41 protein-coding genes and 1 tRNA gene (2 of these 42 only partly in view) are annotated in these 57671 nt (G+C 39.0%); 23 read left to right on the top strand and 19 right to left on the bottom strand.

What is annotated here, in order from left to right; translation table 11 throughout:
* The 9 genes from GQR87_RS14010 to GQR87_RS13970 all read left to right on the top strand — a co-directional run.
* Positions 1–117 carry the 3' portion of a 2-oxoglutarate dehydrogenase E1 component gene (locus GQR87_RS14010; protein WP_158970337.1) on the top strand. The gene continues 2703 nt to the left of window position 1, outside the view, so 117 of the gene's 2820 nt are visible here — the last part of the coding sequence; the start codon falls outside the window, past its left edge; its stop codon occupies positions 115–117.
* A gap of 9 nt (positions 118–126) precedes the next feature.
* Positions 127–1602, top strand: a complete 1476-nt coding sequence (gene odhB, locus GQR87_RS14005) for a 2-oxoglutarate dehydrogenase complex dihydrolipoyllysine-residue succinyltransferase (protein WP_158970335.1) — start codon at positions 127–129, stop codon at positions 1600–1602.
* A gap of 161 nt (positions 1603–1763) precedes the next feature.
* The gene (gene sucC, locus GQR87_RS14000) at positions 1764–2930 is read left to right on the top strand and encodes an ADP-forming succinate--CoA ligase subunit beta (RefSeq protein WP_158970333.1); all 1167 of its coding nucleotides are present in this window, start codon (positions 1764–1766) and stop codon (positions 2928–2930) included.
* Positions 2930–3802, top strand: a complete 873-nt coding sequence (sucD, locus tag GQR87_RS13995) for a succinate--CoA ligase subunit alpha (protein ID WP_158970331.1) — start codon at positions 2930–2932, stop codon at positions 3800–3802. Before sucC ends, sucD begins: the two co-directional genes overlap by 1 nt.
* Positions 3803–5094: 1292 nt before the next feature.
* Positions 5095–7962 carry a TonB-dependent receptor gene (locus GQR87_RS13990; protein WP_158970329.1) on the top strand — a complete coding sequence of 956 codons (2868 nt, stop codon included), beginning with the start codon at positions 5095–5097 and terminating at the stop codon, positions 7960–7962.
* Positions 7963–8083: 121 nt separating this feature from the next.
* Complete coding sequence (locus GQR87_RS13985) at positions 8084–9574, top strand: tryptophan halogenase family protein (protein ID WP_158970327.1); 1491 nt, start codon at positions 8084–8086, stop codon at positions 9572–9574.
* Between the two features lie 286 nt (positions 9575–9860).
* On the top strand, positions 9861–12962 hold the full coding sequence (locus GQR87_RS13980) for a TonB-dependent receptor (RefSeq protein WP_158970325.1): 3102 nt from the start codon (positions 9861–9863) through the stop codon (positions 12960–12962).
* 104 nt (positions 12963–13066) lie between these two features.
* Positions 13067–17398, top strand: coding sequence for an alpha-1,6-glucosidase domain-containing protein (locus GQR87_RS13975; protein WP_158973022.1), 4332 nt, complete (start codon positions 13067–13069; stop codon positions 17396–17398).
* 839 nt (positions 17399–18237) lie between these two features.
* Complete coding sequence (locus GQR87_RS13970; protein WP_158970323.1) at positions 18238–20208, top strand: sulfatase-like hydrolase/transferase; 1971 nt, start codon at positions 18238–18240, stop codon at positions 20206–20208.
* A gap of 396 nt (positions 20209–20604) precedes the next feature.
* On the opposite strand, the gene GQR87_RS13965 is transcribed toward GQR87_RS13970, so the two are convergent.
* Positions 20605–20877, bottom strand: a complete 273-nt coding sequence (locus GQR87_RS13965) for an RNA-binding protein (RefSeq protein WP_158970321.1) — start codon at positions 20875–20877, stop codon at positions 20605–20607.
* A 171-nt stretch (positions 20878–21048) separates the two neighbouring features.
* Positions 21049–22623 carry an MFS transporter gene (locus GQR87_RS13960; protein WP_158970319.1) on the bottom strand — a complete coding sequence of 525 codons (1575 nt, stop codon included), beginning with the start codon at positions 22621–22623 and terminating at the stop codon, positions 21049–21051.
* A 242-nt stretch (positions 22624–22865) separates the two neighbouring features.
* On the opposite strand from GQR87_RS13960, the gene GQR87_RS13955 reads away from it, so the two are divergent.
* The gene (locus tag GQR87_RS13955; RefSeq protein ID WP_158970317.1) at positions 22866–23717 is read left to right on the top strand and encodes an alpha/beta hydrolase; all 852 of its coding nucleotides are present in this window, start codon (positions 22866–22868) and stop codon (positions 23715–23717) included.
* Between the two features lie 81 nt (positions 23718–23798).
* Here GQR87_RS13955 and GQR87_RS13950 read toward each other — a convergent pair whose 3' ends face one another.
* Entirely contained in the window at positions 23799–24083 is a 285-nt protein-coding gene (locus GQR87_RS13950; RefSeq protein WP_158970315.1) for a SemiSWEET transporter, read from the bottom strand.
* 120 nt (positions 24084–24203) lie between these two features.
* Between GQR87_RS13950 and GQR87_RS13945 the strand changes: the two genes are divergently transcribed.
* Both GQR87_RS13945 and GQR87_RS13940 read left to right on the top strand, forming a co-directional pair.
* Positions 24204–25052 carry an AraC family transcriptional regulator gene (locus GQR87_RS13945; protein WP_158970313.1) on the top strand — a complete coding sequence of 283 codons (849 nt, stop codon included), beginning with the start codon at positions 24204–24206 and terminating at the stop codon, positions 25050–25052.
* Positions 25053–25270: 218 nt separating this feature from the next.
* The gene (locus tag GQR87_RS13940; protein ID WP_158970311.1) at positions 25271–25666 is read left to right on the top strand and encodes a universal stress protein; all 396 of its coding nucleotides are present in this window, start codon (positions 25271–25273) and stop codon (positions 25664–25666) included.
* Between the two features lie 90 nt (positions 25667–25756).
* Here GQR87_RS13940 and GQR87_RS13935 read toward each other — a convergent pair whose 3' ends face one another.
* The 3 genes from GQR87_RS13935 to GQR87_RS13925 form a co-directional block, all read right to left on the bottom strand.
* The gene (locus tag GQR87_RS13935) at positions 25757–26530 is read right to left on the bottom strand and encodes a glycerol kinase (protein WP_233267271.1); all 774 of its coding nucleotides are present in this window, start codon (positions 26528–26530) and stop codon (positions 25757–25759) included.
* A 230-nt stretch (positions 26531–26760) separates the two neighbouring features.
* Entirely contained in the window at positions 26761–27645 is an 885-nt protein-coding gene (locus tag GQR87_RS13930; RefSeq protein WP_158970309.1) for a phytanoyl-CoA dioxygenase family protein, read from the bottom strand.
* Positions 27646–27750: 105 nt separating this feature from the next.
* On the bottom strand, positions 27751–28419 hold the full coding sequence (locus GQR87_RS13925; RefSeq protein WP_158970307.1) for a transporter substrate-binding domain-containing protein: 669 nt from the start codon (positions 28417–28419) through the stop codon (positions 27751–27753).
* A 491-nt stretch (positions 28420–28910) separates the two neighbouring features.
* Here GQR87_RS13925 and GQR87_RS13920 point away from each other — a divergent pair, with 491 nt between their 5' ends.
* From GQR87_RS13920 to GQR87_RS22390, 6 genes are all read left to right on the top strand, one after another.
* Entirely contained in the window at positions 28911–30680 is a 1770-nt protein-coding gene (locus GQR87_RS13920) for a diguanylate cyclase (RefSeq protein ID WP_158970305.1), read from the top strand.
* Positions 30681–31296: 616 nt separating this feature from the next.
* Positions 31297–32481: a hypothetical protein gene (locus tag GQR87_RS13915; protein ID WP_233267270.1), complete on the top strand. Its 1185-nt coding sequence runs from the start codon at positions 31297–31299 to the stop codon at positions 32479–32481.
* A gap of 1 nt (position 32482) precedes the next feature.
* On the top strand, positions 32483–32911 hold the full coding sequence (locus GQR87_RS13910; protein ID WP_158973020.1) for a hypothetical protein: 429 nt from the start codon (positions 32483–32485) through the stop codon (positions 32909–32911).
* 570 nt (positions 32912–33481) lie between these two features.
* Entirely contained in the window at positions 33482–33982 is a 501-nt protein-coding gene (locus GQR87_RS13905; RefSeq protein ID WP_158970301.1) for a YqiA/YcfP family alpha/beta fold hydrolase, read from the top strand.
* 596 nt (positions 33983–34578) lie between these two features.
* Entirely contained in the window at positions 34579–35529 is a 951-nt protein-coding gene (gene ltrA, locus GQR87_RS13900) for a group II intron reverse transcriptase/maturase (RefSeq protein WP_233267269.1), read from the top strand.
* Positions 35483–35866: a group II intron maturase-specific domain-containing protein gene (locus GQR87_RS22390; RefSeq protein ID WP_370459609.1), complete on the top strand. Its 384-nt coding sequence runs from the start codon at positions 35483–35485 to the stop codon at positions 35864–35866. Before ltrA ends, GQR87_RS22390 begins: the two co-directional genes overlap by 47 nt.
* A 501-nt stretch (positions 35867–36367) precedes the next feature.
* Here the strand turns inward: GQR87_RS22390 and GQR87_RS13895 are convergent.
* The 6 genes from GQR87_RS13895 to GQR87_RS13870 all read right to left on the bottom strand — a co-directional run bounded on the left by GQR87_RS13895 (position 36368) and on the right by GQR87_RS13870 (position 42922).
* Positions 36368–36444 (bottom strand) — tRNA-Ile (locus tag GQR87_RS13895).
* A gap of 291 nt (positions 36445–36735) precedes the next feature.
* A complete protein-coding gene (locus GQR87_RS13890) occupies positions 36736–37029 on the bottom strand; it encodes a VF530 family DNA-binding protein (RefSeq protein WP_158970299.1) in 294 nt (97 codons plus the stop codon).
* A gap of 209 nt (positions 37030–37238) precedes the next feature.
* Entirely contained in the window at positions 37239–38828 is a 1590-nt protein-coding gene (locus GQR87_RS13885) for an ABC-F family ATPase (protein WP_158970297.1), read from the bottom strand.
* 118 nt (positions 38829–38946) lie between these two features.
* Positions 38947–40992, bottom strand: coding sequence for a DUF3488 and transglutaminase-like domain-containing protein (locus GQR87_RS13880; protein WP_158970295.1), 2046 nt, complete (start codon positions 40990–40992; stop codon positions 38947–38949).
* Position 40993: 1 nt separating this feature from the next.
* A complete protein-coding gene (locus GQR87_RS13875) occupies positions 40994–41995 on the bottom strand; it encodes a DUF58 domain-containing protein (protein WP_158970293.1) in 1002 nt (333 codons plus the stop codon).
* Between the two features lie 9 nt (positions 41996–42004).
* Positions 42005–42922, bottom strand: coding sequence for a MoxR family ATPase (locus GQR87_RS13870; protein WP_158970291.1), 918 nt, complete (start codon positions 42920–42922; stop codon positions 42005–42007).
* Positions 42923–43144: 222 nt separating this feature from the next.
* Here GQR87_RS13870 and GQR87_RS13865 point away from each other — a divergent pair, with 222 nt between their 5' ends.
* The 5 genes from GQR87_RS13865 to GQR87_RS13845 all read left to right on the top strand — a co-directional run bounded on the left by GQR87_RS13865 (position 43145) and on the right by GQR87_RS13845 (position 49983).
* A complete protein-coding gene (locus GQR87_RS13865) occupies positions 43145–43720 on the top strand; it encodes a Negative modulator of initiation of replication (RefSeq protein ID WP_158970289.1) in 576 nt (191 codons plus the stop codon).
* Between the two features lie 18 nt (positions 43721–43738).
* A complete protein-coding gene (pgm, locus tag GQR87_RS13860) occupies positions 43739–45391 on the top strand; it encodes a phosphoglucomutase (alpha-D-glucose-1,6-bisphosphate-dependent) (RefSeq protein ID WP_158970287.1) in 1653 nt (550 codons plus the stop codon).
* A gap of 214 nt (positions 45392–45605) precedes the next feature.
* A complete protein-coding gene (locus GQR87_RS13855; protein WP_158970285.1) occupies positions 45606–48077 on the top strand; it encodes a glycogen/starch/alpha-glucan phosphorylase in 2472 nt (823 codons plus the stop codon).
* A 192-nt stretch (positions 48078–48269) separates the two neighbouring features.
* On the top strand, positions 48270–49583 hold the full coding sequence (locus GQR87_RS13850) for a bifunctional diguanylate cyclase/phosphodiesterase (protein WP_158970283.1): 1314 nt from the start codon (positions 48270–48272) through the stop codon (positions 49581–49583).
* Positions 49584–49710: 127 nt separating this feature from the next.
* Positions 49711–49983 carry a hypothetical protein gene (locus GQR87_RS13845; protein ID WP_158970281.1) on the top strand — a complete coding sequence of 91 codons (273 nt, stop codon included), beginning with the start codon at positions 49711–49713 and terminating at the stop codon, positions 49981–49983.
* A 36-nt stretch (positions 49984–50019) separates the two neighbouring features.
* Here GQR87_RS13845 and GQR87_RS13840 read toward each other — a convergent pair whose 3' ends face one another.
* From GQR87_RS13840 to GQR87_RS13810, 7 genes are all read right to left on the bottom strand, one after another.
* Positions 50020–50889, bottom strand: coding sequence for a bifunctional diguanylate cyclase/phosphodiesterase (locus tag GQR87_RS13840; protein WP_158970279.1), 870 nt, complete (start codon positions 50887–50889; stop codon positions 50020–50022).
* Positions 50890–51066: 177 nt separating this feature from the next.
* Entirely contained in the window at positions 51067–53214 is a 2148-nt protein-coding gene (locus GQR87_RS13835) for a methyl-accepting chemotaxis protein (protein WP_158970277.1), read from the bottom strand.
* A gap of 136 nt (positions 53215–53350) precedes the next feature.
* Positions 53351–53911, bottom strand: coding sequence for a glutathione peroxidase (locus GQR87_RS13830; RefSeq protein ID WP_158970275.1), 561 nt, complete (start codon positions 53909–53911; stop codon positions 53351–53353).
* 158 nt (positions 53912–54069) lie between these two features.
* Positions 54070–54903 (bottom strand): mechanosensitive ion channel family protein, encoded by an 834-nt coding sequence (locus GQR87_RS13825; RefSeq protein WP_158970273.1) that lies wholly within the window; start codon positions 54901–54903, stop codon positions 54070–54072.
* A gap of 155 nt (positions 54904–55058) precedes the next feature.
* On the bottom strand, positions 55059–55604 hold the full coding sequence (locus GQR87_RS13820) for a DUF2780 domain-containing protein (protein WP_158970271.1): 546 nt from the start codon (positions 55602–55604) through the stop codon (positions 55059–55061).
* Between the two features lie 533 nt (positions 55605–56137).
* Positions 56138–57196: an efflux RND transporter periplasmic adaptor subunit gene (locus GQR87_RS13815; protein WP_158970269.1), complete on the bottom strand. Its 1059-nt coding sequence runs from the start codon at positions 57194–57196 to the stop codon at positions 56138–56140.
* Positions 57193–57671, bottom strand: the 3' portion of a protein-coding gene (locus tag GQR87_RS13810) for an efflux RND transporter permease subunit (protein WP_158970267.1). Its footprint extends 2944 nt past the window's final position; only the last 479 of its 3423 coding nucleotides appear in the window; its start codon lies off the right edge, out of view — the gene reads right to left on this strand; its stop codon occupies positions 57193–57195. The genes GQR87_RS13815 and GQR87_RS13810 overlap by 4 nt, the downstream gene beginning before the upstream one ends.

Below are 57671 nucleotides of genomic sequence, written 5' to 3'. Positions count from 1 at the left end.
GGCGGCACATTAACATACGCAGGCAGAGATGCGTCAGCTTCTCCTGCAGTTGGATATATTTCAGTTCACAACCAGCAACAGAAACAATTGGTTGATGATGCATTAACTATTAAATAAGGAACCAGTATGAGCATCGAAATTAAAGTACCGGTATTGCCAGAATCAGTGGCAGATGCATCAATCGCTACCTGGCACGTAAAAGTTGGCGATAAAGTCAGCCGAGATCAAAATTTAGTTGATATAGAAACAGATAAAGTTGTATTAGAAGTAGTTGCGCCGGCAGATGGTGTCGTTACTGAGATATTTCAAGCTGAAGGCGAAACAGTTTTAGGAGAACAAACTATTGCTAACTTCGCAGAAGGTGATGCAGCAACTGTTGCACCAACCGCTTCAGCAAGCCCTCAAACTAGTCAAACATCCGATATTAAAGGTGAATCAGTGGAAATTAAGGTACCGGTTCTGCCAGAATCAGTGGCAGATGCAACAATTGCAACATGGCATGTTCAGCCAGGTGAAGCTATCTCTCGTGATCAAAACTTAGTAGACATCGAGACTGATAAAGTTGTTTTAGAAGTAGTGGCTCCTGCTGATGGTTCAATAAGTGAAATTCTTGCTCCAGAAGGCGAAACTGTCACTGGTGAACAAGTGATTGCTAATTTTGTTGCAGGCGCTGCGGCGACTGCACCTGCCGTTAGTGCTGAAGCAAAAGCTGACGATAATGATGCGTTAAGCCCATCGGTACGTCGTTTGTTGACTGAGAAAGGTATTGATGCTGCTAGTATTAAAGGTACTGGTAAAGGTGGCCGTGTCACTAAAGAAGACGTAGAAAAGTCTCTGCAAGCACCAGCCGCTAAAACTGCGTCAACTGAATCAGTTGCTGCGCCAGTCGCACCGCTAGGTAATCGTACTGAAAAACGTGTGCCTATGACTCGTTTACGTAAAACCATTGCTAGCCGTTTATTAGAAGCCAAAAATAGCACAGCTATGTTGACTACATTCAATGAAGTTAACATGAAGCCTATTATGGATTTACGTAAACAATATCAAGAACAATTTGAAAAACGTCACGGTATTCGTTTAGGTTTTATGTCTTTCTATGTGAAAGCAGTAACTGAAGCTTTAAAACGTTTCCCTGAAGTTAACGCTTCAATCGATGGTGATGACGTTTGTTATCACAACTATTTCGATATTTCGATTGCAGTTTCTACTCCTCGTGGATTAGTGACGCCTGTTCTTAAGGATACGGATTCACTAGGAATGGCTGGAATTGAAAGTGGTATTCGAGAATTAGCCCTTAAAGGGCGTGATGGTAAGTTAAGTATTGCTGATATGCAGGGCGGAAACTTTACTATTACCAATGGTGGGGTATTTGGTTCATTGATGTCTACACCTATCTTGAATCTGCCACAAAGTGCTATTTTGGGCATGCATAAAATCCAAGATAGACCTATGGCAGTCAATGGCAAAGTTGAAATTTTGCCTATGATGTATCTTGCACTTTCTTATGATCACCGAATTATTGATGGTAAAGAATCAGTAGGGTTCTTGGTGACTATTAAAGAAATGTTAGAAGATCCAACACGTTTGCTGCTAGATGTATAAATAAGCTGTAGATGTGTAAATAGATTAGAAACGAATAAAAAAATTGAGATAAATAAGTAATTATTTATCTCCTGCTGCCACCATGATTAAACTAATGGTGGCTAATAAAATAAAGCGGCCTACTAGCGGCTTTTTTCTTAAATTAAACGGGTAAAAAAACCATGAATTTGCATGAATATCAAGGCAAGCAATTATTCAAAGAATATGGCTTGCCAGTCTCTGAAGGGATCGCTACAGATTCTCCAGAAGAAGCTGCAGCAGCGGCTGATAAAATTGGCGGAAACGAGTGGGTGGTTAAATGCCAAGTACACGCTGGTGGTCGCGGTAAAGCTGGTGGTGTTAAATTAGTTAAAACCAAAGAAGAAATCAAAGCCTTTGCTGAAAAGTGGTTAGGTAAAAACCTAGTGACTTTTCAAACTGACGAACATGGTCAGCCAGTTAGTAAGATCCTTGTTGAATCTTGTACTGATATTGCTGATGAACTTTATTTAGGTGCGGTTGTTGATCGTACTTCTCGTCGTATCGTTTTCATGGCTTCTACTGAAGGCGGTGTTGAAATTGAAACCGTTGCTGAAGAAACGCCTGAAAAGATTTTAAAAGCTGAGATTGACCCAATTGTTGGTGCACAACCTTACCAAGCTCGTGAAATGGCATTTAAATTGGGCCTTAAAGGCGTACAAATTAAACAGTTCACACAAATATTCCTAGGTTTAGCAAAAATGTTTGTTGACCTTGATATTGCGCTTATCGAAATTAACCCTTTAGTTATCAAAGCTGACGGTGATATTCATTGTCTTGACGCTAAAGTGGCTATCGATGGTAATGCAGCATATCGTCAACCTAAAGTTAGAGCTATGCACGATCCATCACAAGATGATGCTCGTGAAGCTGAAGCGGCGAAATGGGAACTTAACTATGTAGCACTAGACGGTAACGTTGGTTGTATGGTTAACGGTGCAGGCCTTGCAATGGGAACTATGGATATAGTTAACTTACACGGTGGCAAGCCAGCTAACTTCCTAGATGTGGGAGGCGGTGCAACTAAAGAACGTGTTGCTGAAGCTTTCAAAATTATCCTTTCTGACAGCAATGTTAGTGCCGTATTAGTTAATATTTTTGGTGGCATAGTTCGTTGTGACATGATTGCTGAAGGTATTATTGGTGCAGTTAAAGAAGTGGGTGTTAACGTACCTGTTGTTGTACGTCTTGAAGGTACTAACGCTGAACTAGGTCGTGAAGTATTAGCTGCTTCAGATCTAGATATTATAGCTGCAAGTAGTCTTACTGACGCAGCTCAGCAAGTTGTTAAAGCTGCGGAGGGCAAATAATGTCTGTATTAATTAATAAGCATACTAAAGTTATCTGTCAGGGTTTTACTGGTGGTCAAGGTACATTCCACTCTGAGCAAGCCATTGCATACGGTACACAAATGGTTGGTGGTGTAACACCAGGTAAAGGCGGCACTACTCACCTAGATTTACCAGTATTCAATACAGTACGTGAAGCGGTAGAGAAAACAGGCGCAACAGCATCGGTTATCTATGTACCTGCACCGTTCTGTAAAGATTCAATTGTTGAAGCAGCTGATTCAGGTATTGAATTGATCATTTGTATCACTGAAGGTATTCCAACAATCGATATGTTGTTTGTTAAAGAATACTTGACTGTGAAAGGTGTTCGTATGATTGGTCCTAACTGTCCAGGTGTTATTACTCCTGGGGAATGTAAGATCGGCATCATGCCTGGCCATATCCATAAGCCTGGTAAAGTAGGGATTGTTTCTCGTTCAGGTACTTTGACTTACGAAGCAGTTAAACAAACTACTGATGAAGGTTTTGGTCAATCTACTTGCGTAGGTATTGGCGGCGACCCTATCCCTGGTTCAAACTTCATTGATATCTTGAAATTGTTCCAAGAAGATCCAGAAACTGAAGCAATTGTGATGATTGGTGAAATTGGTGGTTCTGCTGAAGAAGAAGCAGCTGAATATATCAAAGCCCATGTCACTAAGCCTGTTGTTTCATACATTGCTGGTGTAACTGCACCTGAAGGTAAACGTATGGGCCACGCTGGCGCAATTATCGCTGGTGGTAAAGGAACAGCTGACGAGAAGTTTAAAGCATTAGAAGCGGCAGGTGTTAAGACTGTACGTTCTCTTGCTGATATCGGTAAAGGGTTACGTGAAATTACCGGTTGGTAATTTACCTTAATTCTAAACGATATTAAAAAATTAGAAGCCCGCTATTAGCGGGTTTTTTGTTTTTTGATGAGCATTCACTAAGTGGGTTGAACATGACTTAGTCATTTTTATTTATGTGTTGCACTCTAAGGTTATTCGTTACGCTCAATGTCATTATTAAGGTTTTTGATAGGCCATGTCTGCTGCGCTTTAAGCAAGTGCTATTGCCAATGAGATTAGCCATGGAAAGGCCGTAATACCAATCCATATTGATAAGTGCTCTCTCTGAATGCATCCAGCGGTTTTTGAATAAGGCGTCGGTGTACTTCAGGCATCCTGGCTTTCGCTTGAGCCAGCGGAGCTGTTCAAAAATGTTCCAGACATTTTTGTGCAGGAATGGTTGTTCCCTTTCAAATACCGAGAACGCAGGGCAAAAGCCGCTGGGGCATTCCTTCAGGCGAGTTTTAGATGCGCTTACACTGCGTTGCTCGAACTCAAAAGAGCACTGGCTCTTTTTTAATAAAAAGCTTCATTCAAGCGCCTTGATTAAGCTCATTTAAATTCTCGCTGAGTGCACACTTATCAATACGGATTGATATAATATATTCCCCAGCAAGGTATATATGCCCATGTAAAAGCTTTATAGGCTTTTCTGGAGCAGTGAAGTTTAGTTAACCTGAGTACTGAATAAGAAGTATCGTCTAATCTTAATTTATCATTATAATTCAATAGCTTAATAACGTTCACCCAAATCACCTCACCTGAATGCTTACCCGGTGAGGAAATTTTCGTGTGTAGACAGGTGGATTGTTGTACGTAATAACGTGTTATTGCTAGACAATCCAACGCCGCTAGGCACAAAAAGAACGCTATAGATAGGTTCGGCTTATTCAGTATTCAGGTTAAATAGCTATCTACATTTTACGATTAAGTTGACGCTTATCCTTGCGGTATTATTTCTTTTTCTAGTTTTTCTAATTACTCAAGTGGGTCATTTACCACTATTTTGTTAATTAATTGTTGTTCTTGTTTGTTTGAATACGTATGCAAAGATGCGTGTGTTGTCGTTACTTTTTTTACATGGGTGAATGTATTTAAATTTAAATTAAATCAATTGTTTAGTTGGTTTTTTATCGCTAATTTTATTGTTTTGTATGTTTCTTTTTGGTTAACTAAATGTATTGGTTTGTTTTCTGAATACGTATGCAAACGATTGAGTCATCACTCTAGATGAATGTAATATCCGGCCATATTTAATGAAAGCGTAAAAATTAACTATTCGCTCAGATACATACCTGAAACGGGAAACACATATGACACATTTTAAACTGAATTTAATTAAAGCCGCTCTACTTACCAGTGGTTTTGGACTTAGTGCAAGTCCAGCTTTGGCGCAAGAAACAAACGCAGAAGCTGCAGACAATACTGAGGTTATTCAAGTTACCGGCATTCGCGGTAGTTTGATAAGAGCTCAAGCAATAAAACAAGAAAGCACATCAATCGTCGAAGTTTTGTCTGCAGAAGACATAGGTAAACTGCCCGATACTAGTGTGGCAGAATCTCTAGCTCGTTTACCTGGTTTGGCAGGTGAACGCAGAAATGGTCGTACAAGTGGTTTGTCAATCCGAGGGTTTAACGAAAATTATGTGGGCACATCGCTTAATGGTCGCGAGCTTTTGGGGATGGGTGACAACAGAGGGGTAGAGTATGACCTTTACCCAACTGAAATTATTTCAAACATTGTGGTTAGTAAAACTCCTGAAGCCGGCATGACGACTCAAGGCATTGGAGGCACGGTTGATTTACAAACCATTAAACCTTTGGGCAAAGACAGAACCATCACAGTAAATGGAAATTTTGAGCAAAATGGCAAAGACTCGGCTAATCCCGATTTTGATAATACAGGTCATAGGTTATCGTTAAATTACGTAGACTCTTTTGCTGATGACACTATAGGTATAGCACTAGTGTTGGCGTCAATGGAAACACCTCGTCAAGAAGAACAATTCAGAGCGTGGGGATACGCAGACGTTAATCAAGGTAGCGACAGACGTGCAACAGACTCGGCAACTTCAAGCGCTGGTGATCTAGTGTTAGGTGGTCATGATTCATTTGTTCGTTCAGCTTTGTTAGAACGCCAATCTATTGCTGGAGTACTTCAATACGCGCCAACCGACGATTTGATGATCCAAGTAGATGCCTTATACATCGACTTTGAAGAAAATGATGTAAGACGTGGCCTTGAAGAAGGTGGAGCAGAGTGGGGAACGGGCGCTTATAACATTACAAATATTGAAGATGGCTTAGTGACTGCCGGTTATTATGACGGTTTTCATTCTGTTATACGTAATGATGCCCGTAGCCAAGCGGCAGATTTAACCACTATTGGCATCAACCTAGAATATCAAATTAATGATAATTGGACTGCAGTATTAGATTATTCAACCGGTAAAGTTGATAAAACCATTACAGACGTTGAAAGTTATTCAGGTATAGGTCGTGTTGGTATTGATAATCGTCCGGTTGCGGCAAGATCTTGGCAACAAACGTCAACAGGTGTGGTGTATTCTGATCATCCCACTATTGCGCCACTTGATTATACTGATCCAGATTTAATCCGCTTGGCTGGCCCGCAAGGCTGGGGGGGAGCATTAGCCCCAGTTGCTGAATTTCAAGATACAGGTAATGGATTTGGGCCAAGCTCTGCCCAAGATGGTTTTGTAAATCAGCCTAGCTTTGAAGAAGAATTAGATAGTTTACGTTTTCAAGTTAATGGTTTAATCGAATGGAGCATATTTACTGGCATTGAGATTGGTGCGGTTTATTCTGATAGATCTAAAAGCAAAGTGAATAGTGGTGCCTTTTTAACCGCTCCCACTTGGCCATCTGATGGGCCTATTCCAGAAATATTAGGCGTGGCTGATCTAAGCTTTTTAGGCATAAACGGTGTGCTTGCTTATGACAGTTTAGGTTTGTTTAATAGTGGTTATTACACAGCAACCGATGCCGCGTTACTAGAAACATCTCGTCAAGGAGATAGTTATAAAGTTGAAGAAGAGCTCCTCACTGTTTACGCCAAATTAGATATTAACGCAGAATTTAACGATATGTATCTAACGGGGAACTTAGGTATTCAAGTCGTTGATTCTGAGCAAACGTCTAGCGGGTTTGACAGTGTAATAGGCACTGATTTATATGTTGATTTTACGCCAACCTCTGGGGGGAATTCTTACACAGACGTATTGCCCACCCTTAATCTAAGTTTAGAATTTACAGAGTCACAATATTTAAGAATGGCTTTGGCTAAAGTACTTACTCGTCCTCGAATGGATGATATGCGCCCTAATAACCAAGTGTCGTTTGCCTTTAATGACTCAAATATTCTTAATCCTACAGTAGGCCAAGGGCCATTTTCTGGCAGTGCAGGTAACCCTAACTTAACACCAATTGAAGCTAATCAGTTTGATTTGTCATACGAAAATTATTTTTCTGATGATGGTTTCTTTGCCGTTAGTTTTTTCTATAAAGATCTTAAAAACTGGCATGAGAGTGGTAACACTGTAACTGATTTCTCAGATTTCTACATTCCTGGCTACCATGACTCAACAGGTGATCACGATATTGATGAAGATGGCGTTCTTGATGGGCCATTACCGCCACAAACTTTCTTAGGTGGGGTTTCATACAGACAAGATGGTTTACAAGGATTTGTGCGAGGCTGGGAACTACAAGGTTCGGTTCCTTTAACTATTATTCATGATTCATTAGCAGGTTTTGGAGTGGTTGCCAGTGCTACATTCTTAGATGGTAAGTTTGATGATGATACAGAAATTCCAGGGTTGTCAGACGAAGCATATAGTTTAACTGCCTACTACGAATCAAACGGTTTTGAAGTAAGAATTTCAGGTACCAAACGTGATCAATTTTTGTCTGAGACCCGTGGTTTAAGTTTGTCACTGACTAATGCGACAGATGCCGGAGGAGAGTTATGGGATGCACAAGTGGGGTATGACTTTGGTGAGTCCGGTATAGACGGCCTCGAAGGATTAAGAGTCACTCTACAAGGACAAAACTTAACAGACGAACCTACAATACAATCAAATGGTGCGGATGCTCGTCAAATCACTCAATACCAAAGTTATGGTCGTAACTTCTTGTTGGGCGTTAATTATTCATTCTAAACCACTGAATATATTAGCTTATGGTTTATCAGCGGTTGGGTTAACATAAGTAAAAACTCATAATTAAAACCTCAGATAGTTTTTTGGCTACTGGGGTTTTTCTTTTAAAGGTTTGCTCAAAATGCAAAATAAAATAAACAAAGTAGTGATAGTGGGCGGTGGTACTGCTGGCTGGATATCGGCAGCATTATTAAAAAAAATCTTAGGTAATACCGTCACTATTGAGTTGGTTGAGTCTGAAGCTATCGGCACAGTAGGAGTGGGAGAAGCCACTATTCCGCCAATTCGTTTATTGAATAAGGTGCTAGGTCTGAACGAAGCTGAATTTATAAAAGAAACCAAAGCCACTATCAAACTCGGTATTATGTTTGAGAACTGGCGAGTACCTAACGAGCAGTATTTCCACTCTTTTGGTGTCGCCGGTAAAAATATGGCTTTTTGTCAGTTTCATCATTATTGCTCTCGTGCCAATCAGTTAGGGTTTGCTACTAATCTTTGGAATTATGACGCAAATTACCTAGCCGCTATGCAAGGTAAGTTTGGCCACATTAATAGCCAAAATCAGTCGCTAGAATTACCTTATGCTTACCATTTTGATGCAACCTTATACGCTAAGTACTTACGTAAAGTGAGTCAAGGGTTGGGGGTTAAACGTACCGAGGGCATGGTTGATAGCGTCAGTCGAAATGTGCGAAACGGCTACATTGAAAAGCTGCGCTTACAATCAGGGCAAGAGGTAGCAGGGGATTTATTTATTGATTGTTCGGGTTTTCGAGGTTTGCTGATCCAACAAGAGCTAGCAACGGGGTACGAAGATTGGAGCCATTGGTTACCTTGTGATCGAGCCGTGGCAATCCCTACAGAACGTTTTGAGAAAACCTTGCCTTACACTCGCTCAATTGCCCACAAAGCAGGTTGGCAATGGCGAATACCTTTACAGCATCGTAATGGTAACGGTTTGGTGTACAGCAGTGCCCATTATTCAGAGGCCGAAGCAGAAGCCTTGTTAATGTCTAACCTAGAAAGCAAACCTTTGGCAGAGCCTAATTTTATTCGGTTTAAAACGGGGCGCAGACGCAAACAATGGAATAAAAATGTTGTGGCTGTGGGCTTGTCTAGTGGCTTTTTAGAGCCATTGGAGTCTACCAGTATTCACCTTATTCAATCTGCAATTGTTAGGCTAACTCAGTTGTTTCCTCATAATGGAATTGATAACGCTAGTGTGGTCGAATACAACAAGCAATCTACATTAGAATTTGAACAAATACGGGATTTTTTAATTCTGCATTATCATGTGAATGAGCGCACAGACAGCCAATTTTGGCGAGACCTGGGCGATATGGAAATACCTAATTCACTGGCTCACAAAATAGCCTTGTTTCGCGACAGTGGAACATTATTTAGAGAGCAAAACGATTTGTTTTTAGAAAGTTCATGGTTGCAAGTTATGCAAGGGCAAGGGATCACCCCAAAAGATTATCATCCTATTGCTAATAATGTGTCTGAGCAAAAATTGACAGATATGTTAGCGCACATAAAACAGATTAAACACGCCTATGTTAAATCATTGCCCAGTCATGATGAGTTTCTGAAAAGCTATTGTAACCTTTAAGCTTTTTGAAGAGTCTACTACCTATCCCCAAACTACCGAAGACCTTGCCGCTGAAGTGCACGTTTTAAAGTCGTTTGGTTCTATCCATTCTGACTATATCTCTAATTATTCCTTTTCATTAGTTACATCAATTAAGCGATTGCATACGTATGCATCCTTTGAATACGTATGCATAAAATGTTGTATTTATTAACTAAAGGTTAATATTTTGTTGAGAATTTAGGTTGATTGTGTGAGCGAAAGCTATGCAGCCATTAACCAGACATAACAAAAACGGGACACATAGATGAAAAAATTCAAACCCAGTTTAATTACTAGTGCGATTTTCGCCAGTGGTTTAGCGTTTATAAGTTCGCCTCTATATGCGCAACAAGCAAATTACAGCTCGCAAGAAGCAAGTAATAGCGCGCAAGAAGCTAACACCAGTCAAGAAAACAGTGATATCGAACGTATTGAAGTCACTGGCTTCGCTACAAGTTTGATTCAATCACTCAATCAAAAACGTTTCAGTGACACTGTATCTGAGCAAATATCAGCTGATGACTTGGGTGGTTTACCTGATGTGTCAATGGCAGATGCCTTAACACGATTACCAGGTATTTCTGCGGTACGTACTGGTGGACAGGCCGCCGAAATTAATATTCGTGGTTTATCCGGAGATTTTGTTTTTTCTACGTTAAATGGCCGAGAGCAAGTGTCGACTAGTGGTGACAGGTCTATTGAATTTGACCAATATCCTTCTGAACTCATTAGCTCAGCAGCAGTATATAAATCACCTAAAGCGTCATTAATTGAAGGTGGGGTTGCTGGTACTGTTGAATTGCAAACAGCCAGTCCGTTGAGTATTGATGAAGATTACAAACTTAGCTTTAACGCTCGGGGTATGTATAACGACAGAGCCAGCGAAGTATCAGACGCCACTGAATTTGGTGATAGATTCAGTTTTTCATATCAAGCAAAATTTCTCGATGATACCTTAGGTGTTGCCCTTGGTTATGCCCGTTTATTTCAACCCAGCGTATCAACTCAGTTTATCGGTTTAGCCTATAACGCTGAAGCAGATGTAGATGGGCTTGAGGGCGATATTGATAATGTTAGTGATACCTGTTTAGCCACAGATCCTTGTGCTGGTTATGAACAAATCAGTGAAGGTTTTGAGATGCAGCACAAAGGTGGCGAAGAAACGCGAAATGGTTACATGGCGGCAATTGAGTGGGCGCCTGTTGATAACTTCACCTTAAAAACCGATTTGTTTTTATCTAAATTTGAATCAGAAGAGTTTGCCCGTGGTTTTAGGGTAAAACTAGGCGGTGCGCAAACATCAATTACTAATCCAGTTCTGTCGGGTAACGATGTAATTGGCGGTACTTTTAATCGCACCTCAGGCAGTTTTACTCGAGTCGAGTTGGTGAATGATGATAACCAAGACTCAGATGAAGTATTTAACTTTGGTATGAATGCCGATTGGCAAGCCACTGATAACTTGAATTTATCTGTTGATGTGAGCTTATCTAGAGCGAAAAGCAATTTTAGAAATGGACTATTGTGGAGTTTAGTGAGTGAAGATGCTAATTCGGTCAGCCCACAATTTGATGAAAACATTTCGATTACTTACGGCCTTAATGGCTTGAATTTACCCGATATCGCATTTAATCAAGCTGCTGCGTTTTCTGATCTTGACCGCGCTATGGTCAGTAAATATGGTATTTACCCTTTTGTAAATGAAGATGAATCAAAAGCCATTCGTTTTGATTTAGAGTACAGCTTAGATAACGATTTTGTGCGCTCAATTGAATTTGGTGTACGTCATTCTGAGCGTGAGTATTCGAATGATCGCTCTGTATTTGAATATGGTAATGACTCGGCGTTTTCGGTTAGTGAGCCGCCTTTACGTCTAACCTCAGACATGGTAGAAATTGTTGATTGGCAAGGGGAGTTTGGTTACTTTCCGTCTTACCCATCTATTGATTTAGATTCGGCCTTAACTGCTTGGTTTCCAGAAGGGATCCCACAACCAGTGCAAACTTGGGGTACAGGCCACCCAGGAGTAATCAATAGCCCCACAGACGGAGATGGTCCAAATACCGCTTGGTCGCTACAAGAAAGTGGTGACGTGACAGAAGATGTGACAGCCGCTTATATTATGGCCAACTTGGATATGGAAATTGCTGGATTACCAATTACCGGTAATATTGGTATTCGCCGCATTGAAACCGAGCAAGGCTCAACGGTTTTACAATTAGCCACCAAAGATATTGTGGATCCTGATACGGGTGAAGTGATTGATGTGCGAGGCGATGCTGAACTGGGTGCGCAATATATTACTGACGACGCGGGCTTGATCAATGATCACTATGCGCCAGGTTTTTTAAGTGACACCTACACAGATTATTTACCATCGTTAAATTTAAACTTTCGGTTAACCGAAAATCATCAACTACGTTTTGCTGCGGCTAAAGTGATGGGGCGTGCACCTATTAATCGTTTCGCCGCTAACTCAACTACCAATATTGAGACGGTAACCGCCAGTCAAAACCCAGATACCGGCCAAATTACGTTATCTTCGCAAACTGCGAAAGTCAGTGGTTCAAGTAAAAACAGTCCTTACTTACGCCCTTTCTATGCCAATCAATATGACTTGTCCTATGAGTATTATTTTTCTGAAACAGAAGGGGCATTTGTTGCCGCGCTTTTCTATAAAGATATCCAATCATTTATCGAAGACATCGCTATAGACCCATACGACTTTGCTGGTAACGGATTTATCTTCCCAGACAGTATTGAAGTGCCAGTGTTTGTAGAGCCCGACAGCCCGGGCGCTAAAGCGGTAGAAGCTACTGACACAAATGGCGAGCAGTTGTTTGTTACCGTACCGACTGAAAACGGCAAGTACGAAACAGCGGTAAATAATGCTAAGGGTGGTTATATTCGAGGCCTTGAACTGACCTATACACAAATATACGACTTTTTACCTGGTGCTTGGTCTGGATTAGGTGTCAGTGCTAGTTACTCTTATACAGAGAGCGAAATCACTCGTACCTTAAGTAGCTCAGTATTTTCTACTCAGTTACCCGGCTTATCTGAAAATGTCGCCCAAGCCACGGTGTTTTGGGAATACGAAGGGTTCGAAACCCGCTTAAGTACGCGTTTTCGCGATGCTTTTGTGTCAGAGCAGGTAGCTGTGAATGAGCAGGTAGTAAACTTTGATTCTGAAGTTGTGATGGATTATCAAGCGTCTTATCAGGTGAACGACAATCTAGGGGTAGTGTTTCAAATTAACAACATAACTGATGAGCCTACTCGTAGTTATTTTGGTAAAGAAGACCTAACCGGCACTATCCAGTTCTTTGGTACCCAGTACTTCCTAGGGGTGACATATTCATTATGAAACATTCAATCTCAGCACTAATTAAGGTGATTTCTTTGCTAACTATGGCAAAAAATCATAAGCAAAGACAAAAAACATCGGAGCATTTATTCATGTTTAGCAGAATGTTTAAACAAAGCAAAACGAGCAGTTTAATACTGGTTGTGTTAACGGCTTTATTCTTAGCTGCTTGTAGCGGCTCAGACGTAAAAACAGGTAGCAATCAATTGCTAACCTGTGATGTACCTATGGTACCCAATGCAGCGGCTACCGCTTGTGTGGCACCGCCTCCTTTTCCTTGTGATCCTCCCACAGTGGCTAATGAAACCAATGATGGGTGTGTAGTGGGTGCTGATCCATCTGCACCAGTACCTTTCGTGTCGCCTGCTGTAGATCAAGCTGTTTTGTATTATAACCGGGCGGCAGTGGGAGCGGATAACTCCAGTAATGATCCATCCTATGAAGGTTATCGATTACATACTTGGAGCGATGACAACTGTAACGCTTATGCAGATGGAGACACCGATTGGGCTAACGGTCGAGTGCATGATGGAGTTGATCCTAATTACGGTGCGTACTGGGTGTTAGATTTAAAACTAGGATACGCCGGTACAGTGGGCGCTTGTGGTAATTTTATTATTCATATTGGTACTGACGACGACGGTAAAGAAATGGGCGGGAATAATTTTGAAATGCCTCTTTCTCAGAATGATCCTGACTTTGCTCGCATGAACTTTACTTTTTCTGGGGTGGCTTCGATATTTGAATTTCCGATTGCTTCTTTAGGCGAGCAACCGGTTAAAATTGAAGGGCAGGCGGCACATTGGCTAGACGCCAATACATTAGTTTGGAACATTGACCCATCTACATTTGCCAATGCCAAATTACATTATGCACCTGACGCTGACCTTACCGTTAGTCTTGAGACTGGCATGAGTGGCGCGATGCTTGATTTAGAGCCAGTAGACTTGACCGAAGAACAAAAAGCTATCGCTCCCCATTTAGCTGATTTACCTGCTTATCAAGGCAGCTGGACTGCAGATGACGCAAAAGCCGTAATTAAAACTCAGGCGGTATTAGCCTCTTATGATACCGACGGCAAATTAAATGGCGCCACAGGTATTCAAATGGCCAACGTGATTGACCAGTTGTTTACAACGGGGGAAGAGGATGCAGATGAAGCTCAACTAGGTCCTATTTATCATGATGATGGTACTATAACTTCTGCAGTGTGGGCACCCACAGCTCAAAGTGTAAAATTAAAAATATTTAATCAAGATAAAACCTTAGCCAATACCCATGATATGGAGTTTGATACTAATACTGGTATTTGGTCTTACACTGGTGGTGACGAATTAGATCGCGCTTTATATCGTTTTGAAGTGACGGTTTATCATCCACTTGCTGAAGGTGTACAAGTACTCAATGTCACCGATCCATACTCGGTTAGCTTGTCTACCAACAGTCGTTTTTCTCAATTTGTAAACTTAGCTGATGAAGACTTAAAACCAGAAGGTTGGGACAGTCATATTATCCCTACCATAGAAAACTTCGAAGATGCAGTGATTTACGAAGGTCATATTCGTGATTTCAGTGTACTAGATGAAAGTACAAGTCCTGAAAATCGCGGAAAATACTTAGCGTTTACAGAGCAAGACAGCGCACCTGTAGAGCATTTACGTAAATTGGCAGAACATGGTTTAACTCATTTCCATATGCTACCAGCTAATGACATTGCCAGTATTGAAGAAGATACAAGCAAAGTAGTGGATATGACCAGTACCTTTGGCGACTTATGTAAATTGAACAAAGACGCAGATATTTGTGATGATGCGTCAATCTCTGAATCTATGATTTTAGCCGATTTATATGCAAGCTTTGATACTGTGTCTGAAGGCGGCAAAGCGCAGGAGCTTGCCCAAGCGATGCGCAGTGTTGACCAATTCAATTGGGGTTATGATCCTTTCCACTTTAATGTACCAGAAGGCAGTTATGCCTCTGATGCTGATGGCGTCACACGTATCAAAGAAATGCGTGCCATGAACCAAGCTTTACATGAAATTGGTTTACGTGTGGCACTAGACGTAGTTTATAACCATACCAATGCTTCTGGTTTATTCAGTAAATCAGTGCTCGATAAAGTGGTGCCAGGTTACTATCACAGGTACGAAACTGATACAGGTGCAATCGTGCGTGAAACCTGCTGTGACGATACCGAACCACGCAATGTAATGATGGAAAAACTAATGCTTGATTCATTAGCATTGTGGACCACTGAATATAAATTCGATTCATTCCGTTTTGATATTATGAGTCAAGCTAGCAAGCAAACCATGGTGCGTTTGCGTGATGCCATCACTGAACTAGATGAAGATAACTATTTTTATGGTGAAGGTTGGACTCGTACAGACAGAGGTTACGAACAAGCTAATCAACCGAATATGGCTGGCACCGAAATAGGTACCTATAACGATAGAATTCGTGAAGCTGTGCGCCAAGGTTTAATTTTTAGTCAAGAACCTAGCGACGGTGCGATGTCTGCCCAAGATAACCTAAAAATGAGTTTATCAGGCACTTTGACTGACTACGTGTTGGAAGACTTTAATGGTGTTGCTTCTAAAACAAGTAGTTTAGGTGGCTATGCGACTGATCCTGCCGACATCATTAATTATGTATCTAAGCATGATAATGAGACTTTATGGGATCAGCTGAACTATGTTTTACCTACAGACTTAACCTTAGCTCAGCGTGTTAGAGCACAAAACGTTGCCGCGACCATTCCGTTGGTGGCGCAAGGTATTCCATTCTTACAATTAGGTGGAGATTTTATACGCTCTAAATCTATGGACAGAAATACCTATGACTCGGGTGATTGGTTTAGTTATGTGGATTTCACTATGCAAACTAATAACTGGAACGTAGGTTTACCGCTAGCCGAAGACAATGAAAGCCGCTGGAACGAAATTGGCTTATTCATGAACAGTCCTGAGCGTGCCGTTAGCATGACTGAAATTGAATTTGCCTCGGAAGTGTTTAATGAAATATTGAGCATTCGTAGCAGTTCAGCGCTATTTAGACTCACCACAGGTGAAGATATTATTGATAGGTTGGGCTTTCATAATATCGGTAAACGTCAAACTCAAGGTTTAGTGGTCATGAGTATTGATGATGGAATGTCAGCCGACGACGCCTTACCTAGAGCCGATCTTGACCCGATGCACGACGCTATAGTGGTAGTAGTAAACACCAGTTACCAAGAGCAGTCTCACACTGTGGCTACTGCTGCAGGTTTTGAGTTACATAGTACTCAAGCTGCTTCTATTGATTCAGTAGTACGTGCTGCAAACTTTGTTGAAGGAGAGGGCGAAGGTACCTTCACAGTACCGGCTTTGACCACTGCTATCTTTGTTAAACCACAAATGGGTAGTCAAGGTATGGGGTTATCAGCCTATGCTACGGCAGGTGCACCAGACGTTGTGCCTTTTGGTAGTACAACTGTGTACATTCGCGGCAGCCTAAATGGTTGGAGTACTGACAATCCAGCAAGTTATGTGGGTGATGGCGTATACGAAAGCGTAATATCCCTAGCTGCAGGTGATTATGAGTTCAAGATAGCATCTGAAGATTGGTCTACTGTTGACTATGGTTCAGACGACCTAGTCGTGGCTTTAGGTGTTGATAAAGTCATGGGTCGAGGTCAGTCTAACTTAACCATGACTTTAACCGAAGACTCTACACTGAAGTTTAGTTTTGATGCCAGTGACACTGATGCCCCAGTGTTAACTGTTGATCACGAAGAACCATTTATCGGCACTACTGTATTTATTCGTGGCACTCTAAATGGGTGGAGTGAAGATAACCCAATGGATTATGCAATAGGCGGTAAATACTCTACAACTATCGAATTATCAGCGGGTAGCTATGAATTTAAAATTGCCTCGGCTGATTGGTCGACAGTGGATTATGGCTCTGCAGAATCAGACCCTGACGTGAGCATTGCCTTAGCTGAAGCCTTAGGAGTTAGTGGCAGTAATATGACTATCACAGTGGCACAAGATGGAGCCTATACTTTTGTATTCGACGCATCTAACTTAACTGAGCCTAGTATTTCAGTATTTGATGCCGAGATGTTTGGGGACACCACAGTATTTGTGCGCGGTAGCTTAAATGGCTGGGGTGAAGATAATCCTGTGATATTTGATGGTGTAGGCTCTTACTCAACTGAAATAGCCATAGAACCAGGCAGTTATGAGTTTAAAGTGGCTTCAGCCGATTGGGCTACTGTGGATTTAGGCTCAGGTGAAGAAAACAGCAGTGTGATGGTAGATACTCCTAAAACCTTGGGTTTTAAGGGCGCTAATATGACCATTGATATTGTTGAAAGCGGCACCTATCGATTTACTGTAACAGGGCCTGATCCATCAGCTCCTACTGTACTGGTAACCCTTGTACAATAACTTCATTTTATTAATATTTTAGCCGCTCAATTGAGCGGCTTTTTTATGTGCTGGGCACACAAGAGCATACGCTTCGCGTATAGAGTATTCGCGGTGCTCACTTTATTCACTTCGTTCACATCATCCATGATGTTTTTGATACGGCATCCATGCCGCACCAGTGACTCTTTTTCAACAGCAAAAAAGAGTAACCAGAAAATGCTGTGCTCCAAACAAATTCCTATTCCATCAAATAATTGTCTTTATGTCAGAGCGGTATTAAGCCGCTCCCAGCTAAAAAAGATTGCCTTGTTCAGATGTCCATATCTGGCCATCTGACAAGCCAATAATTTGATGGGGAATTTGTAGTCGCGGAAGAAAGTAAAAAGCATGTGCAAAGCACACTAAGCTTGGCTGTAATTCAAGATCATAAAAGTACAAATGGAGAGCTTGCATTTGTGCATTTTAAAAGAGCCCTTCCCCACTTACTCTAAGAACAAAGCATACTTAAAGTTAATATATCATTTTTTGAAACTATAAGTTATTGGTTTAACTTACTTTTTTGGTTTGTTTTAGCCTTTTCTGGATTGGCACTGATGGTTTTGCCCAGTCATCGTTATTCTTCAAAACTGATTAGTAATAATTTAACCAAAGTAAAGAAAGTGAATGCTTTTCCCGCGAATGTTTTAATGTGCCTAGCACATAGCCTCACAAGCTACCCATGTAAAAACGTTATAGGTTTTTCTGGAATAGTGGGTTTTTATATAAACTCTTTATTTTAAATATAAATAAATTAAAAAATTTTAGTGAATTCATATATTCTTAGTTCTGGTTAGAAAGTTGATATAAGAAGAGGGTGTATGAAGCAAGTATTGCTAGTGCTATTGGGTATATCTTTTGTTGGCTATGTTGCGGCAAAGCCAATGAATGTGATTTTGGTTATGGCAGACGATATCAGTGCCAGAGAGTTTCCGATCTATGAGTCGACCAAGTGGTATGGCGATCGCCGAGCAAAAACACCTGTACTAGATCGGATAGCAGCTCAAGGTGGCAGTTTTATTGAAACGGTATGGGCCAGTACTATATGTAAGCCTACACGAGTTCAAATTATGAACGGCACCTATGCACATCAAAATAAATATTGGGATAACAGTCATATGGGCACCAATAGTCATACCCAATATGTCGCCTATCAGAGTGCACCTATTACCCTAGGTAATATGAGTCGAGATGCGGGGTATGCAAATATATGGGTTTCTAAAACTCATAATACAGATGGGGCCGATCTGCTGAGTATGGGATTTAATGAGGGGGTGTTTAATCCTGCCGAAACTAAACGTGCAGGGTGGAATCCGTTTGGAACGCCTAATCAAAATCCTTACGAGATATTTACAACCGCTGATCCTAAACACTGGGATCATAAATCTTTTTATTGGTGGCCTGAAATACAGCTGATCAATTATCCGGATTATCCAGATGAACCCTATAAATATGTTAAAACCACATTGAATGATTACGCGCCAGATCTGGAGATGGAGTACATTTTTGATTTTATGGATCGTTCAAAAGCATCGGCAAAGCCATTTTTTGTCTATCACACACCTCATCTAGGTCATACCGCCCGTGATCCCGCTGTTAAAGGCAATCCTACCCAATGGGTACCCACACCTGAAATCTCATATGACCCAAACAAAGGTGAGTTTGGAACCTACACCCGAGCCGATGCAAAATATATTTTGCAAAAAGATGGTACTTATAAAACAAAAAATATCACGCCTGAAGGGATCAGTTACCACCTAGAGTATCTCGACTACCAATTATGGCAGTACCTGCAAAAGCTACAGGATATGGACGAGCTTGAAAATACCGTGATTATATTCACCGCCGATAATGCCACTCAAGGCTGGGGGAAAGCTTCGATTGAACGGCAAAAAGGCCCCCATGTGCCAATGGTGATTTATGCGCCAGGTGTAGAGGATCTGGTACAGGGGCGACAGAATATTCAAGCTGATTTGACGGATGTTTTACCCACACTGGCCGACATAATGGGCTTTGAATTTCCTGCAGGTTATGACAAGCTTGATGGCCAAAGCATGTGGCCTTATCTGACCCAAAAGACAGGCAAGCACCGAGATTATATTTATGCGATGCGCCTCGATGCCCAAATGATACGTAATGATAAGGTGCTCAAAGATGGATACGGTGTTTGGTACGACGCAACCAAGACGCCAGCCGATTACCACAGTTTTGTTAAAATTGACGATCTTCCAGCCGGTGAACATAAATCCAAGTTACTGGCCGAAAAAGCCAAGCTTGAGCCGATGCTGGCCCAATATAATCTTTATAATACAGATTCAGAAGCGCCATTACCGCCAGCCGATGCAGATGGTGATGGTTTATCGGACGCGTTTGAGAACAAATTTTCAGTTTCAGAAGCCTTCGCTGATCCTGACGGTGATGGTATCGACAATTTTCACGAATTTGTTTTTGGTACAAATCCAACCGATCCTAACTCTCCCAATGCACAGCAGACACCTCATTTAATTGACGTGAGTGACGCGCAAGGTCAATATGTAGGGCTTGCTTTTCAGCGCAATGATGCGCTGGGTTATGATTACTTTTTTATCATAGAAGGCAGCATTGACGGAAAAAAATGGCAGACCGATGGCGTAGTTCAGCAATACAGTACGGGTTCGAACGGCGATGGTACTTCGCAAGTCATCGCCCGGGTCGCAGCGGATAAAAGCAAAGCGCTAATTAAAAATTTACGACTTAAGATATTAAAACCTAAAAGGCGTAAGCCCCGTAAATATAAAAAACTGTTGAAATAGTCATAACACCTTAACAAGCCATCCATATTAAAAATCTCCCCCAAGAGAGTTTTTAATAACTTGGACAGGCGCTAAAAAAGAGGACTGGGATAACCTTATTTCGGCTAAGTTTAATGCTTTAATGTACTGGTATACCCTTAGCTTTAAATCGGGTAAAAAAGTTCGTTTATCTTCTTATGTGCATGGACACGGAGAGGTTTTGGAACTGCTCAAAACTCGAGGTTTTGATTTATAACACATATATTTTTACTTGATTAGCAAGCCTCTATGTTTTTACATACCTCAGGTTGACACTATGAGTAACCTGAGGCATTGGCTAAAGCCGTTCTTATCGACTATAGCTAGGAACAAAAAGAGCGTTATTGAGAGGTTAGACTTATTCAGTATTCAGGATAATTAAGCTTTGTCTGTATCTGCCGTGGCTTCAGGTTTATCTTGAGCGTATTTAACGCGAATTTTATTGGCGCCCAACATAGAGTCATTTAGGGTTTTAACCGCCACTTTAGCATCACCAGGTTTAGGCATTTCTACAAAGCCAAAACCTTTGGATAAGCCACTGCTTTTGTCTTTCACTATGGCACAAGATTGCACCGCACCAAAGGTTACAAAAGCTGCTTTAAGCTCTTCTTCAGTGGTTTCTCGGTCTAGGTTTCTGATCAGGATTTTCATTTTAATGCCTTAGGTGTCACTTAATATGGGCACATAATAACAGTTTATTAGTTTCGCCATATAGAGAATTTATATTTGTTTAAATTGCATAGGGAATGATATTGCAGGAAAGGAAGATAATTCCAAGTAGCCAATGTGCTGGCTACTTGGAAGTAAAGCCTAGGTTAGCTGTTATTTACCAGCCAGTTCAATTTCAATTTGTTCAATGCTTTTGTTTTTGGTTTCTGGGATCACCTTAAAGGCAAAGATTAACCCAACAAAACAACAAATTAGATAAACAGAAAAAGTCGATACGGCGCCCATATTTTCTAATTGCCAAGGGAAGAACAAGGGCACGATTATGCCGCCAAATACACTTGCCACAAAGCCACATAATGGGATCGCTACCGCACGTACCTTAGTGGTGAACACTTCAGATAATAAAATCCACACTACTGGACCTAGTGAGAAGTTATAAGCACATTGGAAACTAATAATACCCAGTAACACCATAAAGCCATTGATAGAGGTTGCCGCTGTCATGATATCACTTTCATACTTAACTAAACTTTCACGGCCGATTAGATTTTCAATAGCGTGTTTAAAGTCCACATCAGAAGCAAACTCTACATTGACGAGAGGTTGTAATAGATTGAAATCTGTTATGTCTTTTAACGACAGTAATGTTTCAGGTGTGATCATATATGTGGCATTAAAAAAGCCTAAAGTGACTATGCCCAAACTAAGAATTGCCCAGCTTAAGCCACCTAATAAAATAGGACGACGGCCTAATTTATCGATAAACACTAAAGCTAATACTGTAAAGAATAAGCCAATACCACCTACCATCATGGTTTGTCCAAAAGCAGAACTTTCACTGCCACCAAGTTGGGCAAAAATGGTTGGCATATAAGCCAGTACAGCATTCATACCTGTCATTGGTTGGATGATAGTGATTACTACACCTATGATTAAGGCGAGTCTCATCTTCGAAGAAAACAGTAATTTTAGTTGTTGCGGTAATGACAAAGTGTGGTGATCTGTGTCATCTAAACTGTGGACAATTTCATTGATTTCTTTATCTAAATCTTCTGGCTCAGTAATTTTTCTGAGAGACGCTTTGGCTTTGTCATTTTGGCCATTTAACGCTAACCAACGTGGACTTTCAGGCACAATAAATAAAGCAGCAAACCATAATAATGCGGGAATAATTTCTGCACCTAACATCCAGCGCCATGCCGTTTCTGCATTAAGACCAATACTTGTCGCCCATTCAGCTCCTTGTTCGGTGGTATTAACTATGTAGTAGTTTAAAATTTGTGCGACAAAAATGCCTATTACGATATTCAGTTGATTTAATCCCACTAATTTACCACGAGATTTAGCTGGTGCAATTTCACCTATATACATAGAAGCGAGTGACAAGGATGCGAATGCTAGCCCGCCCATAAACCTTGCCCAGAATAAGAACGTGGCGCTGGGTGCATAGGCAGAACCAATAGCAGATAAGGTGTATAAAGCGGCAATCACTATAGTCGTGTTTTTACGACCAAATTTGTCGGCAAAATAGCTGGTACAAATTAAACCAACTAGAGCGCCCCAACCGGGACCTGAGACAATAGAACCGACTTCCAAGGCACTTAAACCAAATTCTGTGGTGATGGCTTTGATTGTGCCCGAAATAAGCACTATATCGAGTCCAAAAACAAAACCGCCAAAGGCGACAATTAAAGCATATAAAAAGGCATTTCTAGTGGGTGAAGACATGTGTTACTACCAAATTTTTAGTTAACAATATTAATACTTAGCTTTATGAGCTAATCGATTTATTGAGGTTATCATAATGTTAATTGTTAAAAATATACAGTGCTAATGTGATTAATCCTCTGCGAATTTGTTGTTTGTAGAACCCATTTATTTATTCAGGGCAAATATGCCTTGATAAAAAAGCTAAATTTAGGTTTGATAGAGTTCACTTTTGTACCCATTCAATCATCTATTCCGCCATTATGAGATACTCTTTATATTCTGTTTTTTATATTTTGTTTGTTGCTTGTTTCCTGAGTGCTTGTAGTGAGCCAGTAAAGCAAGCTAGCGCCAGTAAAAATGTACAGGTGCTACCTTATCAATTTGTCATGCCAGGCTTAGATAGGCAAAGAACAGTACGTTTATATTTACCTCCTAGTTACGACATAACAGAAAAATCTTATCCGGTTATATATATGCACGATGGGCAGAACCTATTCGATGACCTTACCGCTTATGCTGGGGAATGGGGTATTGATGAATCACTTAATCAGCTTGCCGCAGATGAAGGCATAGAGTTTATTGTGGTAGGTATTGATAACAGCAGCGAACACCGTATGAATGAGTTATCACCTTGGACAAATGAGAGGTTTGGAGAAGCTCAGGGAAAACAATACATGGACTTTATTGTAGATGTGGTTAAACCGTATATAGACACTAACTTTCGTAGCAAATCCGACCGTCTTAATACCGCCATATTGGGTAGCGATATGGGTGGTTTGATCTCACATTATGCGGTGCACAAATACCCGCAGGTGTTTAGCAAAGCTGGAATATTTTCACCTTCATATTGGTATTCACAAGACGTTTATGTTTTTAGTCAATTTAACAAAGCTAAATTAGATGCCAGATTATATGTGATGTTTGGCGATAATGAAGGCAACGGGATGATTGCCGACAGTGACACAATGCAACGTCAACTTAAACAACAAGGCCACCCTAGACAAAATATGCTTTTTAAGAGAGTAGCGGGGGGAGAGCACAACGAAGCTTTGTGGGGCAAGGAGTTTGTGGAGGCAGTAAAATGGTTATATCAGCAACAACCTGTCTTTTAATAACTTAACTGTAATTTGTTGGTTAAAAGAATAGACCGGAGTCTTTTTTAAGTGCCCCGTCTATTCATTTTATCAATGTTATTATTCTAATAATCTAGCGCGTTTAATTTTCATATCATTAAAAATTTTTATAAATAATATACAAGATGATAAAACTAACGTGATCATGTTCGCTACTATCATCGCACTGTCCTGTTTAACGAGACCATAGACTAACCAACAAGCAACACCTAGGGTAAATATACTGTACATAGCTAAAGATAAAGACTCGGTCTCTTTAGTTTTTATTACCTGTATTGCTTGAGGAAGAAACGAAAACGTGGTTAAAAACGCTGATGTAAAACCTAATATTTCAATAGTTGTCATAAAATTCTCCTCTGGGTAATGATTGCAGGCAAGTTTACGGACTTAGTTGATTGTTGATTATGGGGTAAGCTATCATGTTTTTTATCCATTACTATCATTGTTGGTAAGAGTGTTAATAAAATGTCGAAAAATAGTGAATGGCCAGATATATTAGAAATTGGTCCTGAATGTGATGAAAGATTTGTTGAATGTGACAAAACTCCAGAACTAAAACGTTTAGCTTGTTCAATTTCTGGGGCCTCAAATTTAACCGGTAATTATAAAGTTGCCCGCTCAAACCCTGAATGGCATGCCATTATTTATGTCGTGGGAGGGGAGTTGGAATTAACCACTGAATCTGGTCAAAAAAACATTAACAGCTGCCATCTCGTTACCTTGCCAGCTGGCCAACCTTTTATTATGGAGTTAACAGCTGCTTATCTAGATATTGTTTGGTTCCATATAGAGCAGGGGCATCAATGGGACAGGGTAATTAAAGGCCGTCCTGATGTGGAATTTTGTGAAATCACCCAACAAATTTATCATTCACTCAGTTTGATTTATTATGAGCCACAGCCTTTATTGCGTAAGTCTGTTTTTTCTCAGTTAGAAAGTTATATCAATACTAGTTTAAGTCCTGTGTCTACTCGCTCCCAAGAATCCCAGCGCATTTGGCAATTGCAGCAAGAGCTGGAAAAACGATTACATTATAATTGGACTGTTGAGGCGATGGCCGATATTGCTCACTATTCTAGTCCTCATTTACATAGATTGTTTCAAACTGAATTTGGTCGAAGTCCAGTGCAGCATTTAATTTTTTTAAGGATGGAACGAGCTAAATATTTATTAACTCATACAGATTGGACCCTAGAACAAATAGGTGAACAGGTGGGTTATAGCGATGTATTTAATTTTTCCAAACGATTTAAAAAATCCCTAGATATAGCGCCGGGTATGTATCGTAAAATGTATATTCAAAATAAAGCATAAATAATGGGTTGTTACTCTTTAGATAACCATTAGGAACTACAATATTTGATCTTCATTTTACTTTTATTATTTTGCTTTTTAGTGGCTTAACAATTGTTGTTTAGATTAACTTGAATCGTGGTGGAGCTCTGTATAAAGTGGGAACTTATATAGCTTTTGTCTATTAAAATAAATAGAATTTATTTTACTGAATCAATGAAGTGTTAAAGGAGCTGTGCATGTACCAAACTATTCTGTGTCCAATCGAAGCATCAAAAGAAGGGGAAGAGGTGCTGGCAAAAGCAGCTGGGCTTGCCAAATTATGCAATGCTAAGTTATTTGTTATTAATGTTATTCCTCAGAATATGTTGCCAAAAGATTATCAAAAAGAATTGATGGAAGATGTTATTCCTAAAATGGAAGAGTTGTGCGCCAAGTATTCGGTTCCTAAAAAAAATCGCTTCGTGAAAGTAGGCAAACCTTACGAACATATTTGCACTTTGGCTAAGAAAAAAGATGTTGATTTAATCATGATCGGTACTCACTCTAAAAGAGGCCTTAAAGCACTGCTTGGCTCTACCGCAAACAGTGTCGTTAACTATGCCACATGTGATGTTACCTTGATTAAAATATAAAAATTTTAAACAAAAAGTCAAACCAGCTCAAAGTCTTCCTTGAGCTGGTGTATTTGCATTATTGATCCTTAAGTGTCAGGTATTATCGAGTTAATAGGCTTGCACCCCAAGTTTTAATAATAAGCGGGGTAAGACCTCATCTATATTTTGAATATCTTGGTCATTGAGTTGGATGATTTTTAATCCGTATTTTTGGTATAAAGCTAATCTTTTGGCTTTTTGTGCTTGATGTTTTAACTCGTCAATATCTGGCCAATATTCTATATAAATATTGCCTGAGATAAGATAAAACTGAGTATAGGCTTGTTCTTCAATGGGCAGTTTTCTTCCGTAAGCATGAACGACTTCAGCTAAATACAACCAATTGTCTATTAATACCTCTGCTTTTGAGCGAACAAAATGGCCATCTAGAGTGGTATAACCTTGTTCTAAACCAGCTGAACTGAGAGTGTTTAAATCTGTCACTGCTTGGATTGAACTTATCAATAATTTTGATTCAATGATATTTTCAGGCCAGATAACATAAGGAATACCCGTCTTAGCATCTTCTTTTTGTTGTGCACCTTGACGAATACCTTGTTCAGTTGTGATCCAGCCTTTAACACTTTTATTAATCCAACCAAGTTCTGAAAATAGAAGATTTAATTTATTCGCGGTAAGTCCTATCTCTTTACCTAATTTTGTGCAACTTACCATGGCAATGGGAGTATCAGGTGTTTGCTGACAAGGGAGTTTGCTCAAATCAAAGTCGCTAGGCCACTCTATGTAATCTCCCAATTTTACCGAACTTTTTATTCTGCCACCGGCTAACCTGCCTTTTGCTGTTAGTTGCCATTTGTCAGATTCTCGTACTATGTAATTCACTTCGACAAGTTTTGCGAATAAATACTTAGGGGCGAGTTCGAGACGTTTGGCTAAGGCTGTGGTGGAATAATATTTGATAACCTATCTCCAGAGTAAAGTTCATCAGAGTAGAATAACTGAATATGTCGCGGGAATAAATTAGATGATGAGTAAATAGAGAGGGTACTTCAATCCCACCCAAAATAGATTTTGAGTGGGAAATATGTTGCCGTTAAATTAACTTGATATGTTTAGTTATTAGCTTGATATAAAAGTGGGAAAAACTTGCCGTCCATTTTTTGTCCTTTAGGAATGTTAATATTGGTTCCTCTTAACATAACGTCGTCGCTATTACTTTGTGTGCCATCTGCAAATACGTTTAGAACTAGAGCTCTTCGACTATGCTGTGATTTGTTTTCGAAAGAACCATGTAACATCAAAGGATGATGAAAACAGGCATGACCTTTTTTTAATTCCATAGGAACGGGTTTGATTTGCGCTTGTTGTTCCTCTGTCAGCTGTTCAAAAATAGCTTCCATTTCTCCACCTAGCTCTAATCTTTTTAATAATCCCCATTTGTGGCTGCCAGGTATGTAATTTAAACAACCATTTTCAGTTGTGGCGTTATCTAAACCAATCCAACAAGTCAAATGTTGCATAGGGATTGTCCTGATCCAATAGGAGTAATCCTGATGCCAAGCCACGACTCCACCATGATTTGCAGGTTTGCAAAATAATTGATCGTGCCAAAAACGCACTGATTTATCACCGAGTAATTGACTGGCTGCTTGGGTAAAGGCAGGGTTCCATAAGGCATCATGAAATCCAGGCGTCATTCGCCAGTGGCCAAGAGAGTGGAATAATACTGTGTCTGGATCGGTAGATTGATTATTATGAAATTCATAAAACAAATCATGTTTTGGGTGTGAAGGATCGGCTATTTCAGTTAATTCTTGACGTAAAATATCGACTTGTTCTTCTTCAAATATTTTAACATTGGTCAGATACCCAAATTCATGGAAATGTTCTACTTGCTCGGAAGATAATTTGAAAGGTTCAAAGTCGCTTTTTGTCATGACTTTTTTAAATATATCTGACACCGGAAAATGGCAGTCTGCTAAATCTCTTTTTTGCATAATTATCTTCTCTCCTAACTTATTTTTGCATAATTAAATATTCCTATTTTCATTATTACACATAATTCATTGTGAATCGTCTTGTTATTTTGATCGGGAGATTAATTATTTTTGATGGTTTTTTATCGCCTCGGCGACGAATCCCAATTTTTCAAGCTCCTGTAGAGCTTTAGTTATCTGCGGGATAAGGGGTTTATGTTTTTTATGTAGGTAGTGAAACAGTGGAACAGTTGGAGTAAATTTTTCGATTTTAAAAAGCAAGTCGATTTCTTTTTTGTTCGACACCTTTTTTAATACACTTGGACTCATGACAACCGCGTCAACTCGGCCTTTCATTAATAAGTTGAATAGTTGTTCATTATTAATAGCCCGAATCGGGTTGTATTGAGTATATTTTTTTTCTACATAGAAACCTCCATTTAAAATACCTAATTTTAGGTTTTTAATTGGAGCATGTCGGATTGTCTCGTTTGATTTTAAAGCATACAAATTTTGCTTCATATGACAAATTGCCACAGGAATTCTTACTAAATTGGGATAACTTGTTTCAAGGCCTTGAACTCTTGCCGTTTCGCCATCTGTATACCCTGCATTTGATTCTACAAGTGCTCTTTTGGCGGGTAAAATTAAAAACTCTAATTGATAACCAATAGAGGTATAGGCTTGCATTAAATTTTTATAGGCGCAATCGTTTTTACTTGCATTATGTACCTGAGATAATTGAATGTATCTTTCTTTCGCGGGAGTGATTGGCGAAATAACGGCAGAAGCCATGCCGAATACAAAAAGTAAGCTTATACATGCCAAACGTAATTGATTGACCGATAGAAAATTTAAGAAAATATAAAATAGCGTGTAGATATTCAAGGTAATAATTAACTTTTTGCTGAAATGATAAATTTGAGTCGTATATTATCTTAGTGGACTCTCTTAGGCCAAGGTTACATCCTGTTTTATTAAATATAATAAACGAGATGAAACAAGGTTTTTCAATAGATTAAAGGGGAAGTATTATAATTGGACCTGATATTCATAATTAACATAAATAAAAAATAGTTAAAATTGGTTTATCCCGTAATAGGAGGCATTTTTAATTCTGAATTATGTAAAAACAATTGATGATTATACAAAAAATAAGCGACTTCACTCCCTTAAAGATATAAAAAAGAGCTAATATAGCAAGTATCAGGCATTGTGTATTTCATCATTATGCAAAATGACGTTTATTTTATTTTTACGAAGATTATCAATTGGATTACTCATCAGTGAAGTCAATTCCATTACGCTGGCTAATTGTTATACCCTTTGTGCTACTGGCAATGATTTCAGGTATCACTATGTACCTGATCTCTTCTGTAACAATTACAAATATCACTAATAATGTGGGGCTTCAGTATATAAAAGAAGTCGAACACCGTATCCACGATCGGGTAACCGATGTCACTTTGCCCTTAATTCGGCTTGTAGATATTAACCGAAATATTATTTCTAACCATCCTGAATTACTCGATGATTTAAGACCTATAGCGCCTACCTTGTATCAACAAGCCGTACCTTTCCCGCATATGACTTTCATTTCAGTTGCAACTGCCGATGGACGCTATATTGCTTCATCACATGATCCTCAAGGTAAGGACCCATATCACATAGCGGCAAACTTTATTAATAACGTATTCACAATGGAAGCTTTCGAATTTGATCCAATACATATAATTGGCTCGAAAATAGAAACAGAGCCTACTTTTAATTATGATCCCAGATCTCGCCCGTTTTACATCGCAGCGATAAAAGCAAATAAAGTGGTGTGGAGTGATATACATCCTTATTACGGCAATGGTATTTTGGGCGTTGGTTTGTCGGTTCCAATATACGATAAGAAAAATAAACTACTAGGTGTGACGGCAACAAGTGTTGCCTTAATTGAATTAGAACGATATCTAGAATCTTTAGATTTAGTCGACAAAGCTTATGTTTTTTTAGCCGAAAAAAATGGCGCATTGATCGCAACGTCAGGTAAAGATGATTTGTATCGAGGTAAAGATGACAGTCTTAAACGTGTTTATCTGCATAATCACCCTGAAAAATTACTTCAATTGGCAAGTCAATACCTGGAAATAGGCTCCTATCAACTCAATCTGAATGGAGAAAAGTACCTATATCACCTTGCTCCTGTGGCACTTGGACATGAAAAAACATGGTTGGTTGGGATACTAATGCCTGCTGCATACCATGAAGTTGCCTTAGCCGAATATACACAAACAACCGTATTTATTACCCTTGTCTTGTTCGCATGTATCGCATTAATTGGCTCAGCAATTGCTTGGTACATAGGTAAACCAATTCATGCGCTTAGTAATGCCGCAAATGATAAAAAAATTGAAAGTATTCTGAAGCTACCGCAGCCAATGAGCAGAATCAGTGAGATCAACTCCCTTAATCAAGGATTACATTCAATGGCGAGTAATCTTGTGGATACATTGCAAAATTTAGAAGACAAAGTATCGCAAAGAACCTCACATCTGCAAGACGAAAATGAAAACCTAATTGAAAGTGCTATTACCGACGAGCTAACATCTTTATATAACCGACGAGGTTTCAACCAAGCATTTAATAAGGCAATTAAATCAGCACAGTTAAACAAACGTCAACTGGCGGTTGTAATAGGTGATATTGATCACTTTAAAGGAATTAATGATCAATTTGGACATGTACTCGGTGACGAAGCTTTAATTTCGGTAGCTAAAAACCTCAAAAAACACACACGATCTTCGAACGATATTGTCGCTCGCTATGGTGGAGAAGAGTTCGTATTAGTATTTGTTGATATGGAACATTCGCAAGTAATGGCAAGGCTCAATAACATTCAAAAAGAATTTGCAGCTCATCCTGTATTTGATGAACAAAATATAACAATGAGTTTTGGATTGGTCATGACCAACAACAGGTCAACGTTTTCAGCCGAAGCGTTACTTGAACAAGCCGACAAAAAATTATACCAAGCAAAAAATAGTGGCCGCAATAAAATTATTTATTAGGTATTTCTTCGACCTACACTAAATTTTGTGTCGATGCTTCATTGTTAACGCTGAATGGAGCTTATCTAATATGCTTCCACACTGGCGTTTTGTTAAGCAATTTCAATCAATTATTTAGCTAGATTGGTATGAGCCATACGGTCGGTCATGAGTTTTTTTTAACAGGGACTCGTTGAGCTAGTGGTGGAACTCGTGCATCATCTGTCGCAACAGTACTGAAAACAGCACATATCTGCTTGAGAAACGACCTGAAATAGAATTAACAACATTTTATTTATGATTAAACAGTATTAATTTATATTTATTGAATAAATTAAGTCAGAGTCATATATAATCGAGACAAATACTTGTGTTACGTAAACTTTGTAATAGACATATCTATAGACGTTGACAATCAAATCATTAACATCATAGAGCCTAGTTGTTACCAAGTTTAATGCTGTCATGTCGTTTTTACTCAAAATGATTGCCGCTAATAACAAACAAATAAAATAAAGCCCATTCAATGAGTTGATTGTTAATTATGCTAAAATTTTTAAGTGCGTATCTATCCACCTTTTCTTATCTAATAATTTTAAACACGCTTGTTAGCGCGAATGCGATGGCATCGGATGACATGGTTAAATTTAGTGGTTTTGCTACCTTAGGAGCAATCTACAACGATAGTGAAGAGCTTGGATTTCATTCAAACTATAAGGTTGCTGGAAAAACTGGTTTTTCACTGGCGCCAGATTCTTTAATTGGCACTCAGGCTAATATTAAATTTAACCCTCAATGGGATGCCGTTGTCCAAGCTGTTTTTCGTGATAAATTAGACGATAAAGTCCTTAATTACATAGATGTGGGCTTTCTTCGTTATAGTCTAGCCAAGCGCTGGGAATTTCGTGCAGGGCGCATGAATACCGATATTTATTTTTTATCCGAATACAGATCAGTAGGTTATGCTTATCCTTGGGCTCGTCCACCGTCTGAATTTTATGCCCATGTTTCAACCGTATCCCAGTTTCAAGGAGCCGATGTTCTTTACAAACGTTCAGTTGGTGAAGGATTTTTACAAGTTAAATTGGCCTTTGGCGAAACAGAGGCTGTTATCGGCAGACCAGGTACTAAAGTCGATGTTAAATTTGACGATATGTTGATGGCATCAATATCTTATCAACAAAATAAATGGCAAGTACGTGCATCGTTTCTGGACGCAAAAATACAAGAATTTGGAGATGATCAAGATCTAGCCGTTTTGGATCAAGCAATTGAACAGTTTCCACCTTATATTTGGCCTGGAGGACCGGTCCTTAAGGAAAGGTTTGACTACCATGGCAAAAAACAACAGTTTTATGGTTTGGGCTACCAATACGATAATGACCCGTGGATAGTGCAATTAGAAATTGGTGCAAGCCACTCTTTGTGGGATATAATACAAGATAACGTTTCAGGTTATGTAAGCTTAGGTTATCAAGCTGAAGATATTACTTACTTCTCCATACTGTCTGCAATTGAGCCTACTGGGGGCACCCTCAGTGATAGTATTGGAGAAATTTCACCTGCTGCACCGGCTGAAATAGTCGCAATACTTAAATCGTTTGAGCCTCTGCTTAGAGAACAGCTAAACCAAAGTAGGATTAAACAACACACTTTCGGTGTTGGTGCCAAATGGCAAGTTTCGCCTACAATGATTGCTAAATTACAAGTGGATCGAAGCGTGGTAGCAGATAACGGCTTCGCGTTATGGCAGGTAAATACCCAACCTGATTCCAGCCAGACCGTTAATGTGGTTAGCCTAAATGTTAACTGGATATTCTGATATGCGCTTATTAAATATTCGAACAGCAAGTTTGTTATTATTATTATCCTTAGGCTGTCCTGCCCAAGCAATAGTTGTAGTGGTGAACAAACAAAATCCTATTGATTCTTTAAGTAAAACTCAGATTATTGATATCTTCATGGGGCGTTATAAAACATTCCCCAATGGCAGTTCTGCTTATCCATTGGATCGTATATCTGGCAGTTCTGAAAAACAGCAATTTTATCAAGAGTTAGTCAATAAAAGCGAAGCCAAAATAAATACCTATTGGTCACGTTTATTATTCTCTGGACGTGCCAGCCCGCCAAGCAGCTTTAAAACAAATGACGAGATGCTAGCTGAGTTAAAAGGCTCACAGCAAGCAATTGGTTATGTTTTGGAATCTGAAGTAGATGATTCTTTGAAAGTCGTTTATCGTTTCGGAGAATAATTAACCGGAGTTCTGGTTAATTATTACTTTGTTAAGCCATTTATATGATTTTGAGCCTGTTAAGTTTCTATCTTTTGTGATGATGAAACAGGGGCTTAATTAGGTAGACATTCATCACAATTATCTTCTGCATGCCTCTAGTATTGAAAATAGAATGCTAGAGTCATGTTAAAAAGAGACTGACAGTCGAATTTATAGGATACAGTAGCCTAAGCTAAAAGTCATAACTTTGAGTCGCTTAGACTTGCTCTGACATGCAAAGGTTAACCCTCTCAGCTTCACTAAGCTGTTAGTATTAGGGCAATTTCCAGCTTTTACTTTAGCTACTCTATTCAAACCTTTAAACCATATAGCCAACATTCAAGAGACAAACATATATTTGCGTAATACATAGGGTAAATTACTGACAAGTATCAGTATTACCAGATTTGTACGATAGCGAATTTATCCAAAAAGCTTTTTAATTCATTGTTTATATGACAGATTACTACCATTAAATATGTGTAGTGTGCGAGTGTTATTGATACTGTTACATAATCAGCTTTCTGTTTAAATTAAATAAGGATTGATATGAAAGTATATTTTTCTCATGGAAAAGAAAGCGGCCCTTGGGGAAGTAAGATAACCAGGCTTGCAAATGTAGCTAAAGCCCAAGGATACAGTGTTGATAGCATCGACTATTCTGACATACTAGATCCTGATCTTAGAGTTGAACGCTTAATAAGTGTATTAGAAAACGCGGAAGATGAATTCTTACTTGTTGGTTCAAGTATGGGCGGCTACGTTTCTTTAGTTGCCTCAGAGCAAGTTATCGCTAAAGGTGTTTTTTTATTAGCACCAGCTTTATTTATGCAAGGCTATAAAAAGCAATCCTATAGTAATGAAACAAATGTAGAAATTGTGCACGGTTGGTCTGATGACATAATCCCAGTAGAAAATTCAATTAAACAGGCAAAAATTATTGATTGTTCATTGCATTTGATTTCTGGAGATCATCGGTTGAACTCTTCAATAAAGACGGTTGAACAACTATTTTTGAAGTTTCTTAAATCACACAACAAAATATTGTAGCGAACAAGTAACTGAATGTAGCGTTAGTGCGTCAAGCGAAGCTTGATGCATCTTGCAGGGTGTAAGTCCCTGTCAGGTAAGGCTTAGCCAACCACCTGTATCGAGTGTTGCACCTATGGCGGAGTCTGGGATTGGTGAGATACTTATCAGCGATGTATTCGCAACCGGATGAACAATATAGGTGAAGCGTACACAGAGAATTATATAGGCCATAGGGAATGCGTGTTCCTGAAGTGCTGTTATCGCTCCGATAATAAATTAAGTTCTGACTGACGAGGCTTGTAACGCCGTCGAAGTCCAAGCAAAGCAACCGTTATTCAGCGTGTCTGAAATGGCAAGGTTGTGGCGAGTCAGCGGAGTTATAAGCCGTGGCATGTATAAAGAGATGTATTGAGAACTTGAGAGAGCCAAAGGTGTTCCATAAGGAAAATGGTAGGGTAGCCAAGCCACAAGCAAGGCGAACGATGACCCTTTGGCAGTCAGACTTGCTCATAGTAGTTTGAGGTTGGGAAAGCCAACCACATGGCGAAGGGGCAAGCCGTTATATCAGGTGTTTAGCAGATACATAGACCGGACAAAGTAGGGCTGGAAATACTATGACAACCGCACTAAATGCCATCACATTTAAATCACAGACACACCCCAACCATAGATTTCAGAACCTATATGGATTGCTAGGAGATGATTTACTGTATCAAAGTTGGGGGCAACTGAATAAACGAGCAGCCCCTGGTATTGATGGCATCACGATGCCGAAATACAAAGAATCGCTTGTGGAACACCTCACACGTTTAAGTTCAGCCTTGAAAGCTAAGTGCTATCGAGCAGGTGACATTAAGCGTGTATTCATACCCAAAAGTCATGGTAAACAACGCCCATTAGGCTTACCCACAGTGGATGACAAACTGGTACAGCAAAGCGTGAGTCAGATACTGCAAAGTATCTGGGAAGCGGATTTCTTGCCTAACAGTTATGGTTATCGGCCAAATAAGAGTGCGCATCAGGCGGTGCATAGCTTGAGTTTGAATCTTCAGTTTAAAGGTTATGGCTATATTGTTGAGGCAGACATTAAAGGCTTCTTCGATAATATTGACCACAACTGGCTGATGGAGATGCTTAAACAACGCATTGATGATAACGCGCTCTTGAGCTTAATCGGGCAATGGTTGAAAGCACGAATAAAATCGCCAGAAGGGGAGTATCTCAAACCACAAAGCGGTACACCACAAGGCGGTATCATTAGCCCCGTGCTAGCTAATATCTATTTGCATTATGCATTGGATTTATGGTTTGAGAAGAAGATAAAACCTCGCATGAGAGGCAGGGCTATGCTGATACGTTACGCAGATGATTTTGTGTGTGCGTTTCAGTATGCCAATGATGCCGAACGGTTTTACAGCGTGTTGCCAAAACGACTCAAGAAATTCAAACTGGACACGGCACCAGAAAAGACCAGCCTAATAAGGTTCAGTCGATTCCATCCAAGTCGTAAGCGCCAGTTTGTGTTCTTGGGGTTTGCGTTTTACTGGGGCATTGATAAAAGGTAAACCGAGATTAAGGCGACGAACTGCGAGTCAAAAGCAGCGAAGTAGCCTGAGCGAATTTTACCATTTCATCAAAGCCAAACGCTCGCAGAAACTAGCGACTTGGCTACCTCAATTAAAACGCAAACTCACAGGGTTTAGAAATTACTTTGGGCTACCCGACAACAGCCGCAGCGTAAGTAAGCTATATAATTATGTGCTACATAGTTTGTACAAATGGCTGAACAGGCGCAGTGGTCGTCGAAGTTACAATTGGTGTAATTTTAAGAAGATGTTAGAGTATTTCCAAATACAGAAGCTACGAGTTAGCAAAAGAGTGATTAATGTTGACTGGTATTAAAATGGCCGTGATTTACACGGGTGAATATATAACTGAAGAGCCGGATGCGGTAATTCCGCACGTCCGGATCTGTGTGGGGTCGGCTCAGTAATGGGCCGCTCTACCACGATAATATCTGTCAGCCTATTCACTATATACTCAGGATAAATTGGAAGTATTCATATTACCAATATTTTAAATGTCTCACATTTAGATAAAGGTGGGTTCAGACTCGTCGAAAGGTAATTTTTAGACACCAGAAAAGGGGAGAACAAGCCTGTTTCAGAACTTTTTGGGTTTTCAAAGCGAGCCGCTTTAAGCTTTTACTCGGATCTCAGTGACAAATTCTTTTCCTTTTAGGCTTACTTCTATTTCCTATCCAATGATTTACTACTGCAGTTCACTTTTATATGAAGTACGCTAAATGTTGTCTATGGACATTAATATAAATTATGGATTGTTATAGATTTCTGTGAAATAAAAGGATTTAGATTTAGGAATGATTTTATCAGTCTGCAAAAATGGTGGCCCTTCCCTGACTCGAACAGGGGACCTGACGATTATGAGTCGTATGCTCTAACCAACTGAGCTAAAGGGCCACATTTATTTTGATGTTTAAAGTGAGTTCAGAAATGAGCTAACTTCAAAACGAGGCGCAGTATAAGCAGTTTTTATTCGCTTGTCATCCCTTTGACACACAAGAAAAGCGAAGAAATACAAAAATATGGTTCGTTTGATTAATTATTGTGCACTTAGAGTGAAGTTTGTTCTATCAATGAGACATTCATCGTAAATTTTTTTGGGTTTGTATCTCTATTTTTTTCAAGATACCTCAAATTTTAAAACTCACTAATGCATGGCCGTTGTTTTTACATCATTATTAAACGAATTTATTTTTTACTAATATCTGGCCATACGAATGTTTCGTTTGTCTGTTCACTGGTTTTAGTTGATTTGTTTGTGGTGCTAGTTTGTAAAGAAATATATAGCTGCTCAACTTTCTCACGGGCCCATGGCGTTTTACGTAAAAACTTTAAACTAGATTTTATTGACGGATCATTACTAAAGCAGTTAATTTTGATCTGCTTGGCTAATTCTTCCCAGCCCAAAGTTTGCTGTAAATTTTCAAGAATTTTTTGCAGAGTTATGCCATGGAGTGGATCTGTATTTTGAGATTGATGCATTTTATCTTGTTCTTATTTCCAGTGATTATTTATTATAGGTGTGAGTATTCGATTGTCTCAGGTTACTGATACCCGAGCACAGGTTACCTAGCTGAATATGGTAACTTGCTTGGCATAGCAATACCAATAAAAGTAGGTAGCTAAAAATTGCAAAAAAAAGTCCTGATATACAGGACTCTTAGAGCATTTATGGTTCACTAGAAATTGGCTTATACCCCTTGGCTGGCCAAGTAACTTTCATAATCACCTTTAAAGTCAACTACACCTTCAGGGGTGATTTCAATAATACGTGTCGCTAGCGAGGATACAAACTCTCGGTCGTGACTGACAAATACTAAAGTACCTTGATAGTTTTCTAAGGCTAAGTTTAATGACTCGATAGATTCCATATCCAAGTGGTTGGTAGGTTCGTCCATTAATAATATATTAGGTTTTTGTAACATCAGCTTGCCAAATAACATGCGCCCTTGTTCACCACCAGAAATGACTTTCACTGACTTAGTGATGTCGTTTTGTGAAAATAATAATCGGCCTAGGGTACCGCGCATGACTTGTTCGTCGTCACCTTCTTGCGCCCACTGATACATCCAATCCATTAGGGTCATGTCTTTTTCAAAGTCACTAGCATGATCCTGAGCGTAATAACCTATATTGGCATTATCAGACCATTTTAAGCTACCAGAGGTTAAGTCTGTGTCGCCTACTAAACATTTCAATAAAGTGGTTTTACCTGCACCGTTAGGTCCAATGATGGCAACCCGTTCACCCACTTCAATCATTAGGTTTAAATCTTTGTATAACACTTCATCATCGTAAGCTTTGCTTAAACCTTCAACTTCTAACGCTAGGCGATGTAATTTTTTCTCTTGTTCAAAACGAATAAAAGGGTTTTGACGACTAGAGGGTTTAACTTCTTGAATTTCAATTTTATCGATTTGTTTAGCACGGGAAGTGGCTTGTTTTGACTTAGAAGCGTTAGCGGAGAAACGACTGACGAAGGCTTTAAGTTCAGATATTTGCGCTTTTTTCTTGGCGTTATCTGACAATAACTGCTCACGAGATTGGGTGGCGGCTGTCATATACTCGTCGTAATTGCCGGGGAATAAGCGAATTTCCCCATAGTCGATATCTGCCATGTGAGTACACACTGAGTTTAAGAAGTGTCTATCGTGGGAAATAATGATCATAGTGCAGTTACGGTCGTTTAAAACGGTTTCTAACCAACGTATAGTGTTGATGTCCAAGTTGTTGGTTGGTTCGTCGAGTAACATGATATCTGGATCAGCAAACAACACTTGGGCTAATAATACTCGTAGTTTCCAACCTGGGGCTATTTCACTCATAGGGCCAAAATGTTGATCGACCGGAATACCCACACCAATTAATAATTCACCAGCACGAGATTCGGCAGTATAACCATCCATTTCAGCAAATTCTGATTCTAGGTCTGCTACCCGAATACCGTCTTCTTCGGTCATATCCGGGTTAGCATAAATGGCATCACGCTCTACTTTGACTTTCCAAAGTTCACCATGACCCATAACCACAGTGTCGATTACGCTATATTCTTCGTAAGCAAATTGATCTTGTTTTAGTTTACCAATGCGTTCACCCGGATCGGTAGATACATTACCTGCGGTCGGCTCTAAATCGCCGCCAATTATTTTCATGAAGGTGGATTTACCACAGCCGTTGGCCCCGATTAAACCGTATTTGTTGCCATTACCAAATTTGGCTGAAACATTTTCAAATAAAGGCTTCGCGCCAAATTGTATTGTGATATTTGCAGTAGTAAGCAAGATTGCACCTCAAAAAATAAAAGTAAGCTGTAAATTGCTATCTAACTCGTGGTTATCTTAGTCATGAGTAGTAGCAACAAAATTTGCGCGGGATTATGCCACAAAATGCCCAAACTCGCTAAGTCAGTTTTGTCAATTCTGCTTTTAGTTTACCTAATGCTTTTCTCATCATTTTATGACATTGTTTTTGGCTTAATTGCGGGCTATTTGAAAGGGCAATGTTTTGGTATTTCAGACGGATATATATTTGAGTTAATTGGTTCAATTCATTAGTAACAGCCGGGGGGTAGTGTTGCTTAATATGCGCTGCAAAAGCTTGAGGACCTTGCCAGTTTTGTCTAGGAGACTGTGTTTTGTCGAACAACTGAATAGCTTGCTGATAATATTTTTGTGTTTTGTCTGTCCGTACATTTAACCAATGGGGAATATAAAATAGGGTGAGCAGTAAGCTAATGATAACAGTAATACCTAACCCCAATAAAGATAAACGATCAGGGGTTAGTTTACCTAAAATAGATTTGAATAAATTTTGTTGATCTTGGTTGTTAAACCCTAAAATCATTCGACTCCAGTTGTAATCCATATCCGCTAAAAACAAGCGGAAACTGTTTAGCCAAGCAATATCACTCATACGCACCAGGGCAAAAGGTGAGTCAGCCAAAAAAGAGCCTTCCTCTAACATAGCTTGCCTTAAACCAAAGTTGATCCTATCTGGTGATACCAGTGCCGTGGGATCAATCCGCAACCAACCTGTTTGTTGCTGCCATATTTCAACCCATGCATGAGCATCATATTGATACACACTTAAATAAGTGGTATTGCCCTTACTAGTGCTCAGTTCGCCACCTTGATAGCCAGCCACCACTCTAGAGGGAATACCACCTAAGCGTAAGCTAACAGCTAATGCACTGGCATAGTGGCTACAAAACCCTGCTTGTTTATCGAATAAAAATTGATCGACTGGATCGCTGTACATTAAATCTGGCCTAAGGGTGTAAACAAAGGGGTTGTCGGTGAAATGTTTTAACACAGCTTGGATAAAATTTTGATTGTTGGGGTAGTCAGCCCGCAACTGTTGGATCCACTTTCGGGTGCGGGGATTGGTGGTTTCTGGTAATGACAAATTAAGCTTTTTATCCAGAGGGCTAAAGGTTTGCTGGGCCATAGCTTGAGGATAAGAGTTGACTTGGTACTGAAATTGACTTACCAGTTTTTGTTTACTGATTAACTGGAAGGTATCAGCTTGCTTTATTTTTAGCTGACTGCTGCCACTTGCTTGGGCGATATCTAAAGCGAATAGCCAATTTTGGTAAGTAGGCTCAACCATCACTTCATAGTTGATAGCGGTACCTGACAATTTAGGAATAAACTCTGTTTGCTTATGAATTTGTTCGAGGGGTTTTCTCTGTTTATGTATTCTCCAGCTTTTACCATCAAACTCTTCCATGACAATAGTGCGCCAGTATCTATCCACATAGTTAGGGGCTTTGCCATTAAAACTAGCCCTAAAAGCCAGTTCACTGGATTGTGATAAATTGGCTATGTCGCCTGGGGTAATTTGTTCAGATAAACCTGTTTCCATTGTTTTTGATTTAGGTGTTTGCCATAAAGGAGGAAGTTGCGGCAATACTAAAAATAACAATAGACCGATGGGAAAAGCTTGTAAACTTAATTTAGTAACAGTTTTAATATGTATTATTAGTGGAATATTAGGCCCATGATGACAGGCTAAACTAAGTAATAAAGTCAGGCTCATTACGCTATAAAATACGCTGTAAACAATGGATTGATTAAAGATAAATCCGCAACCAATTAAAAAATATAAACTAATAATTAATTGGTAAATATCTTTTTGGCTTCTGACCTGCATTAGTTTGAGTGCGCAGGCCAGCACTAACAAGTTAACCATCACCAGCAGTAAGTCTAAAGACAATCCTGAATAAACCAAACCTAAAGCACTTAGCACAGCTAATAAATTCAAAGTGCGAATGGTCGGTAGGTGTTTATGAAAATTGAAATAAATGGCAGCTCTTATTACTGCAGAGCAAGCCACTATTAATAAAATCCAAGCTAAAACTGAATCAAATAAACTTAGGCTAACTAATAGCAATTCTATACTTAATAAAATTAAACTAAATTGGCGATTTGACTGCTTGGCTGGCATGTTAGTTTACTCTCGAAGGAAAGAGTGCTAATGCGGTTAAACATTTTTTTGTGTGTTCCGGCCCTGTGTTGGGGGCAATACAGACTTGTCCCAAGTCCAAGCCAAAATGTTGCTCGGTTTTGGCGACTTCAATGACTTGAAAGGTCAATTTACTTAATTCTGTTTCTAACCATTCATTATTTAAAGCTTGTTGTTTGAACTGTGAGGGCAGCTTTAACCAAGCGGTTTGTTGACCTAAGGTCGAAAACTGCTTGCTGATCATGCCTCGTCCTTTCGCCAGTTGTTTCCAAGCTACATGGTGCAGTGGTTCTCCTGCTTGATATGGTTTTAGCTGTAAAAATTCATCATGGCCAATTTGTTCAAGTTGGCTACTGCCTGCTTTAACGTTTGTGTCATCAGTGTTTGTTAGTAAGTTAATGACACAGGGTTGAGGTTTGGGGTAGACCAAAATGTCATGACTGAAAGCTAAGTGTGTCCAGCACTTAAATAAGCCAAGGGGAAAATAACTAGCGATAGTGACTCTGGGTAAGGTTAATTTACCTCTTTTATGACAAAGGTAGCTGATAGTCGCTGGGTTGTTATCTGCATTTAAATCAACTTGAGTCTTGTTTGGTGTTTTTTCGGCCGTTCGAAAAGATAAATAAAATAGCCCATTAGGTCGTTGCAGTATAGGGGAGTCTGGGTTTAACCAAAAAGGTAAATGTAAATTATCTCCTACAAAAACTTCTGGTGTTTTTCCTTGTTGAATTAACAGCTTGGAAAAATTGACATAACTAGCCAGTAAATTGATTAAAAATAAAGCCAACAGAAAATAACACAGCAGTAACATCAAATTGTTTTGATAATTAGTTCCCAATAAAAACAACAAAAAACACAAAACTAGAAACAAACCACCAAATTTAGCTGGCAGTATAAAAACATTTTTGTGGTTTAATTGATGTTTGTAAGCAGCCGGAATCCGTTTATCAAGCCACTTATTGGTCAGTTGTTGCAAAAAATTCATTTTACAGACCTAAGCTGTTAAAGGATCAATGGCTTCTAACAATATTTGGCTCAAACTTCCTGTGCCACTAAAATCACTAGATGCACTGCGTAACCTGTGCTCAGCCACAGCAGGTAATATGGCTTGTACATCTTCTGGTATCAGATAATTTCTATTGCTTAAATATGCCCAAGCTTTTGCTGCTCGCAATAATGCTTTACTGGCGCGAGGTGAAAGTGGATTAGCCAATTGTTGGCTCTCTCTACTAAAGGTGACTAGACGCAATATATAGTTAATTATTGCATTTGAGGCATGCACATTAGTGGCATTAATTTGTGCTTGCTGAAAATCTTTTAGGTTCATGACTGCATTCAGCGCAACTTGTTTATTGTTGAATTGGGTTTGCAGCATGATTTTTTCAGCTTCTAAAGTGGGATAGCCCAATTTAATCCGCATTAAAAACCTATCTAATTGTGACTCTGGTAAAGGATAGGTACCTGATTGATGTAATGGGTTTTGTGTGCCTATTACAAAAAATGGCGAGGGTAGGGACCGAGTTTCACCATCTAAACTGACTTGCCCCTCTTCCATGGCTTCTAATAAAGCACTTTGTGTTTTAGGACTGGCACGATTAATTTCGTCAGCTAACACTAATTCACTAAAGATAGGGCCAGGATGAAAGCGGAATTTTTGTTCGTTATTGTCAAAAATATTGATCCCCAACATATCTGCAGGCAATAAGTCTGAAGTAAATTGGATCCTTGAATACTGTAAGCCTAATACTTGGGCTAAGGTATGAGCTAAAGTGGTTTTACCCATGCCCGGCAGGTCTTCAATTAGTAAGTGTCCGTTAGCTAATAAACAGGTGAGAGCAAGTTTGACTTGTTGCTGTTTACCTATCAGCACACTACATGTGCTCTCAATAGCTTGGCTTAATTGAATTTGCATAAATAATAGTTCCTACTTTTATTTAGTATTCAATATATTAGCTTATAACAACTTAATATTGAGTGATTGAATTTATACCCAAGCCACAAAATATATACAAGTTGTTTGGAGGTTAGGACACAAGATCGATAACTAACTGCGAATTAGATTAAATTAATCGATGAATTGATCCAATCAATCCGTATAATTAACTTTTATTATGTTCCACAAAAAAGTAGTTTAATGAAAAGCATAGAAATAGACGACGACCTATACCATTTTATTGCCGCTAATACTCAACATATTGGTGAAAGCGCATCTGATATATTACGTCGCATGGTGATGCCTGATTCTGTTAAGGATAAAGGCTCTAAGAGGGATCTTGATAATTCCAATGATAAGACAATTGCAACTTCAGTAATAAGTACAGAGCTTAATGATGACGTTCCATGTCAAGCTAACCTAGTATTGGAAGAGCTACAAACTATGGATTTAGCTAATATTCCCAAAATGGTAGATAGATGGTTATTAGCATTATCTGTTGTACATAAACATCATAATCAAAGTTTTGCCAAAGTATTAGGCATGAGCGGCCGTAATCGCACATATTTTGCTGAGAATAAAGAAACATTATTAGAAACGGGTAGCAGCACTAATCCGAAAAATGTTCCTGGTTCTATTTATTGGGTTATTACCAATAATAATACGGTGAAAAAAATTAATATGTTAAAAGAAGTGGCCCACGTTGTTGGCTTTCAAGATAAAGAAATTAATCGTTTAGTGGCTATATTTGCCCCTGAACATATGGAATCATTATAATTAATTAAAGGTATCAATATGGCTCTACATCCCGAAGCAGGAAAACCCGCATCTAAGCAGCAACTGGTCAATGTAGCTAAACTAGTTAGTGCCTACTATTCAAATAAACCCGTTAAAGGTGACGCAAGTCAAGCTGTGTCATTCGGTACTTCTGGTCACCGTGGTAGTGCCTTTTTAAATACCTTTACTGATACACATATCGCTGCAATTTGCCAAGCTTTGGCTGAATACCGTGTTCAACAAAATATTACTGGCCCTTTGTATATGGGCATGGATACACATGCTTTGTCTGAAGCTGCTTTTTCTACTGCGGTTGAAGTTTTTGTTGCCAATGGTGTTAACTTAGTGGTGCAAGAAGATCGTGGTTACACTCCTACCCCTGTTATTTCTCATGCCATTTTAGAGCATAATAATAGTGGTGTTAAGGTGTTAGCTGATGGTGTGGTGATTACGCCTTCTCACAACCCTCCTGAAGATGGTGGGTTTAAATATAATCCTCCTCATGGTGGACCTGCCGACAGTGACGTCACTAATTTAATTCAGCACAGAGCAAATGAAATTATCAGTCAGGAAATGGCAGAGGTGAAACGTATTTCTTTGTCTGCGGCTTATGCGTCTGACTTGTTGACTGAGATAGACTTTGCCGAAAATTATATCGCACAACTTGATCAAGTAATTGATATGCAGGCGATTGCTAAAGCGGGTTTGAAGTTAGGTACTGATCCATTGGGTGGTGCGGGCCTAGGCTATTGGGATCGTATTGCTGAACGTTATGGATTGAATATTGATGTGGTAAATCGGGATGTTGACCAACAGTTTGGCTTTATGCGCAGAGATAAAGACGGAAAAATCCGCATGGATTGTTCTTCGCCTTATGCTATGGCTGGTTTGATTGATTTAAAAGATAAGTTTGATTTAGCTTTTGGTAACGATCCAGACTTTGATCGTCATGGCATTGTCACTAAAAAAAGTGGCTTAATGAATCCTAATCATTATTTGGCCGTGGTTATTCAATATTTATATCAACATCGTAGTGAGTGGTCGAAAGATCTTAAAGTAGGTAAAACCCTAGTCTCTAGCAGCATGATTGACCGAGTAGTGAAAGATTTAGGTCGTGAACTCGCAGAAATGCCTGTAGGCTTTAAGTGGTTTGTTAATGGTTTATTAGCCGGAGAAATTGGTTTTGCTGGGGAAGAAAGTGCTGGTGGCATCTTTTTACGTCGCAATGGCAAACCTTGGGCAACAGATAAAGATGGCATCATTTTGTGTCTGTTAGCGGCAGAAATTATAGCCGTGACAGGTAAAGATCCTGGTGAACATTACCAAGAATTAACAGAAAAATTCTCAAACCCTGTTTATCGTAGAATTGATGTGGCTACTAATCATGAACAAAAACAAGTATTGAGTAAAATGGACAAAAGTGTCATCACCTCAACTGAGTTGGCGGGCGAAACTATTTTGAATATTCAAACTCATGCTCCTGGTAATAACGCGGCAATTGGTGGGGTTAAAGTTAGTACTGAAAATGGTTGGTTTGCTGCAAGACCGTCAGGAACAGAAAATGTGTATAAAATTTATGCTGAAAGCTTTAATGGTGAAACTCATTTGCAACAGCTAATCGACGAAGCTCAAGTTTTAGTTGAGGGCGTGTTTAAAACTGCAGGTGTGTAATTTTTGTTTTTAATCTGTAGTTAAAGTGTTAGAAAATGGCGTGACTTCATAAGGTTACGCTTTTTTTTGTCTACATTTAACGATTATTTAACGAAAAGTGATTTGAAAAGCTGTTAAAAATAGTAACAGAGAGTTTTAATAGCACTCAATATATTCTGTTGGATAAATTATTCAAACAGAATAATAAAATAATTTGGTCGTTAAGAGGTAATTCATGAGTCGTACAACCAAGGAAAAAAATGTGTCTATGTCGAGTAAAAACGTCATTAAAGAAGCCATTGTTCGTCACTTACATTGTTCGTTAGGTACAGATGAAAATAAAGCCAATAACCATGCTTGGTGGAAAGCTACTTGCGCGTCAGTGCAAGAGCATGTGCTTGAAGGTTTACGTAAAACTCAGAAAAGCCATTATTTTAACGATACTAGGGCGGTACATTATTTCTCTGCTGAATTTTTAATGGGCCGTTTAATGTCAAATAACCTACATAATTTAGGTTTGTTTGAACATACAGATCAAGCTTTAAAAGAGTTAGGGGTCAACCTAACAGACATCATGGAAGAAGAGCCCGATATGGCTTTAGGAAATGGTGGCTTAGGTCGCCTAGCGGCTTGTTTCATAGATTCCTTAGCTACACTTGACTTACCTGCTGTAGGTTATGGTTTGCATTATGAACATGGCTTATTTCGCCAAGAAATCAAAAATGGCGAACAAATTGAACGTCCTGATAGTTGGCGTGATTACGGTAATCCTTGGGAAATATGTCGCCCAGAATCAATCCAAGAGATCTCGTTATTTGGGTATGTAGAAACCAAATATGGTGAAAATGGCAAAATTCAAAAAGAATGGCATCCTGGCATGATAGTCAAAGGTTTACCTTGGGATATTCCAGTTGTTGGCTACGGTGGCAAAACGGTTAACGTATTGAGGTTGTGGCAAAGTCAGGCTTCAAGGTATTTTAATTGGGATGTGTTCAATGCTGGAGGCTATGTTGATGCACAAAAAGAAAATGTGCAGGCTGAAACTATCTCTAAAGTTTTGTACCCAAATGATGAAACCGAAGCGGGTAAAGAATTACGTTTAATTCAACAGTATTTTTTCAGTTCTTGTTCGTTGAAGGATATTATTCGACGTTATAAACGAGCTCATGGCGATGATTGGAGTGCCTTTTCTGCTCAAGTCGTCATCCAATTAAACGATACCCATCCTGCGATTGCGATCCCTGAACTGATGCGCATACTGCTGGATAGAGCTGAATTAGATTGGGACAGTGCCTGGGCAATATCCACTAAAACATTTGCTTATACTAATCACACTCTGTTACCTGAAGCATTAGAAAAATGGCCAGCACGCATGATCGAGAAAATTTTACCTCGCCATTTAGAAATTATTTATGAAATTAACCATAGATTTATGGCTCAAGTTGAACAGGTTTGGCCTGGTGATGATAAGGTAAAACAGAAACTGTCTATTATCGAAGAGGGTGATGAAAAGATGGTTCGTATGGGCAATCTATCGGTTATTGGTTCATTTGCGGTAAATGGTGTGGCTGAGATACATTCTGCATTAGTGAAGAAAAACTTGTTTCCTGAATTCGATAAAATGTGGCCTGAAAAGTTAACCAACGTAACCAATGGTATCACTCCAAGACGCTGGTTGAAGGCATGTAATCCTAAACTTTCTAGTTTGATCAGTGAAAAAATTGGAGATGATTGGCCTTTGCATTTAGAAAAGCTAAATGAGCTTAGCCAGCATGCAGATAACCTTAAGTTTCAAAAACAATTCATGAAAATTAAACATGAAAATAAAGTGGACTTAGCAAAAGAAGTGTTAGCTTTAACCGGTATTAAAATCAATCCTAAAGCAATATTTGATGTGCAAATCAAACGTTTACATGAATACAAACGTCAGCATTTGAATTTGTTACATATTATGGCTTTGTATCGTCGTTTGTTAGAAAATCCTGATTATCAAATGCAACCTAGGGTCTTTTTGTTTGGAGCCAAAGCTGCACCGGGTTATAAGCTTGCTAAGGATATTATTTATGCCATTAACCAAGTGGCAGAAAAAATTAATAATGACAAACGTGTTAACGATAAGATCAAGGTAGTATTTTTACCGAATTACCGCGTAAGTTTAGCTGAAAAAATGATACCCGCAGCTGATGTTTCAGAGCAAATATCTACCGCAGGAAAAGAAGCGTCGGGCACGGGTAACATGAAGTTATCTTTAAACGGTGCGTTAACAGTAGGTACCTTAGATGGAGCCAATATTGAAATAGCTGAAGAAGTCGGAGATGAAAATATTTTCATCTTTGGCCTAACGGTCGATGAAGTTCATCAACTGGATGAAAAAGGCTATAAACCTTTTGATTATTATTATCAGAATAGTGAAATTAAAGCGGTATTGGATTGGTTAGAAACCGATTATTTTACCCCAGGAAAACCAGGCGCTTTAGCGTCGATTAAACGCAGTTTATTAGAAGGTGGCGATCCCTACAAAGTGTTAGCTGATTTTGAGTCCTATTCTGCCGCTCAGAGCCTAGTTGACAAGGCTTACGGTGATAAATCGGCTTGGGCTAAAATGGCCATTTTAAATACCGCTCGCATGGGTAAATTTACTTCTGACCGTTCAATTCAAGACTACGTACAAAAAATATGGAAATTGGATAAATGTGTCGTTGAGTAAAAAAACAACCTTTACTGTTAGTAATACTAAAGTATAATCAGCCGATAAGTAAAAATGGTAATATTAATTAAGGCTTATGCAGAATAAGCCTTAATTATATCCCACTTTTTACATTGCTTTATATTTTGAATTGTTGACTGAGGAAGGGATATTTAGTCGAATTTATACTGTTAAACAGGACTGAATTATTTAATGCTTGATACCCATAACTCTTTGACCACGATTCCCAATCGTTATGTTTTCTTAGATAATATTGAAAAACTACTTCAAGTTAATTCTAATCAGAGTCTATTTTTGATTGATGTTGTGAGGTTTTCTGATGTCAGTAGCAGTTTAGGTTACGACTTTGGCGACAAAATATTACTCGAGATAGCTAACCGAATCATTTATCTCGCTGGAAACAAAGCGGTATTTGGTCGTATTAGTGGTGATATATTTGGTTTAGTCCTGACTGGTATTTTCCAAGAACAAAAATTACACGAGTTCTACACTCACCTCATTTCTCATTTCAAAACACCAATACAATGTAATGATCATGCCTTCATTGTTGACTTTAATGTGGGGGTGGCATCTAACCCAGCCAAAAATACTCATATTAATGCCTATTTTTCACTTGCTGAAATGGCCTTAAAACAGGCTAAATCAAATAAATTCGATAATTTTCAATATGCTAATGAAATTAAGAACGAGGATTGCGGTCGTTCTTTGACTCTCAAGGCTGATCTTACAAGAGCTTTAGCACAGAACGAGTTGGAACTGTATTTTCAACCTAAAATTGAATTAAATACTTTAAAAATATTAGGTGCTGAGTGTTTGTTGCGCTGGAATCATCCCCTTGATGGCGTGTTATTTCCAGGAGCATTAATTGAAGCTGCCGAATCCTATAACATGATGAATGAAGTGGGATATTGGGTGTTAGATTCAGCATTTAAGGGAGCCGCTAAATTAAATCGGGCCGGGCTTCAGTTAAAACTCGCAGTGAATATGTCACCAACACAATTATACGATTTAGATTTTGTAAAAAACCTAAAACAGATGTCAGAGATACATGATGTGAACCTCTCTCAATTTGAGTTAGAGCTCACAGAAGATGTTGCTTTGTCTAATTCATTGTTAGTTAAAAAACAATTAAATCAAATACGTGCTTTGGGAATTAGTATTGCCATTGATGATTTTGGTAAAGGTTATTCAAATTTAGGTTACTTACGCAATATTGATATTGATTCTATTAAAATTGATAAAAGTTTTGTCATGGAAATAGACCAAAATCCAATTAATCGTGCCATTGTTGAAGCAAGTTTATTAATTTCTAAAGCCGCAAATTGTGAATTGGTGGCTGAGGGAATAGAAAAAATTGAGCATTTACATATTTTACGTGAGATAGGTATTCAGCAAGGGCAGGGGTATTTATTTTCAAAGGCTGTTAGCTTAACTGACTTTATTGAGTTCGCTAATAAAGACATATCTGTAGGTACATCAGTCACAAGAGTAAGGCATATTGCTTAATATTTTGCTTTTTTGTAGGTCACCATTTTGGCACATCAGGCCTTATTAACAAAAGCTTAGTTGTATGCTGCCATGCCAATTATTAAGCTGGGTTGGCATCGGTTATTTATTATTTTAGGGAATAATTATGAATTTGGATAAATCGACTAAACGTATTGCTAAGCGAGTTAATAAAGGTTTTCAAGGGTATCCGCAAATAACATTGACATATTTAGGGCAGACAGCAGATTGTCCTACTGAGGTGGTGGTAGGCTTTCTTTTAGAAGAAGGAGCTGAGGTCCAAGAACAACGTTTTGCTAGCAAGATTGATGTAAGAAAAGATGAAAGCATCCAAACTACCTTGCTAAAAGTGATTGAACGCACCGAGGCTCTAACTGTGATTGAAAAAAATGATTTTTAAAAGCCTGATTTTTGGGAAGACATCCTTAAGTTCATATTAAAACACTATAACTCTGTTTCCCCCTGCTTTTTTAGCCTTGTACATAGCTTCATCTGCAAATTGCATTAAACTATCGTAGTTTGCTCCATGTTCAGGGTAAGCAGCGATACCAATGCTGAGAGATAGTTGTAGAGTGGTATTGGCAAGTGAGACTGGCTGTTCAACCGCTAAGCACATTTTATTTGCTAATTTAGTGACATCTTCTTTACTGCTCATATTATCCAGTAAGATAACAAATTCATCGCCACCAAGCCTACCGACAATATCCGTATCACGTACACAATTTAAAAGGCGTTGGGCAACTATTTCTAATACTTGATCACCAACAGTATGGTTGTGATTATCATTTATCTGTTTAAAGTTATCTAGGTCTATAAACAGCAGGTACAAATGTGTGTTGTTTGCTTTGGCCGTGGATAAGGATACTTGCAAACATTTTTTTAATGCCGCTCTATTTGGGAGTTTAGTGAGGGGGTCATGATTAGCCAAATATTCTAAATGTTGCTCCATTTTTTTTCGTTCAGTAATGTCATGAGCGACAGCTATCCTTACCTGGTGTTGTTCTGACCAGCGTGCTGACCACAATACATGGATAATTTTTCCTGACTTGTGCACCCAGCGGTTTTCAAAGCTTGGTTGAGTCTGGCCGTGTAAAATCTTTTCTACTATGTTGGACGTTTTATGATTATCTTCGCTATAGACAAAATCGTAAACCGACCGACCAATTACCTCCTCAGGTTTATATCCAAACATGGATTCAAATGCAGCACTGACAAATACCAATTTATTTGTTTTATCTACTACACAAACGGTATCTAGAATAAGCTCTAATACATCTTCTAAATGCAAAAATTGCTCAATTTTCATGTTATCCGTTGTTCCTGATGTTCGATGTGGTGAATGAGGGGGATGCTGCTTTATTGGTTATATATTTTAGGTTGAATAACACGATTGAACATACCAATCTTAGGAAGTGATTGTAATCTAATAGCAAATTCAATGATATTAATTATGCTGATTGATTTGCCATTAGATTTGTTGGGGTTAGTGCTTACTGACAGTAAACTCGCTGACTAGTTGTTGCAGTTTATTGGCTGTGATGTCTACTTGTTTAGAACTATTAGCGAGCTGATGTATCACCTCAGCCATTCTGGCGGTGACATCTGTGACTTCATTGACAGTGTTGCCATTTTTGGTACTGTTTTGTTCTATCACACTAATGGTTTCAAATAGGTTTTGTACGATACTGTGCAATTCAGCATTTTCGTTAGAATTGGCTTCAGTTAACCTTAAACTATCGTCCACTTCTTTTACCCCTGATTCCATAAACTCTACAGCCTGTTGTGTTTCATTTTGTAAACCTTGGATCATATTTTGGATATCAGTGGCTGCGGCAGCGGTTCTAGCCGCTAAATTTCTTACTTCATCAGCTACCACTGAAAATCCTCTACCATGTTGTCCAGCCCTAGCTGCCTCAATAGCAGCATTTAAAGCCAATAAATTCGTTTGATTGGTGATGCCAGTGATCACCGAAATAATATTGCCAATATCGCTCATTTGTGAATCAATTGCATGTACACTTTGAGCTGTATTCTCAACTATATCTCTTATTGCCTGCGTTCCTGAACGAGCATCCCTATAATTAGCCGCAGCTTTGCTTACCACATCCGCCATACTAGTTTTCATATCTTGCGCCGTGTCAGCAGCACTTAATATTTCTTTTCTTTGTGTTTCTATTAAGTTTTTCATATGTAGCATGGATTGGTGCACTTGATTTGAACATACTAATGCATCTTGGTTATGTTCTAACATGTCTTCATTGGTCAATTTTACATTGTGTGAAGCATGAATGACTTGGCCAACAATACCGTCTAAATTATCGATGAAACTATTGATCCAGCGACTCATATCACCCGTTTCATCATGCTTCAGCTTATCAGGATCAAGTCGCTGAGTTAAATTGCCACCTCCTTCTGCAATGGTCCGGATCACTGATGTCATTTCGTTTTGTCGAGTCGATACTTTATTGGTACCAATGGATGAAAAAATAAAACAACTTATAAAGCCCACTATTGCTGTAATGCTGTTGACTATTAAAGTGGATAAATCTGTGAAATGAAACAAGCTAGAGTTGATAGCCACAATCGCGGTCATTAAAAACAGATAAATTTTCATTAAACTGATATTCATCGAACGGCGACGGTAGACTTCTTCTAAGTCTGCTTCACACATCATGCCCCATTTATCTAATGAGCCGGGTAAACTAAATGTCACGCCTTTACCTATGACAGGTATATGACGATAATCTGAATATCCTGGGTAGCTGACAAAAATGTTTTCACCATTTTTTATGGTTTCTCTTACCCCAGGGTGTAACTGACCTGTAGCAGGATCGGTAAAACGAATTTCAAATTCAGTATGTTGGCTTATTTTCACCAAACCAAAATCAGTATTTACTCCAGATTTTAGGTTTTCTCCATGACTAAAAGCATTATCTTCGAATCTAGAGCGTGATAATGCAGTGCCTGGTGTTATGGTTGGATCAAATCGTGATTCAACCATAAAAAGGTAATTATCTCCTGATTCAGCATATATATGCCCAGCTTCGCGTTGAATAATATCTCCGATAACATCATTCGGCACGCGGCCACACAAAAAGCGTTTTGGGTTTTTGCCATCTTCTAAGGGTAAATAAAACATTAGAGTCACTTGATCATGAAACTTAGAGCTGGATGGGCCAAGTTTTAAAGTAACTTCGTCCACATAAGGACCATGTAAAAGTCTGTCTAATTTTTCAGCTCGGCGTAGAGCATTTACCTGTTGATGATTTTGTCCAACTCTACTTTGTTCGCTAGATGAGTGAACCACTCCGCTAGTATCGACAATAAATAATTCAGAAAAATCAGCAATTTCTGCACATTTTCTCTGTAAATAGATTTGTGTTTCTGCATCATTATAGTGCAACAACACTGAGCGGGTTGCACTAAGGTGATCCCAATGATTATTGGTCCAAACTTTTAATAGTTGGACTCTGGTTGCTGCAATGCCTTCGAACGTCTGTTCTATTATCGGATATATATTTTTATTTACATAACATGAACGACTAAGAGCTAACTTTCCATTTTGACCAAACCAAGGCAACCAAGAACGTTCTTTTACTGTCAATTGCATCGCTGAGCTTTTTAAATACATGGAAGTTACACCTTTTGAACCACAGAATAGTGCATAGACAAAGCAATATTTGCACCAAAATGAATAGGAAAATAAATAGATTTGATTGGTGTATTTATTTTTCCGAACATTGGCGGTAGCTTATTTTCCCGGCTGATTAAAGCGCTAAGGCTGTTTGAATGTCTTCAACTAACACTTTATCAGAAGGTTTTACCTTAGATGGATATACATTAACTACTTGACCATTTTTGTCCATTAGGTATTTATAAAAATTCCATTTAGGGGCTTGGCCAGATTTCTTTGCTAACATTCTATATAAAGGGTCGACATCATCACCTTTCACTGACGTAGCTTCGAACATAGGAAATTTTACGCCGTAGGTTAATTGACAGATTTCGCCGGTTTTTACTTCGCTGTCAGCTTCTTGATTGAAGTCATGTGAAGGAAAACCAAGGACCACTAAACCATCATCTTTGTATTTACTGTAAAGAGCTTCTAATCCTTCGAATTGCGGAGTAAAACCACAGTAACTGGCGGTATTGACAAACAATACTGTTTTGCCTTGATAGGCTTCACATAAATTAACTGTGTCTTGGGAGTTTAGTTTACGCTTCACAAAGGTTAATAAATCGGGGCAGCTGTTAGCATTGGCCAGTCCAGATAAGGCAAATAGTAATGTGCTTATGCTTAATTTTTTTAATGATAACTGTAATTTCATAGGATAAACCTGAAAAAGAAATAATAAGATAACCAATGTATGTCATTAGTTGGGGGAAAATCAAACTGTAATTGTGCAGCAACACCTTAATTTTAGTTTAAAAAAAAGGTGTACATTAAAATGCACACCTTTTGTTATCGGATTATGCTAATTGTAGATTAGCTGTTTCCTTGGATCATATGTACATCGCGTTGTGGGAACGGGATGGTCAAACCTTGTGCTTCGATGGCCGCTTTTAACGCTGGGCGAAGATCAAAGAACATTGCCCAGTAGTCATCGGTTTTAACAAATGCTCTGACTAAAAAGTCTACTGAGCTTGTGCCTAAATCAACTACGGCTACTACATTGCCTTCTTCTTGCAATACACGAGGATCATTTTTCAATACTTCTTCCATTGCCGCTTTACCTTTAGCAATATCGTCAGAGTAAGAAATACCGATAGACACTTCTACTGCACGAACCGGGCTTTTGGTGAAATTAGTTATATTGCCGTTAGCTAAAGGGCCATTTGGTATAATTAAAATACGCTTATCAAAGGTTTCGAAAGTCGTGACAAAAATACCTATATCTATTACTACACCTTCAATACCTTGAGCACCCACATAGTCGCCAACTTTGAAAGGACGGAAAATGAGTACCATTACACCGCCAGCAAAGTTAGATAAACTACCTTGTAAAGCCAAACCAACAGCTAAACCTGCGGCACCAATAATGGCTACAAAAGAAGTCGTTTGTATGCCAACCATAGACGCTACACTGATAACTAATAATACTTTTAAAATAACCTCAAAAATATTGGTGAGAAATTTTGCTAGGGTTTCGTCAGGTAAGCCTTTTACTGCATAAGATCTAACTGCATCACTAATTTTACCAATAATCCATAAACCTATGATTAGTACTAAAATCGCTGATATTAACTGAGCGCCATACTCTGTGCCCATTACAATGGCTTTATCGTAAAAAGCTTGCGCTTGTTGTTCAAATGATTCCATTTTATTTCCTTGTCTAGTATTAGAGGTAAATTTACTTGAAAGTGACTTTAATTATGCATCAAACACTGTTTAGCTGTGTATGTTGCATTGAACTAATAATACCTATTAGTTCAATGCAATGACAATTTTGACTGTTAGTTAATGTAGAAATTAGACTAAAGTTTAAGAGAAGATAAGCCTTTTTCTAGCAAAGCTTTTACTTGTTGTCCCTGATCGGTATTTAAATAACTATAAGCACTCTGAATCACTTTAGTGATCATGTCAGCGTCTAAACCAAGAGATTCAAATTGTTTTTGTAGCCCTGCTACTGCACTTAACGAATCACTGTACTCAGATGCTTTACTTAATAGTCCACCTAGACCGCTTTTTTTCTCTTCACTGCCGGTGCTGACTTCAGGTGCCGCACTTAACAATGAATCAAGACCAGGTAAATATTCGCCCATAGAAGCCACTTGTTCTTTAGTGATATTGTTTTTGGCATATTCAAAAATTGAACCTAAGCTACCCGTGGCTTGTGATTCTGTAATCCCTAATGATTCAGATACTGAACCCACCATGTCACTGATGTTTAAGCTGCTGGTTACATCTTCAGTTGAGCTGCTGCCTAATAAACTTTTAGCTGAGTTAAGAAAGTCGTTTGCTAAGCTGACTTGTGAGAAACTAAGTGCGCTTAATAGTAATAATACCTGAGTTGTTTTCATTGGTTTTCCTTAATGTAGAGATTAAGCGGGGATTGTAATCATATTTGGCAACAAATAAAGTAGCAATTAGTCTAATAGAGCAAAGCAAATTACTTTTTGCTTGTTAATTCAGTTGTTAATGGATGTTTTATGGCTTTGGGTGGCTAAATTAGGTTTTTGAAATATATTGAATTCGCTGCCTATTATGTCATTTGGGCAGGGCTCATTTTGTTTTTTCAGTTTTCAGTTTTTATTGGCAATAAGATAAATAATCTCTAATAAAATCAATTGGTAAGTGATTAATTTTGCGGGTATTAATCATAAACTGAATATCCTCAACTTCCGCTTTTCGCTCAATGCTCTGTCGGACGGATGGTATCATAACCTTTAATATCAGAGCTTTAAGCTCTATATATTGTTTTTTCTCTGTGAACTCTGTGGTGAGAAGCTTTTGTTTTTTGCTTGCACTGCAATTAGCTGATCCTTTCCTATCAGATCAAGAGCCTGCCATTCTGTCATGTCAGGCTAGCGGTTATCCCTTGGTATAATCACACCTAGTCGATTGTTGCCGTGATGATTTCTTCTGGCTCTAATCCTGAGAGTACTTCAATTTGCTCATCATACTTTTCGCCTAAGCGCACAAAGCGGCGACTCGCTTGCCCGTCTTTTACTACCCATACTCTGTCTAATTGACCAAAACTTTGCACATACCTTTGGGGAATTAAAATAACAGATTCTTGTTCTAGAGGGATTTGCATTCGGGCGAACATGCCAGGGCGAAGTTTTTCACTAAATTCAATATCTGCTTTTACCACAAAACTATGAGCGTTAGGGTCGGCAGCTGGTACCAGCTCAGATATGGTGGCTGGTACTTGCATGTTTAAACTGTCGATATTCACCGTTAATTGTTGGCCTAAGGTGAGTTTGATCGCGAGTTTTTCTCGTACTTCAGCTTCTATTCGTAATGATTTGGGATTGTATAGGGCTAATAATGGTTGCCCTGGTGTGGCCATATTACCCGGTTCGGCTTTACGGTCGACTATTGTCCCTGAAATAGGCGCTACAATTTGACTGTAAGCTAAGGCTGTTTCAGCTTCTTTTTGCCCTTGTTTAGCCGTTTCGATTTCGCCACTTAGGCGAGTGAATAAGGCTTGCGCTTGGTCGAGCTCGGCACTTGATGCTAACCCTTGTTGTTTTAAATCTTGCATACGTTGTAGGGCGTTTTTTGCTTCAGCCATTGAGCCTAGTAGCGAGCCTATCCTCGATTTAGCTTGTGCTACTTGGCTTAGTAAAGCACTGTTTTCTAAAATGATTAACGGTATACCCTGACTGACTTGATCGCCAGATCGCACATTGATTTTTTCAATGCGCGCTAAAATTCGACTCGATATCAAGGTGGTTTCCCGAGCTTTTAAACTGGCAGGGGCAAACTCCATTTTGCTGATGTTGCTTTGGCTAACTTGAATGGTGTCTGCAAAGTTTTGTTTGTCGGTGACTACATCTACTGGTGGAATTTTATCTGCAAATAATCCCGCCATCCAGGCTATAGATATTAATAATATTGCGACAGCTCCGATTGGAGCGATGATTTTAGGTATTAGATTAGCTTTCATGCTTGGTGCTCCTGAGTATTAATTAAGGGCTGCGATGTTGGGTTTGTGGCGTTGTCAGATGTTGCTGGTTTGTCTTTAAACACCAAGAAATACACCATAGGTACCACGAATAATGAAAAGAATGTCGAGGCAATAATGCCAAACATAATGGCTAAGGCTAAGCCACTAAAAACGGGGTCGAGTATGATCACTACATTGCCCAATAAGGTAGTGCCTGCAGTTAACAATACTGGACGCATTCGTGCAGTGCCAGCGGCTAATAAAGCTTGTTTTATATTGCGTCCTTGGGATCTAGCAAGGGTGACAAACTCAACTAATATTAGTGAGTTACGTACCACAATTCCGGCTAAGGCAATCATACCTATCATAGCTGTGGCGGTAAATAAAACGGGGTCGGGGGCATTGCCAATCCATCTTTCGCCAAATTGATTCATTAACCAAAATCCCGGCATAATACCTATTATGGTTAACGGAA

Origin of the sequence: Paraglaciecola sp. L3A3, from assembly GCF_009796765.1 — a bacterium.
Taxonomy (GTDB): Bacteria; Pseudomonadota; Gammaproteobacteria; order Enterobacterales; family Alteromonadaceae; genus Paraglaciecola.
This window is presented reverse-complemented; position numbering and strand designations above follow the sequence as displayed.

Bases quoted from the DNA above. Each gene is read 5' to 3' on its own strand.
- GQR87_RS13910 (WP_158973020.1), top strand. From the start codon at position 32,483: ATGCGCTTATTAAATATTCGAACAGCAAGTTTGTTATTATTATTATCC.
- GQR87_RS13925 (WP_158970307.1), bottom strand. From the start codon at position 28,419: ATGGCTTCTGCCGTTATTTCGCCAATCACTCCCGCGAAAGAAAGATAC.
- GQR87_RS13930 (WP_158970309.1), bottom strand. From the start codon at position 27,645: ATGCAAAAAAGAGATTTAGCAGACTGCCATTTTCCGGTGTCAGATATA.
- GQR87_RS13960 (WP_158970319.1), bottom strand. From the start codon at position 22,623: ATGTCTTCACCCACTAGAAATGCCTTTTTATATGCTTTAATTGTCGCC.
- GQR87_RS13970 (WP_158970323.1), top strand. From the start codon at position 18,238: ATGAAGCAAGTATTGCTAGTGCTATTGGGTATATCTTTTGTTGGCTAT.
- GQR87_RS13875 (WP_158970293.1), bottom strand. From the start codon at position 41,995: ATGAATTTTTTGCAACAACTGACCAATAAGTGGCTTGATAAACGGATT.
- GQR87_RS13820 (WP_158970271.1), bottom strand. From the start codon at position 55,604: ATGAAAACAACTCAGGTATTATTACTATTAAGCGCACTTAGTTTCTCA.
- sucD (WP_158970331.1), top strand. From the start codon at position 2,930: ATGTCTGTATTAATTAATAAGCATACTAAAGTTATCTGTCAGGGTTTT.
- GQR87_RS13955 (WP_158970317.1), top strand. From the start codon at position 22,866: ATGAGATACTCTTTATATTCTGTTTTTTATATTTTGTTTGTTGCTTGT.
- GQR87_RS13830 (WP_158970275.1), bottom strand. From the start codon at position 53,911: ATGAAATTACAGTTATCATTAAAAAAATTAAGCATAAGCACATTACTA.
- GQR87_RS13845 (WP_158970281.1), top strand. From the start codon at position 49,711: ATGAATTTGGATAAATCGACTAAACGTATTGCTAAGCGAGTTAATAAA.
- GQR87_RS13905 (WP_158970301.1), top strand. From the start codon at position 33,482: ATGAAAGTATATTTTTCTCATGGAAAAGAAAGCGGCCCTTGGGGAAGT.
- GQR87_RS13975 (WP_158973022.1), top strand. From the start codon at position 13,067: ATGTTTAAACAAAGCAAAACGAGCAGTTTAATACTGGTTGTGTTAACG.
- GQR87_RS13825 (WP_158970273.1), bottom strand. From the start codon at position 54,903: ATGGAATCATTTGAACAACAAGCGCAAGCTTTTTACGATAAAGCCATT.
- GQR87_RS13990 (WP_158970329.1), top strand. From the start codon at position 5,095: ATGACACATTTTAAACTGAATTTAATTAAAGCCGCTCTACTTACCAGT.
- GQR87_RS13950 (WP_158970315.1), bottom strand. From the start codon at position 24,083: ATGACAACTATTGAAATATTAGGTTTTACATCAGCGTTTTTAACCACG.
- GQR87_RS13850 (WP_158970283.1), top strand. From the start codon at position 48,270: ATGCTTGATACCCATAACTCTTTGACCACGATTCCCAATCGTTATGTT.
- GQR87_RS13985 (WP_158970327.1), top strand. From the start codon at position 8,084: ATGCAAAATAAAATAAACAAAGTAGTGATAGTGGGCGGTGGTACTGCT.
- GQR87_RS13865 (WP_158970289.1), top strand. From the start codon at position 43,145: ATGAAAAGCATAGAAATAGACGACGACCTATACCATTTTATTGCCGCT.
- GQR87_RS13980 (WP_158970325.1), top strand. From the start codon at position 9,861: ATGAAAAAATTCAAACCCAGTTTAATTACTAGTGCGATTTTCGCCAGT.
- odhB (WP_158970335.1), top strand. From the start codon at position 127: ATGAGCATCGAAATTAAAGTACCGGTATTGCCAGAATCAGTGGCAGAT.
- GQR87_RS13915 (WP_233267270.1), top strand. From the start codon at position 31,297: ATGGTTAAATTTAGTGGTTTTGCTACCTTAGGAGCAATCTACAACGAT.
- pgm (WP_158970287.1), top strand. From the start codon at position 43,739: ATGGCTCTACATCCCGAAGCAGGAAAACCCGCATCTAAGCAGCAACTG.
- GQR87_RS13815 (WP_158970269.1), bottom strand. From the start codon at position 57,196: ATGAAAGCTAATCTAATACCTAAAATCATCGCTCCAATCGGAGCTGTC.
- sucC (WP_158970333.1), top strand. From the start codon at position 1,764: ATGAATTTGCATGAATATCAAGGCAAGCAATTATTCAAAGAATATGGC.
- GQR87_RS13835 (WP_158970277.1), bottom strand. From the start codon at position 53,214: ATGTATTTAAAAAGCTCAGCGATGCAATTGACAGTAAAAGAACGTTCT.
- GQR87_RS13945 (WP_158970313.1), top strand. From the start codon at position 24,204: ATGTCGAAAAATAGTGAATGGCCAGATATATTAGAAATTGGTCCTGAA.
- GQR87_RS13840 (WP_158970279.1), bottom strand. From the start codon at position 50,889: ATGAAAATTGAGCAATTTTTGCATTTAGAAGATGTATTAGAGCTTATT.
- ltrA (WP_233267269.1), top strand. From the start codon at position 34,579: ATGACAACCGCACTAAATGCCATCACATTTAAATCACAGACACACCCC.
- GQR87_RS13880 (WP_158970295.1), bottom strand. From the start codon at position 40,992: ATGCCAGCCAAGCAGTCAAATCGCCAATTTAGTTTAATTTTATTAAGT.
- GQR87_RS13940 (WP_158970311.1), top strand. From the start codon at position 25,271: ATGTACCAAACTATTCTGTGTCCAATCGAAGCATCAAAAGAAGGGGAA.
- GQR87_RS13965 (WP_158970321.1), bottom strand. From the start codon at position 20,877: ATGAAAATCCTGATCAGAAACCTAGACCGAGAAACCACTGAAGAAGAG.
- GQR87_RS13890 (WP_158970299.1), bottom strand. From the start codon at position 37,029: ATGCATCAATCTCAAAATACAGATCCACTCCATGGCATAACTCTGCAA.
- GQR87_RS13870 (WP_158970291.1), bottom strand. From the start codon at position 42,922: ATGCAAATTCAATTAAGCCAAGCTATTGAGAGCACATGTAGTGTGCTG.
- GQR87_RS13855 (WP_158970285.1), top strand. From the start codon at position 45,606: ATGAGTCGTACAACCAAGGAAAAAAATGTGTCTATGTCGAGTAAAAAC.